General features: G+C 63.3%; 60 protein-coding genes (2 of these 60 cut by a window edge). 36 read left to right on the top strand and 24 right to left on the bottom strand.

Annotation, left to right across the window (positions count from 1 at the left end; translation table 11 throughout):
- From urtC to AC2CGQ_RS12635, 4 genes are all read left to right on the top strand, one after another.
- Positions 1-760, top strand: partial view of an urea ABC transporter permease subunit UrtC gene (urtC, locus tag AC2CGQ_RS12650; protein WP_031299706.1) — the 3' portion only. 317 nt of this gene lie to the left of the window's left edge; the window shows 760 of its 1,077 coding nt (coding positions 318-1,077); the start codon falls outside the window, past its left edge; it ends in the stop codon at positions 758-760.
- Entirely contained in the window at positions 757-1,563 is an 807-nt protein-coding gene (gene urtD / locus AC2CGQ_RS12645) for an urea ABC transporter ATP-binding protein UrtD (protein WP_015377102.1), read from the top strand. The genes urtC and urtD overlap by 4 nt, the downstream gene beginning before the upstream one ends.
- Before the next feature lie 12 nt (positions 1,564-1,575).
- On the top strand, positions 1,576-2,274 hold the full coding sequence (urtE, locus tag AC2CGQ_RS12640) for an urea ABC transporter ATP-binding subunit UrtE (RefSeq protein ID WP_021503947.1): 699 nt from the start codon (positions 1,576-1,578) through the stop codon (positions 2,272-2,274).
- Between the two features lie 118 nt (positions 2,275-2,392).
- On the top strand, positions 2,393-2,905 hold the full coding sequence (locus AC2CGQ_RS12635) for a DUF2165 family protein (RefSeq protein ID WP_076740441.1): 513 nt from the start codon (positions 2,393-2,395) through the stop codon (positions 2,903-2,905).
- 22 nt (positions 2,906-2,927) lie between these two features.
- Here AC2CGQ_RS12635 and AC2CGQ_RS12630 read toward each other — a convergent pair whose 3' ends face one another.
- The 5 genes from AC2CGQ_RS12630 to AC2CGQ_RS12610 all read right to left on the bottom strand — a co-directional run bounded on the left by AC2CGQ_RS12630 (position 2,928) and on the right by AC2CGQ_RS12610 (position 5,982).
- A complete protein-coding gene (locus AC2CGQ_RS12630) occupies positions 2,928-3,440 on the bottom strand; it encodes a GNAT family N-acetyltransferase (protein WP_099982641.1) in 513 nt (170 codons plus the stop codon).
- 24 nt (positions 3,441-3,464) lie between these two features.
- A complete protein-coding gene (locus tag AC2CGQ_RS12625; RefSeq protein WP_015377105.1) occupies positions 3,465-3,812 on the bottom strand; it encodes a type II toxin-antitoxin system RelE/ParE family toxin in 348 nt (115 codons plus the stop codon).
- On the bottom strand, positions 3,772-4,032 hold the full coding sequence (locus tag AC2CGQ_RS12620; protein ID WP_033637606.1) for a type II toxin-antitoxin system Phd/YefM family antitoxin: 261 nt from the start codon (positions 4,030-4,032) through the stop codon (positions 3,772-3,774). The genes AC2CGQ_RS12625 and AC2CGQ_RS12620 overlap by 41 nt, the downstream gene beginning before the upstream one ends.
- A 68-nt stretch (positions 4,033-4,100) precedes the next feature.
- Positions 4,101-5,336 carry an FAD-dependent oxidoreductase gene (locus AC2CGQ_RS12615; protein ID WP_484593691.1) on the bottom strand — a complete coding sequence of 412 codons (1,236 nt, stop codon included), beginning with the start codon at positions 5,334-5,336 and terminating at the stop codon, positions 4,101-4,103.
- Positions 5,337-5,412: 76 nt separating this feature from the next.
- Positions 5,413-5,982: a DUF4865 family protein gene (locus tag AC2CGQ_RS12610; RefSeq protein WP_172574570.1), complete on the bottom strand. Its 570-nt coding sequence runs from the start codon at positions 5,980-5,982 to the stop codon at positions 5,413-5,415.
- 105 nt (positions 5,983-6,087) lie between these two features.
- Here AC2CGQ_RS12610 and AC2CGQ_RS12605 point away from each other — a divergent pair, with 105 nt between their 5' ends.
- Positions 6,088-6,957: a LysR substrate-binding domain-containing protein gene (locus tag AC2CGQ_RS12605; protein WP_015377109.1), complete on the top strand. Its 870-nt coding sequence runs from the start codon at positions 6,088-6,090 to the stop codon at positions 6,955-6,957.
- On the opposite strand, the gene sseA is transcribed toward AC2CGQ_RS12605, so the two are convergent.
- Positions 6,954-7,799: a 3-mercaptopyruvate sulfurtransferase gene (sseA, locus tag AC2CGQ_RS12600; RefSeq protein ID WP_015377110.1), complete on the bottom strand. Its 846-nt coding sequence runs from the start codon at positions 7,797-7,799 to the stop codon at positions 6,954-6,956. The two genes, AC2CGQ_RS12605 and sseA, sit on opposite strands and share 4 nt — an antisense overlap.
- 106 nt (positions 7,800-7,905) lie before the next feature.
- Here sseA and AC2CGQ_RS12595 point away from each other — a divergent pair, with 106 nt between their 5' ends.
- On the top strand, positions 7,906-8,328 hold the full coding sequence (locus AC2CGQ_RS12595) for an NUDIX hydrolase (protein ID WP_004939419.1): 423 nt from the start codon (positions 7,906-7,908) through the stop codon (positions 8,326-8,328).
- Positions 8,329-8,337: 9 nt separating this feature from the next.
- Here the strand turns inward: AC2CGQ_RS12595 and AC2CGQ_RS12590 are convergent, their stop codons facing one another.
- From AC2CGQ_RS12590 to AC2CGQ_RS12575, 4 genes are all read right to left on the bottom strand, one after another.
- Entirely contained in the window at positions 8,338-9,003 is a 666-nt protein-coding gene (locus AC2CGQ_RS12590) for a Rossmann-fold NAD(P)-binding domain-containing protein (RefSeq protein ID WP_048322490.1), read from the bottom strand.
- The gene (locus AC2CGQ_RS12585) at positions 9,000-10,025 is read right to left on the bottom strand and encodes an AraC family transcriptional regulator (protein WP_172574571.1); all 1,026 of its coding nucleotides are present in this window, start codon (positions 10,023-10,025) and stop codon (positions 9,000-9,002) included. Before AC2CGQ_RS12585 ends, AC2CGQ_RS12590 begins: the two co-directional genes overlap by 4 nt.
- A gap of 10 nt (positions 10,026-10,035) precedes the next feature.
- Complete coding sequence (locus AC2CGQ_RS12580; protein ID WP_230857977.1) at positions 10,036-10,923, bottom strand: oxidoreductase; 888 nt, start codon at positions 10,921-10,923, stop codon at positions 10,036-10,038.
- Between the two features lie 78 nt (positions 10,924-11,001).
- The gene (locus AC2CGQ_RS12575; protein ID WP_410213837.1) at positions 11,002-12,438 is read right to left on the bottom strand and encodes an aminotransferase-like domain-containing protein; all 1,437 of its coding nucleotides are present in this window, start codon (positions 12,436-12,438) and stop codon (positions 11,002-11,004) included.
- A gap of 180 nt (positions 12,439-12,618) precedes the next feature.
- Between AC2CGQ_RS12575 and AC2CGQ_RS12570 the strand changes: the two genes are divergently transcribed.
- The 3 genes from AC2CGQ_RS12570 to AC2CGQ_RS12560 all read left to right on the top strand — a co-directional run bounded on the left by AC2CGQ_RS12570 (position 12,619) and on the right by AC2CGQ_RS12560 (position 14,792).
- On the top strand, positions 12,619-12,801 hold the full coding sequence (locus AC2CGQ_RS12570; protein ID WP_072010125.1) for a DUF1127 domain-containing protein: 183 nt from the start codon (positions 12,619-12,621) through the stop codon (positions 12,799-12,801).
- 9 nt (positions 12,802-12,810) lie between these two features.
- Complete coding sequence (locus AC2CGQ_RS12565; RefSeq protein WP_004939402.1) at positions 12,811-13,434, top strand: glutathione S-transferase family protein; 624 nt, start codon at positions 12,811-12,813, stop codon at positions 13,432-13,434.
- 227 nt (positions 13,435-13,661) lie between these two features.
- Positions 13,662-14,792, top strand: a complete 1,131-nt coding sequence (locus AC2CGQ_RS12560; protein WP_015377116.1) for a Gfo/Idh/MocA family protein — start codon at positions 13,662-13,664, stop codon at positions 14,790-14,792.
- A 102-nt stretch (positions 14,793-14,894) separates the two neighbouring features.
- Here the strand turns inward: AC2CGQ_RS12560 and AC2CGQ_RS12555 are convergent, their stop codons facing one another.
- Genes AC2CGQ_RS12555 through AC2CGQ_RS12545 form a run of 3 tightly spaced genes read right to left on the bottom strand, consistent with a single transcriptional unit; the run spans position 14,895 to position 18,026 of the window.
- A complete protein-coding gene (locus AC2CGQ_RS12555) occupies positions 14,895-16,766 on the bottom strand; it encodes an amidohydrolase (protein ID WP_484593690.1) in 1,872 nt (623 codons plus the stop codon).
- Positions 16,767-16,787: 21 nt separating this feature from the next.
- The gene (locus tag AC2CGQ_RS12550; protein ID WP_048322496.1) at positions 16,788-17,333 is read right to left on the bottom strand and encodes an antibiotic biosynthesis monooxygenase; all 546 of its coding nucleotides are present in this window, start codon (positions 17,331-17,333) and stop codon (positions 16,788-16,790) included.
- A gap of 48 nt (positions 17,334-17,381) precedes the next feature.
- Positions 17,382-18,026, bottom strand: coding sequence for a hydrolase (locus AC2CGQ_RS12545; protein WP_004939390.1), 645 nt, complete (start codon positions 18,024-18,026; stop codon positions 17,382-17,384).
- A 140-nt stretch (positions 18,027-18,166) separates the two neighbouring features.
- Here AC2CGQ_RS12545 and AC2CGQ_RS12540 point away from each other — a divergent pair, with 140 nt between their 5' ends.
- From AC2CGQ_RS12540 to AC2CGQ_RS12500, 9 genes are all read left to right on the top strand, one after another.
- Positions 18,167-19,078, top strand: a complete 912-nt coding sequence (locus tag AC2CGQ_RS12540; RefSeq protein ID WP_044031667.1) for a LysR substrate-binding domain-containing protein — start codon at positions 18,167-18,169, stop codon at positions 19,076-19,078.
- Between the two features lie 43 nt (positions 19,079-19,121).
- The gene (locus AC2CGQ_RS12535) at positions 19,122-19,484 is read left to right on the top strand and encodes a cell envelope integrity TolA C-terminal domain-containing protein (protein ID WP_021503935.1); all 363 of its coding nucleotides are present in this window, start codon (positions 19,122-19,124) and stop codon (positions 19,482-19,484) included.
- A gap of 139 nt (positions 19,485-19,623) precedes the next feature.
- A complete protein-coding gene (locus tag AC2CGQ_RS12530) occupies positions 19,624-20,100 on the top strand; it encodes an OsmC family protein (RefSeq protein WP_033633784.1) in 477 nt (158 codons plus the stop codon).
- 89 nt (positions 20,101-20,189) lie between these two features.
- Positions 20,190-21,248: a fatty acid desaturase gene (locus AC2CGQ_RS12525; protein WP_031299703.1), complete on the top strand. Its 1,059-nt coding sequence runs from the start codon at positions 20,190-20,192 to the stop codon at positions 21,246-21,248.
- A 13-nt stretch (positions 21,249-21,261) separates the two neighbouring features.
- Positions 21,262-22,191 carry a glycine betaine ABC transporter substrate-binding protein OsmF gene (osmF, locus tag AC2CGQ_RS12520; RefSeq protein WP_004939374.1) on the top strand — a complete coding sequence of 310 codons (930 nt, stop codon included), beginning with the start codon at positions 21,262-21,264 and terminating at the stop codon, positions 22,189-22,191.
- A 61-nt stretch (positions 22,192-22,252) separates the two neighbouring features.
- Positions 22,253-23,413, top strand: a complete 1,161-nt coding sequence (locus AC2CGQ_RS12515) for an ABC transporter permease (protein ID WP_172574574.1) — start codon at positions 22,253-22,255, stop codon at positions 23,411-23,413.
- Complete coding sequence (locus AC2CGQ_RS12510; protein ID WP_172574575.1) at positions 23,410-24,345, top strand: ABC transporter ATP-binding protein; 936 nt, start codon at positions 23,410-23,412, stop codon at positions 24,343-24,345. The genes AC2CGQ_RS12515 and AC2CGQ_RS12510 overlap by 4 nt, the downstream gene beginning before the upstream one ends.
- Positions 24,342-25,115: an ABC transporter permease gene (locus AC2CGQ_RS12505; protein WP_172574576.1), complete on the top strand. Its 774-nt coding sequence runs from the start codon at positions 24,342-24,344 to the stop codon at positions 25,113-25,115. Before AC2CGQ_RS12510 ends, AC2CGQ_RS12505 begins: the two co-directional genes overlap by 4 nt.
- Positions 25,116-25,143: 28 nt before the next feature.
- Entirely contained in the window at positions 25,144-25,905 is a 762-nt protein-coding gene (locus tag AC2CGQ_RS12500; RefSeq protein WP_172575145.1) for a phosphate/phosphite/phosphonate ABC transporter substrate-binding protein, read from the top strand.
- 6 nt (positions 25,906-25,911) lie between these two features.
- Here the strand turns inward: AC2CGQ_RS12500 and AC2CGQ_RS12495 are convergent, their stop codons facing one another.
- Complete coding sequence (locus AC2CGQ_RS12495) at positions 25,912-26,631, bottom strand: SDR family oxidoreductase (RefSeq protein WP_075685444.1); 720 nt, start codon at positions 26,629-26,631, stop codon at positions 25,912-25,914.
- Positions 26,632-26,765: 134 nt separating this feature from the next.
- Here AC2CGQ_RS12495 and AC2CGQ_RS12490 point away from each other — a divergent pair, with 134 nt between their 5' ends.
- On the top strand, positions 26,766-27,677 hold the full coding sequence (locus AC2CGQ_RS12490; RefSeq protein ID WP_015377126.1) for a LysR family transcriptional regulator: 912 nt from the start codon (positions 26,766-26,768) through the stop codon (positions 27,675-27,677).
- Here the strand turns inward: AC2CGQ_RS12490 and AC2CGQ_RS12485 are convergent.
- From AC2CGQ_RS12485 to AC2CGQ_RS12470, 4 genes are all read right to left on the bottom strand, one after another.
- A complete protein-coding gene (locus AC2CGQ_RS12485) occupies positions 27,665-27,841 on the bottom strand; it encodes a hypothetical protein (RefSeq protein ID WP_004939348.1) in 177 nt (58 codons plus the stop codon). The two genes, AC2CGQ_RS12490 and AC2CGQ_RS12485, sit on opposite strands and share 13 nt — an antisense overlap.
- 103 nt (positions 27,842-27,944) lie before the next feature.
- Positions 27,945-28,868 carry a drug/metabolite exporter YedA gene (gene yedA / locus AC2CGQ_RS12480; RefSeq protein WP_015377127.1) on the bottom strand — a complete coding sequence of 308 codons (924 nt, stop codon included), beginning with the start codon at positions 28,866-28,868 and terminating at the stop codon, positions 27,945-27,947.
- A 108-nt stretch (positions 28,869-28,976) separates the two neighbouring features.
- A complete protein-coding gene (locus AC2CGQ_RS12475) occupies positions 28,977-29,471 on the bottom strand; it encodes a DUF2878 domain-containing protein (RefSeq protein ID WP_015377128.1) in 495 nt (164 codons plus the stop codon).
- A 175-nt stretch (positions 29,472-29,646) separates the two neighbouring features.
- Positions 29,647-30,300: a helix-turn-helix transcriptional regulator gene (locus tag AC2CGQ_RS12470; protein WP_015377129.1), complete on the bottom strand. Its 654-nt coding sequence runs from the start codon at positions 30,298-30,300 to the stop codon at positions 29,647-29,649.
- Between the two features lie 103 nt (positions 30,301-30,403).
- Between AC2CGQ_RS12470 and AC2CGQ_RS12465 the strand changes: the two genes are divergently transcribed.
- From AC2CGQ_RS12465 to AC2CGQ_RS12450, 4 genes are all read left to right on the top strand, one after another.
- Positions 30,404-31,858, top strand: a complete 1,455-nt coding sequence (locus AC2CGQ_RS12465; RefSeq protein WP_274864930.1) for an MFS transporter — start codon at positions 30,404-30,406, stop codon at positions 31,856-31,858.
- 134 nt (positions 31,859-31,992) lie between these two features.
- Positions 31,993-32,562 (top strand): helix-turn-helix domain-containing protein, encoded by a 570-nt coding sequence (locus AC2CGQ_RS12460; RefSeq protein ID WP_103085789.1) that lies wholly within the window; start codon positions 31,993-31,995, stop codon positions 32,560-32,562.
- Between the two features lie 2 nt (positions 32,563-32,564).
- On the top strand, positions 32,565-33,083 hold the full coding sequence (locus tag AC2CGQ_RS12455) for a GNAT family N-acetyltransferase (protein ID WP_484593689.1): 519 nt from the start codon (positions 32,565-32,567) through the stop codon (positions 33,081-33,083).
- A 32-nt stretch (positions 33,084-33,115) separates the two neighbouring features.
- Entirely contained in the window at positions 33,116-33,532 is a 417-nt protein-coding gene (locus tag AC2CGQ_RS12450) for a GNAT family N-acetyltransferase (RefSeq protein ID WP_228009653.1), read from the top strand.
- A 384-nt stretch (positions 33,533-33,916) separates the two neighbouring features.
- On the opposite strand, the gene AC2CGQ_RS12445 is transcribed toward AC2CGQ_RS12450, so the two are convergent.
- The 3 genes from AC2CGQ_RS12445 to ompC form a co-directional block, all read right to left on the bottom strand.
- Positions 33,917-34,753 (bottom strand): 5'-nucleotidase, lipoprotein e(P4) family, encoded by an 837-nt coding sequence (locus tag AC2CGQ_RS12445; protein WP_484593688.1) that lies wholly within the window; start codon positions 34,751-34,753, stop codon positions 33,917-33,919.
- A 17-nt stretch (positions 34,754-34,770) separates the two neighbouring features.
- Positions 34,771-35,622, bottom strand: coding sequence for a GNAT family N-acetyltransferase (locus AC2CGQ_RS12440; protein ID WP_082996952.1), 852 nt, complete (start codon positions 35,620-35,622; stop codon positions 34,771-34,773).
- A 179-nt stretch (positions 35,623-35,801) separates the two neighbouring features.
- Complete coding sequence (gene ompC / locus AC2CGQ_RS12435) at positions 35,802-36,899, bottom strand: porin OmpC (RefSeq protein ID WP_004939326.1); 1,098 nt, start codon at positions 36,897-36,899, stop codon at positions 35,802-35,804.
- A gap of 241 nt (positions 36,900-37,140) precedes the next feature.
- Between ompC and AC2CGQ_RS12430 the strand changes: the two genes are divergently transcribed.
- The 4 genes from AC2CGQ_RS12430 to dinG all read left to right on the top strand — a co-directional run bounded on the left by AC2CGQ_RS12430 (position 37,141) and on the right by dinG (position 40,901).
- Positions 37,141-37,797: a glutathione S-transferase family protein gene (locus AC2CGQ_RS12430; RefSeq protein ID WP_015377134.1), complete on the top strand. Its 657-nt coding sequence runs from the start codon at positions 37,141-37,143 to the stop codon at positions 37,795-37,797.
- A 124-nt stretch (positions 37,798-37,921) separates the two neighbouring features.
- On the top strand, positions 37,922-38,254 hold the full coding sequence (locus AC2CGQ_RS12425) for a carboxymuconolactone decarboxylase family protein (protein WP_242141554.1): 333 nt from the start codon (positions 37,922-37,924) through the stop codon (positions 38,252-38,254).
- Positions 38,244-38,636 (top strand): tautomerase family protein, encoded by a 393-nt coding sequence (locus tag AC2CGQ_RS12420; RefSeq protein ID WP_015377136.1) that lies wholly within the window; start codon positions 38,244-38,246, stop codon positions 38,634-38,636. Before AC2CGQ_RS12425 ends, AC2CGQ_RS12420 begins: the two co-directional genes overlap by 11 nt.
- 66 nt (positions 38,637-38,702) lie before the next feature.
- Complete coding sequence (dinG, locus tag AC2CGQ_RS12415; RefSeq protein ID WP_160125248.1) at positions 38,703-40,901, top strand: ATP-dependent DNA helicase DinG; 2,199 nt, start codon at positions 38,703-38,705, stop codon at positions 40,899-40,901.
- Here dinG and AC2CGQ_RS12410 read toward each other — a convergent pair whose 3' ends face one another.
- Positions 40,902-41,336 carry an Lrp/AsnC family transcriptional regulator gene (locus AC2CGQ_RS12410; protein ID WP_004939311.1) on the bottom strand — a complete coding sequence of 145 codons (435 nt, stop codon included), beginning with the start codon at positions 41,334-41,336 and terminating at the stop codon, positions 40,902-40,904.
- Between the two features lie 136 nt (positions 41,337-41,472).
- Between AC2CGQ_RS12410 and AC2CGQ_RS12405 the strand changes: the two genes are divergently transcribed.
- Positions 41,473-42,381 (top strand): DMT family transporter, encoded by a 909-nt coding sequence (locus AC2CGQ_RS12405; protein WP_033633771.1) that lies wholly within the window; start codon positions 41,473-41,475, stop codon positions 42,379-42,381.
- A gap of 3 nt (positions 42,382-42,384) precedes the next feature.
- Here the strand turns inward: AC2CGQ_RS12405 and prpR are convergent, their stop codons facing one another.
- A complete protein-coding gene (gene prpR, locus AC2CGQ_RS12400) occupies positions 42,385-43,971 on the bottom strand; it encodes a propionate catabolism operon regulatory protein PrpR (RefSeq protein WP_484593687.1) in 1,587 nt (528 codons plus the stop codon).
- A gap of 244 nt (positions 43,972-44,215) precedes the next feature.
- Between prpR and prpB the strand changes: the two genes are divergently transcribed.
- The 4 genes from prpB (at position 44,216) to AC2CGQ_RS12380 (ending at position 48,514) form a co-directional block, all read left to right on the top strand.
- Positions 44,216-45,106 (top strand): methylisocitrate lyase, encoded by an 891-nt coding sequence (gene prpB / locus AC2CGQ_RS12395; RefSeq protein ID WP_015377140.1) that lies wholly within the window; start codon positions 44,216-44,218, stop codon positions 45,104-45,106.
- Between the two features lie 33 nt (positions 45,107-45,139).
- Entirely contained in the window at positions 45,140-46,303 is a 1,164-nt protein-coding gene (prpC, locus tag AC2CGQ_RS12390; protein ID WP_049239867.1) for a bifunctional 2-methylcitrate synthase/citrate synthase, read from the top strand.
- Positions 46,304-46,353: 50 nt separating this feature from the next.
- The gene (locus AC2CGQ_RS12385; RefSeq protein WP_049239873.1) at positions 46,354-47,805 is read left to right on the top strand and encodes a bifunctional 2-methylcitrate dehydratase/aconitate hydratase; all 1,452 of its coding nucleotides are present in this window, start codon (positions 46,354-46,356) and stop codon (positions 47,803-47,805) included.
- A gap of 79 nt (positions 47,806-47,884) precedes the next feature.
- A complete protein-coding gene (locus AC2CGQ_RS12380; RefSeq protein WP_015377143.1) occupies positions 47,885-48,514 on the top strand; it encodes a LysE family translocator in 630 nt (209 codons plus the stop codon).
- Here the strand turns inward: AC2CGQ_RS12380 and AC2CGQ_RS12375 are convergent.
- Positions 48,511-49,350: a helix-turn-helix transcriptional regulator gene (locus tag AC2CGQ_RS12375; RefSeq protein WP_484593686.1), complete on the bottom strand. Its 840-nt coding sequence runs from the start codon at positions 49,348-49,350 to the stop codon at positions 48,511-48,513. The two genes, AC2CGQ_RS12380 and AC2CGQ_RS12375, sit on opposite strands and share 4 nt — an antisense overlap.
- 99 nt (positions 49,351-49,449) lie before the next feature.
- On the opposite strand from AC2CGQ_RS12375, the gene AC2CGQ_RS12370 reads away from it, so the two are divergent.
- The 4 genes in view from AC2CGQ_RS12370 to AC2CGQ_RS12355 are tightly spaced (at most 57 nt apart) and all read left to right on the top strand, a layout consistent with a single transcriptional unit that may run on beyond the window.
- On the top strand, positions 49,450-50,871 hold the full coding sequence (locus tag AC2CGQ_RS12370) for an MFS transporter (protein WP_484593685.1): 1,422 nt from the start codon (positions 49,450-49,452) through the stop codon (positions 50,869-50,871).
- 57 nt (positions 50,872-50,928) lie between these two features.
- On the top strand, positions 50,929-51,558 hold the full coding sequence (locus tag AC2CGQ_RS12365) for an FMN-binding negative transcriptional regulator (RefSeq protein WP_085336447.1): 630 nt from the start codon (positions 50,929-50,931) through the stop codon (positions 51,556-51,558).
- A gap of 38 nt (positions 51,559-51,596) precedes the next feature.
- Positions 51,597-52,556, top strand: coding sequence for a DNA-binding protein YbiB (gene ybiB, locus AC2CGQ_RS12360; protein WP_048322521.1), 960 nt, complete (start codon positions 51,597-51,599; stop codon positions 52,554-52,556).
- Positions 52,557-52,602: 46 nt separating this feature from the next.
- Positions 52,603-53,889, top strand: the 5' portion of a protein-coding gene (locus AC2CGQ_RS12355; protein ID WP_156865339.1) for a M3 family metallopeptidase. The gene runs 570 nt beyond the window's last position; 1,287 of the gene's 1,857 nt are visible here — the first part of the coding sequence; it begins with the start codon at positions 52,603-52,605; its stop codon lies beyond the right edge, outside the window.

Below are 53,889 nucleotides of genomic sequence, written 5' to 3'. Positions count from 1 at the left end.
ATTTATGGCGTTCCTCTCCTGGAATGAGCTGCCGTGGTTCTGGAGCGGCACCCAGCATTTCGCCTGGGCGCTGTGCCTGATCGTGCTGGTGCCGGGCCTGCTGGCCTTCCTGTTCGGCTACTTCGCCTTTCGCTCGAAAATCAAAGGGGTGTATTTCTCGATCATGACCCAGGCGCTGACCTATGCCGGCATGCTGCTGTTCTTTCGCAACGAGACCGGCTTCGGCGGCAATAACGGCTTTACCGGTTTCACCACGCTGCTCGGCTTTCCCATCACCGCCGCCGGCACGCGGGTGGCGCTGTTCCTGGCGACGGTGCTGCTGCTGGCCGCCAGCCTGGCCATCGGCTTTGCCCTGGCGCGCAGCAAGTTCGGCCGGGTGCTGACCGCGGTGCGCGATGCGGAAAACCGCCTGACCTTCTGCGGCTACGACCCGAAGGGCTTCAAGCTGTTCGTCTGGACGCTGTCGGCGGTGCTGTGCGGGCTGGCCGGCGCGCTCTATGTGCCGCAGGTCGGCATCATCAACCCCGGCGAAATGTCGCCGACCAACTCGATCGAGGCCGCCATCTGGGTGGCGCTCGGCGGGCGCGGCACGCTGGTGGGGCCGCTGCTCGGCGCCGGCATCGTCAACGGCGCCAAGAGCTGGTTCACCATGGCCATTCCCGAATACTGGCAGTTCTTCCTCGGCCTGATGTTTATCGTCGTCACGCTGTTTCTGCCCAAAGGAGTGATCGGCCTGCTGCGGCGGAGGAAAACCTCATGAAGGCGATGCAAGTGACCGACGAACTGTTTACCCATCCGCTGCCGGCGGACAAATACCGGCAGCAAACCGATCCGGTGCTGCAGCTCGACAACGTCAACGTCAGCTTCGACGGTTTTCGCGCGCTGACCGATCTGTCGCTGCGCATCGGCGTCGGCGAACTGCGCTGCGTGATTGGCCCCAACGGCGCCGGCAAGACCACGCTGATGGATGTGATCACCGGCAAAACCCGGCCGGACAGCGGCAGGGTGTTTTACGACCAGACCGTCGATCTGACTCGGCTGGCGCCGATGCAGATCGCCCACGCCGGCATTGGCCGCAAGTTTCAAAAACCGACGGTGTTCGAGGCGCTGACGGTGTTCGAAAATCTGGAGATCGCCCAGAAAACCCGCAAGTCGGTGTGGGCCTGCCTGCGCGCTCGCCTGAGCAGCGAGCAGCGCGACCGCATCGACGAGATGCTGAAGACCCTGCGGCTGGGGCATGAGCGCCACCGGCCCGCCGGGTTGCTGTCCCACGGGCAGAAACAGTTTCTCGAGATCGGCATGCTGCTGGTGCAGGAACCGCACCTGCTGCTGCTCGACGAGCCGGCGGCCGGCATGACCGACGCCGAAACCGACTACACCGCCGAACTGTTCCGCGAGCTGGCGGGCAAGCATTCGCTGATGGTGGTGGAGCACGACATGGGGTTTGTGGAAACCATTGCCGATCGCGTGACGGTGCTGCATCAGGGACAGGTGCTGGCGGAAGGATCGCTGGCGCAGGTGCAGGCCGATGAACGGGTGATTGAGGTATATCTGGGGCGCTGAGGAGGCGTAATCATGCTGCAGGTAGAGGAATTGAATCAGTTTTACGGCGGCAGCCACATTTTGCGCGGCCTGTCGTTCGAGGCGCGCATCGGCGAGGTGACCTGCCTGCTGGGGCGCAACGGCGTGGGCAAGACCACGTTGCTGAAATGCCTGATGGGGCTGATCCCGGCGCGCAGCGGCAGCGTCCGTTGGCAGGGCGAAGCCATCACCGGTAAAAAGCCGCATCAGCGGGTGCAGGCGGGCATCGCCTATGTGCCGCAGGGGCGGGAAATCTTCCCGCGTCTGACGGTGGAGGAAAATCTGCTGATGGGGCTGGCGCGCTTTTCCGGCGCCGACGCGCGCGCGGTGCCGGATCCGATCTATGACCTGTTTCCGGTGCTGCGGCAGATGAAGGATCGGCGCGGCGGCGATCTCTCCGGCGGGCAGCAACAGCAGCTGGCGATCGGCCGGGCGCTGGCCTGCCGGCCGCAGCTGTTGATTCTCGACGAACCGACGGAAGGGATCCAGCCTTCGGTGATCAAGGAGATCGGCGCAGTGGTCAAACAGCTGGCGGCGCGCGGCGATATGGCGATCCTGCTGGTGGAGCAGTTCTATGACTTCGCCGCCGATCTGGCGGACAGCTATCTGGTGATGTCGCGCGGCAGCATCGTGCAGCGCGGCGCCGGCAGCAATATGGAACAGGACGGCGTACGCGCGCTGGTGGCGATTTGAACGAAAAAATGGGAGCCGCATGTCTGAAAGTCGTGCCGTTGTTTTTCCTTGCTGATGTTATGGATTAATCTAAAAGGCGTTCTTTATTAATCCCTTGCCATGGATAGCTAACATCATCATGAATGAAATCACTGTGTCACGCCTCGGTTGCATCGTCCTGTCCCTGTTTCCGGCCCTGTGGGGGTTGTTCAGTCTGTTGAACAATACGGCGGATTTCGCCGGCACCGCGCGCAATGCGGTGGGGCCGCTGCTCGCCATGCAGGATACTTATCAAACGCCGGGGCTGATGTGGCGCGCGATCCGCGCCGACTGGGCCTGCATGTTGGGGTTGGCGGTCATCACCGCGCTGGAAACGCTGGCCGGCCTATTCGCGGCGGCGGGCGTGGCGCTGATGATCGGGCGATTGAAAGGCTCTTACGCCGCCTTCGCCAAGGGCAAAGCCTGGGCGATGTTGGGGGCGCTTTGCGCGATCGCGGTGTGGGGCGTCGGCTTTATGGTGGTCGCCGGCGACTGGTTTATGGCCTGGCAGGCCAAGAAGGATCCGTTGGCGGTGCAGCTGGGGGCGCTGATCTATCTGGCGCCCAATGCGTTTGCCTTGCTGTTCCTGATGCTGCAGCGGGAGCCGCGCTAAACGGCGGCGGAGCGGGGCGCGGTTACAGCGCCTTGCTCATATACCAGATGCCTATCGAGCCCTGGGCGCTGGTGTAGCAGGTCTCGCCACACATGCTCAATCCCTGGCGCTGATAAAAACGTTGGGCGCGGGTGTTGCGTTGCAGCACCTCCAGCCACAGCGTTTTTTGCCGACGGTCGATAGCCCGCTGCTGCACCTGTTCGAACAGGTGCTGGCCAAAGCCGTTGCCGGCATGGCCCGGCAGGAAATAGATTTTCTGCAGCTCTGCGCCGATTTGTTCGGTTGGTGCCAGCAGGCTGTCGAAGTTCACCCGCGCATAGCCGACCAGGGCATCATTCTCATAGGCCAACAGCCAGCACACGTCCGGCTGGCGCAGCGTCCGTTCCAGCGCGGAGACGGAAAAATCCTCGGCCAGAAAGGCCTCCAGCTCGTGCGGGTAGTGCCACAGCTCACCGAAGTGCGAACGATAGGTGCTGATGCCGATATCGCGCACCTGGGTTAAATCTTCTACCAATGCCTGACGGACGGTGAACATCTGTGCCCCTTTGAGTAAGAAGAATTACAGCCGTTGTTCCAGATGCCGGTGGGGCACCATCGCCTGATGCAGAATGGCAAGAACGGTGATGCCGGCAGGGCGGCTGCGGTAATAGATCCTATGGCTGGCGTAAGGAAAACTGCGTATTTCTTCGCCCAGATCGTGAAAGTGGGCCTTACCCGCTTCCGGCATATCCGCCAGATGATGCATGACCTCCCTCAACTGCTCAAGATAGCGGCGAGATTGCGCTTGGCCCCAGTGCTCGACGGTGAAATGGCGAATAGCCAGCAGATCTTGTTGGGCTTGCGGGGTGAGGCGAAACGCGGGCATCTCAGTCGGTTTCATCGGTGAGCAGACGGTTGAAGAAGGCATCGCCGTCTACCGCCTTACCGGCGTCTTCCTCGGCGGTAGCCTGCGCGATTTTTTGCTGCAGCGCGCGTAATTTGAGATCTTCCAGCGCCTGGTAATCTTCTACCGACATGACGACGGCGACCGGTTTGCCGTTGCGATTGATTTGCACCGGTTCACGCTGCGCCTTGAGCAGCAAATCGCCGAATTGGGTTTTCGCCTCGTTCGCGCTGAGTGCGTACATTTAATCGCTCCAGTTAATTAAATCGTTCGATTTAACCATTATACGGTGCGATGAAAAAATCACCAATGTTATTCCGGCGGGTTGGTTTCGTTGGACAGATGTCGCGGCGTTTCGCGGCGAAAGCCCAGGCCGATGATGCGACCGAACAGGCGCGGCAGCCAACGGCTGTTGCCGACGCGGGCGATCAGGCGCGAGCCGCCGGCGGCGCGGCGCTGACCCGGCTTACGCTGACTCATTTTGATCTGCAAAAACTGGATGGCTCGGGTGGGAAATTCGCGCCGGCGCTGCACGCTCAGCAGATGCTTCAGCTGCAGCCGATGCTGGCGCAGCGGCGGGATCAGGGCGTTGGCGGCGGCCACCGCGTCCTGAATCGCCAGGTTGACGCCCACGCCGCCGATCGGCGACATGGCGTGCGCGGCGTCGCCGATGCACAGCACGCCCGGTTTGGCCCAGCGATCCAGACGATCGATGCGAATGCTCAGCAGTTTTACCTGATCCCACTCGACGATCTCCTGCAGGCGATCGTCCTGGAATGGCGCCACCTCCGCGAGGTGCAGCAAAAATTTCTCCAGCCCGCTGCGGCGGATCGCGTCGAAGCTGCCTTTGTCGATCGAATAGCCGCACTGCCAGTAGTCGCCGCGATCGATCATGATGAAGTTTTGCTTCGGCCCGGTGTGGCCCATCGACCAGGCCGGATCGCCCGGCTGCTTGCTGAGCTTCATCCACAAGACGTCGCGCGGGGCGCCGAAGGAGCGGCTGCTGAGCGCCGCCTGCTCGCGCACCACCGAGTTGCGGCCGTCGGTGCCGATCACCAGCTGGCTGCGCACGCGGATCGAGCCCTCCGGCGCGTCGGCCAGCACGCCGCATACCTGGCCGCGGTCATACAGCAGCTTATGAACCTGCGTCGAGGTGAGCAGCCTGAAATGGGGGAAGGCGGCGGCCTGCTGCGCCAAAAAGTTGAGAAACTCCCACTGCGGCATAAAGGCGATAAATTTGCAGCGCGTCGGCAGGCGGCTGAAATCCGCCAGTTTGATGTCGCGGCCGGCGACTTCGGCATGCAGGGATTCCGCGCGTTGGTGCGGCAACGTCAGCAGTTCGTCGAGCAGGCCCAGCTGATGCATGACTTCCAGCGTCGACGGGTGAATGGTGTCACCGCGAAAATCACGCAGAAAGTCGGCGTGCTTCTCCAGCACCGTCACGTCGATCCCCGCCCGCGCCAGCAGATAGCCGAGCATCAGCCCGGCGGGGCCGCCCCCCACGATGCAGCAGGTGGTGGCGTAAGGTGTGATCGGTGATGACGGCATGGTGGTTGACCCCGGAGAGCGGCCCGCATCCCGTGAGCCGCAAGTGAATGTTTAGTGTTGATAATGATTATCAATATCAAGTTTGACTGTCAACCCGCGGCGCAGTGTGGTCAAAGGGGGCGGACAGATGGCCGACGCGGAACAGCTGGCCGTTTTGCGGCTCTACCTGCGGCGGTTCACGCCATAAATCCAGCCGCACTAACCGCCACTCGGCGGGGTCGAACGCCACGATGGAGGCCAGCGCGCCGGGCGCCGCCTGCTGTTGCCGACGCAATGCAGGCAGATCGCTGTAGGGGATGATGGCCTGTTCCTGGCAGGTTGCCCAGGCGGCCTCGGCCAGATGAGGGCGATCGAAATGCGTCAGCCACGGCAGCCAATGATTGACGCGCGGCCAGCCGAACGCCTGGCTGAGGCCTCTGAAACCTTCGCCGGCCAGGAAATCGTTCATGCCGGCGCTGCTGTTCCACAGGTAGAAGGGAGCGTAGAGATTTTCGGCGCTGCCTTCGCTGCGCTGCGCGTACAGATAGGCTTTGACGATCAGCTGCGGGCAGGCGTCGAGCCGATGGCCGAAATCGGCGATGCGGCGGCGGACGATCGCCATGTCGTAATCGGCGGGCAGGGTGAAACGGTATTGCATCGCGAGCATAAGGATTCTCCGCAAAGACATTGACCGGGAGAGCGTGACACGCCATCTTTATCAGTAAAATCGGTATTATTTTGATTGATGGTTCAGAAAATCAGGATGGTCAGCATGGGGCGAATCACGTTCGATCTCGAGGATTTGCGCAGCTTCGTCACCGGCGTCGAGCTGGGCAGCTTCGCCAAGGCGGCGGAACGGCTGGGGCGTTCGACGTCGGCGGTCAGCGCTCACCTGAAAAAGCTGGAGCAGCAGGTCGGCGCGCCGATCCTGCGCAAGGCCGGACGCGGCATGGTGATGACCGAGGCGGGGGAAACCCTGCTCGGTTACGCGCGCCGCCTGCTGGAGCTTAATGACGAAGCCGCCGCCGCGGTGCGCGGGTTGGATCTGCAGGGCACGGTGCGGCTGGGGCTGCAGGAGGATTTCGGCGAGACGTTTCTGCCGCAGGTGTTGGGCAGCTTTGCGCGCGCCAATCCGAAGGTGCGCATCGAGGCGCGCATCGCCCGCAATGCCGAGCTGATCGACTGGGTGCTGAAAGGCCAGCTGGATCTGTCGCTGGCGTGGGATGGCGGTCTGAGCACGCCGTTTCATCAGGCGCTGGGGCAGCGGCAGTTGCACTGGATCGCCTCGCCCGGCTTCGCGCTGGCGCCGTGGCGAGAAGGGGATGAGCCGTTGCCGTTGGTGATGTTCGACGCACCCTGTCTGATGCGCAGCGCGGCGACGCAGGCGCTGGATCGCGCCGGCATTCCCTGGCGCATCGCCTTTACCAGCCGCAGCCTGAACGGCGTTTGGGCGGCGGTGAGCGCCGGGTTGGGCGTCACGGTGCGCACGGCGGCGGGTTTGCCGCCCGGCCTGTCACCGTTGGCGCCCGAACTGCTGCCCGTTCTCGGCCAGCTCGGCGTGGTGCTGCACCGCGCCGAGGATCAGCCTTCAGCCGCCGTGCAGCGGCTGGCGCAGATCGTGGTCGAGCGGATCGAAACCTAATCTTTGGCGATGGGCTGTTTGCCGCTCAGCTGGCCCCATTCGCTCCAGGCGCCGTCATACAGCTTGACCTGCGGGGCGCCGAGCGACAGCAGGCCGAACGCCAGCACCGCCGCCGTCACGCCGGAGCCGCAGCTGGTGATGATCGGGCCGTTGATATCCACGCCCTTGTCGCTGAAGGTTTGGCGCAGCGCCTCCAGCGATTTGAAGCGGCCGTTTTCCAGCAGCTCGCCGTACGGAATGTTGATGCTGCCGGGAATGTGGCCGCGGTGCAGGCCGGGGCGCGGCTCCGGCGCTTCGGCATAAAAGCGCGGCGCGGCGCGCGCGTCGAGAATTTGCACCGGCGTGCCTAACGCCTGTTCCACTTGCCGCATATCCACCACCGCGTCGGCGTTGAACCGGGCGTTGAACGCCTGCGGTTCAGGCTGCGCCGGGCCGGTTGCCAGCGCCTGGCCCTGCGCCGTCCAGCCGTTCAGCCCTTCGTCCAGTACGTAAACATGCTGGGCGCCGAAATTGCGGAAGGTCCACCAGCCGCGCGGCGCGGAGAACTGGTTACCCTCATCGTAAATCACCAGGGTATCGCGCTCGCTGATGCCCAGCTTGCCCACCGCCGCGCCAAACTCCGCCGCCGTCGGCAACATGTGCGGCAGCGCGGTATTTTTGTCCGCCACTTCGTCGATGTCGAAATAGACCGCGCCGGGGATATGGCCGCGTTCGAACTCGGCAAGCATGTCCTTTTTCGGCGTTAGCCCCACCGGCGACATCCGGACGTCGATCACCACCAGATTTTCATCGTTGATATGTTGCGCAAGCCATTGAGGGGTCACCAGAAACGGAGAGTTCATCGTTATTGTTCGCCTGTTGTGAAAACGGATTTTCACTATACACCAGGCCGCGCGGGGATGAAGTATGATGTTCAGTCAAAGGCAATGGGCAGGGAGCGGAAAAATCATGACGGACGAGGCGTTTGGCGGGGCCAAGATCGCGCTGCTGTGCGATGGTTTCCTGCTGGTTTACCAACGGGACGATAAACCGGGCATTCCCTGGCCCGGCCTGTGGGATCTGCCCGGCGGCGGGCGGGAAAACGGCGAAACGCCGCTGCAATGCGTGCAGCGGGAGACACAGGAAGAGTTCGGCGTGGCGATCGCCGAACGTCAGGTTGTCTGGCGGCGGCGCTACGACGGCATTTTGCCCGGCTATCCGCCGACCTGGTTCATGGCCGGGATGATCACTCCGGTGCAGATCGCCGCCATACGTTTCGGCGACGAGGGGCAGCGTTGGCGGATGATGCCGGTGGAGCAGTTTATTCACCATCCGCAGGGTATCGAACACCTGCGCCGCCGGGTGGCGGAGTATTGGCGGCAGGGCGGTTAACCCCGTTGTTCAGGATGCCGCCAGCCGGTTGATCTGCGCCGGTTCGATGATGCGCAGCGCGCTTTCCCGTCGCGCCACCGCCAGCATCGCCCGCCCGATTCGTTCGGTGCTGCTTACCCGGGCGGGAAACAGCCGCAATGCGCCGAGCCACAGCGGCTTGAACAGCCGATAGGCCAGATCGTAGAGGCGGGTTTTGGAGCGAATGCCGTGCAGCGGCACAATGGCGCCAGGGCGGAACATCACCGCGTGGAACGGCAGCGCCAGCAGCGCGTTTTCGGTGGCGCCCTTGACCCTGGCCCACATGCTGCGGCCGCGTTCGCTGCTGTCGGTGCCGAGGCCGGAGACGTAGACGAAGACCATCGACGGATTCAGCGTCGCCAACGGGCGGGCGGCGGCCAGCGTCAGATCGTAAGTTACCGCGCGATATTCAGCTTCACTCAGGCCGGAGGACGAAATCCCCAGGCAGAAGAAGCAGGCGTCGTAGCCGGCGAGCTGCGGCTCCAGCGCCGACAGATCACGCAGATCGGGCACAGAAAGCTGGCGCAGTTTGGCGTGGCTCTGGGCCAACGGGCTTCGGCCGATGCTGAGCACTTCGCTGACGCGCGGATCGCGCAGGCATTCCCGCAGTGCGCCCTGGCCCACCATGCCGCTGGCGCCGAAAATAATTACTTTCATGCTCTGTTCTCCCACTGGCCGGCGGCGCGCTGCGTGCGCCAGCGGCTGGGCGTCAGCGTTTCCCACTGAATAAAGGCGCGGCTGAACGAATTCAGCTCTTCGAATCCCAGCACAAAGGCGATTTCGCCCGGTTCAAGGTCGGTTTCCGCCAACAGCCGGCAGGCGGTGCGGTGGCGGGTTTTGTCCAACAATTGCTGGTAGCTGTAGCCGTGCTGTTGCAAGCGGCGCTGCAGCGTGCGCGGGCTGAGATAGAGTTCAGCGGCCACGCTGTTGACGCTGGGGCGCTGGCCGCGCATGCTGCGGCTGAGGATCGCCATCACCTGCGTGGGCAGATCGTGCGCCGACTGAGATTTGGCCAGCTCCGCCTCCAGCCCCGGCAGCAGCACCGCCAGCATGGCCTGGTTGTAGGTGACGAAGGGTTGACGCATCAACGCGCGATCGAACACCAGCACGTCCAGCGGGGCGTTGAATGTCACCGGGCAGCCGAAATAGCGCGCCAGCGGCGAGGCGTCGTCCGCTCGCCGGGTCAATTCGATCGCCTGTGGCTGCAGGGGCAAACCGGTGCCGCGCCGACACAGGGCCGTGATGGCGGCGAACATGGCGTCGATCAGCAGCGCCGGCGCGTGGCCCTCGCTCATGATCCAGCGGGTGTGCAGGCGCATGCTGTCGCCGTCTTCCACCAGCATCAGCTCTTCCGGGCAAACCAGCCGTTTATAGCGCGCCACCTTTTGCAATGCTTCGCCCAGCGTGGCGGAATGCAGCGCGGCGATCAAGGCAATGTCATAGTGTTCCGGCGCCGCCTCGCCGCCCAGACGCAGACCGAAGGCGGGATCGTCGTTCAACTGCGGCAGACTGCGCCAAAGAGAGAAGAACTGTTGCGTAGTGAGTTTAATCTTGTCGCGCCGTTCGCCGAACAGCCCGGCGGGCAACCCGGCCAATCGGCCGAGCTGCTCGATATCGACGCCCTGCGCCGCCAGGTGTACCGCCAGTGCGCCGGAAACCGGAATTTGATCGCTGCTCAATGCGGGCTCCTTAGGGTTTTCCCGTCACCACCGCCGCCATCGCGGCGTGATCCGGCGAGCTGTCGTCGTGGTCGGTGCTCAGGCTGAGAGTGCGAAACGCGGCGTCCTCCGCCTGGCGTTCTGCCAACACCTGCGCCGCCATATGCACTGCGTCGCTGCCGAGCAGCAGGCGTAGCGGAGGGGCTTCCAGCGCCGCCAGCTGCAGGATCGCCTGCGCCGCCTTGGCCGGATCGCCGGTTTGGCTGCCGTTATGCTGCTGCAGGAAGGCCAGCATTGGCCCCAGCGTCGGCTGATAGGCTTCGCCGATCGGCGCAATGGTCATTGAAGAACCGGCCCAGTCGGTGCGGAAGCCGCCGGGTTCGACCATCGTCACCTTGACGCCGAAGGGGGCCATCTCTTTGGCCAATGATTCGGAGAACCCTTCGACCGCCCACTTGGCGGTATGGTAGGCGCTGAGGCCGGCAATGCCGAGGCGAGCGCCGATGGTGGCGATCTGGATGATATGGCCGCTGCCCTGCAGGCGTAATATCGGCAGCGCCGCGCGGGTGACGTTGAACACGCCGAAGAAGTTGGTTTCGAGCTGCGCGCGAAAATCGGCTTCATCGGCTTCCTCCACCGGCGCGATATTGCCGTAGCCGGCGTTGTTGACCAGCACGTCCAGCCGACCAAAGCGTTCAATCGCCGTGCGCACCGCGCGTTCGGCGGCGGCGGCGTCGGTGACGTCGAGCGCGATCGTGGCGACCCGATCGCCGTAGCGTTCCACCAGCGGCTGCAGCTGTTGCGGCTGACGGGCGGTGGCGACCAGACGGTGCCCGGCGGCCAACACCGCCTGCGCCAGCTGTTGGCCCAGGCCGCGGGAACTGCCGGTGATTAACCATACCTGTGACTGAGACATCATGACCTTCCTGATTGCGAGTGGGTGTGATGCCACTTTAGAGCGACGGGCAGCGCAGCGATAATCCGATCGCGTCAAGATTTAATCCGATTGCGCCAAACTGTCGGCCGGCATCAGCCGCTGGATGGTGGCGCCGACCTTCTGCACTGCCAGCTCGATCTCTGTCGTCAGCGTCGGCGCATAGTTGATGCGCAGGCAGTTGCGGTACTTGCCGGCGGCGGAAAAGATGCTGCCGACGGCGATTTGTACGCCTTGCTGTTCAAGATGGCGGTTCAGCCGCAGGGTGTCGAACGCTTCGTCCAGTTCGATCCACAGCATAAAACCGCCGCGCGGCCGGCTGACGCGGGTGCCGGCCGGGAAGTGTTTCAGGATAAGATCGGTCATGCGGTCGCGGTTCTGCTGGTAGCGTGCGCGCATGCGCCGCAGGTGCTGCAGGTAATGCCCGCCGCGGATAAATTCGGCGATCGCCAGCTGCGGCTGGGTGGCGGTGGCGCCGGAGCCGATGAACTTCATGTGCAGCACCCGTTCCAGGTAGCGGCCGGGCGCGATCCAGCCCACGCGCAGCCCCGGCGCCAGCGTTTTGGAAAACGAGCTGCACAGCAGCACGCGGCCGTCGTCGTCGAATGACTTGATGGTGCGCGGCCGCGGGTAGTGATAGGCGATGTCGCCGTAGACATCGTCTTCGATGATCGCCGCGTCGTGACGCTGCGCCAGCGTCAGCAGCCGCTGTTTGTGGGCGTCGGGCATGATGTAGCCCAGCGGATTATTGCAGTTGGGCGTCAGCAGGATAGCCTTGACCGGCCACTGTTCCAGCGCCATCTCCAGCGCCGCCAGGCTGACGCCGGTGAGCGGATCGGTGGGGATTTCCAGCGCCTTGATGCCCAGCCCCTTCAGCGTCTGCATGGTGCCGTGGAAGCAGGGCGAATCGACCGCCACGATGTCGCCGGGTTGGCAAACGGCGCGCAGCCCGGCGGAGATTGCTTCCTGACAACCGGTGGTGATCAGCAGCTGATCGGGGCCGATTTGGCAGCCGGAGTCCAGCAGCAGACGGGCGACCTGTTCGCGCAGCGCGGCCACGCCCTGAATGCTGTCGTAATACAGGCTGCGTAGGTCGCCGTGGCGGGCGGCGTTGCGCAGGGCGACGATCAGCGGTTTCATCGTCGGTTCGGCGATATCCGGCATGCCGCGCCCCAGCTGGATCAGGCCTTCGCGCGGCCGGCTGCGCACCAGTTCCAGCACCTGCTCCCATTGCGAAATGTCCACCGGCCGCTGCACCGGCGCCGTCATGGCGGGCAGCTCGGCCTGCGCGCGCTGCATATGCACGAAGTAGCCCGACTTCGGCCGCGCTTCCACCAGGCGCTGTTCCTCGAGCAACCGGTAGGCTTGCTGCACCGTGCTGATGCTGACGCCGTGCTCCTGGCTCAACGTGCGCACCGAAGGCAGGCGATGGCCGGCCGGATACAACCCTTGCTGAATGCGTTGGCTGAGAATGGCGGCCAGCGTGGCGTAGCGTGTCATACAGAGGCCTCTCATCGGTGGTCAGGATTAAAAAACCGGTACAGATACGTTCAAAATAAACCATTCAGCGGGTTTTTTGGCGCAGCTGTATGAAAAAAATAGCGCCAGCGTGAATCTGTATTGTTTTTTGCCTGGCGCGCATCATCACTACCAGGCGAAAACATCAGGGGGAATAATAAGATGGCTCTGTTTGATGGCATGACGATGTGGCGACGGGTAGGCTGGTCACGCTGGCGTTGGTATTTGTTGCGTCGCAGAACGCGCAGAGAGTTACTGCTGCTGAACGACAGGCAGCTGGCGGATATCGGCCTGACGCGGGCGGATGCCTGGCGGGAAGGGTATAAACCGTTCTGGAGAGAATAAGGAAAGTGAATGCTGAAATTATTGGGTAAAGCCTCATCGATCAACGTGCGCAAAGTGTTATGGACCTGTCAGGAGTTGGGGCTGACGCTGGAACGGGAGGACTGGGGCAGCGGTTATCGCTCCACGCAGGAGCCGGCGTTTTTGGCGCTCAATCCCAACGGCCTGGTGCCGGTGCTGATCGACGGCGAGCGGGTGCTGTGGGAGTCGAATACCATTTGCCGCTATCTGGCGGGGCGGGAGGGGCGGCAAGATCTGCTGCCGCAGGCACCCGGCGCGCGCGCGGCGGTGGAGATGTGGATGGACTGGCAGGCCACCGATCTGAACGGCGCCTGGCGCTACGTGTTTATGTCGCGGGTGCGTGGGCATGCGGATTATCAGGATGCCGCCAGCCTGGCAGCCGCCGAGCGCGAATGGAACCGGCTGATGGGCTTGTTGGACGCACATCTTGCGCAGCACGGCCCTTATGCCGCCGGCGCCGCCTTCACGCTGGCGGACGTGGTGCTGGGGCTGTCGCTGAACCGCTGGCTGATGACGCCGTTCGAGCGGCCGCATTATGCGGCGCTGGCGGCCTATCAGCAGCGCCTGTTGCAACGCCCTGGCTACGTGCAGCACGGTGCTAACGGTTTACCGTGATATGAAATAAACGGTTCATTTCATCTTGTCCGGATACGCCGGCCGTGTCTGGACTTTCCTCATTGCATCATCCCGTCAACGTTTCATGAACGGCATCACGAATATGAACTTTATTTTCCTGTGTGCTTGTTATTGAAATTTATATTCCATATAAACCCGTTATCAACCGGCGCGTTTCATTGAGCGACGCCTGGTTCTACGCAGAATTTTGGTCACGGGAGAAAATGATGAAACAGGTACGCGTTGGGTTAATAGGCACCGGTTATATCGGGCGTTGTCACGCTATCGCCTATGCGCAGGCCGCCACGGTCTTTCCTCTGAAAGGGGACCTGGTGCTGGAGATGCTGGCGGAAGTGACGCCCGAGCTGGCGGCGCAGCGCGCGGCCGAATTCGGCTTTGCGCGCTCGACCGGCGACTGGCGGCAGCTGGTCGCCGATCCGGCGATCGATGTGGTGGACATCTGCGCCCCCAACTTTTTGCATAAAGAGATGGCGCTGGCGGCGATCCGCCACGGCAAGCACGTGTATTCGGAAAAGCCGCTGGCGCTGGACGCCGCCGACGCGGCGGAGATGGTGCAGGCCGCGCGCGCCAAGGGGGTGAAAACGCTGGTCGGTTTTAACTACATGAAAAACCCCACCAGCCAACTGGCGCGCGAAATTATCGCCAACGGCGAAATCGGCGAGGTGGTGCATTTTTACGGCACCCACAATGAGGATTATCTGGCCGATCCGCGCACGCCGATCGACTGGCACTGCCGCCGCGCCAGCGCCGGATTAGGCGCGCTCGGGGATCTGGCGGCGCACATCGTCAATATGGCGCACTACCTGGTGGGCGATATCGTGGCGGTTTCCGGCGATATGCAGACCGTGATCAAACAGCGCCCGGATCCGCAGGACCCGACGCGCCTGCACCCGGTAGAAAACGAAGATCAGGCCAGTGCGCTGCTGCGTTTCGCCGGCGGCGCGATGGGCACTATCGAAACGTCGCGCATTGCCTGCGGGCGCAAGATGGGGCTGACCTATGTGGTTACCGGCACCAAAGGCACGCTGAGTTATACCCAGGAACGGATGGCGGAGCTGAAGCTGTATCGGCACGATGAACCGGCGGAGCGGCAGGGGTTCAAGACGTTGCTGGTGGGGCCGAAACACCCGGACTATGCGGCGTTTTGCATCAGCGCCGGGCACGGCATCGGCTTTAACGATCAGAAGACGGTGGAGATCCGCGATCTGGTCAACGGCATCGCCGCGGGCGATCGCATGTGGCCGGACTTTGAAGAGGGCTGGAAGGTGTCGTGCGTGCTGGACGCGATAGCCGCCTCCGCCGAACAGCGGCGCTGGCTGGAGATCAACCGCGATTGAAAATGAAATGGCGCTCTCCCGTGGACAGCGCCATTAATTTATTATGTTGCTAGCTTAATACCTTATTAAGTTAACTTTATAATAAGTTATTGGCTTGATAACTTAGAACGAGAAACACGAACAGCCGAACGCGCCCCAGAAGGCATTCTCGTCCGACACCGGGATGCTGGAGCGGCGCGCGATGTCATGCTGGTGTGCGTGCACGCCGCACGGGCCGCAGCATTGATGTGCCTGGCTCACTACCCCGACGCGGGCCGCCGCCAACGGTGGTGCTGAGCGGTAATGGCCCGGCACCTGGGTGACCGGCGACCACTCCGGCAGCACCGGCAGCGGTGGCGGCGCCAGCGACGAGAAGCTGCCGGCGGCGTAGACCACTTTGCCGTCCACCACCGTCATCACCGACTCGATGCCTTTGATCTGCTCTTCCGGCACGCTGAAGTAGTCCTGCGACAGCACCGCCAAATCCGCCAACTGGCCGACCTTGATCTGGCCTTTCTTGCCCTGCTCGGTGGAGAACCAGGCGCTGCCCTGCGTCCACAGCATCAGCGCCGTTTCGCGATCCAGCCGCGCGCTGTCGTCGTACATCGCCATGCCGCCGACGGTGCGGCCGGAGACCAGCCAGTACAGCGCCGTCCACGGGTTGTAGCTGGCGACGCGGGTGGCGTCGGTGCCCAGCCCGACCGGCAGCTCGGCCGCCAGCATTTTCGCCACCGGCGGCGTATGTTTGGTGGCTTCGATGCCGTAACGGTCGGCGAAATACTCCCCCTGGAACGCCATGCGGTGCTGCACCGCAATGCCGCCGCCCAGCGCCTTGACGCGCTCGATATTGCGCTCGGTAATGGTTTCGGCGTGGTCGAACAGCCAGTGCAGGCCGTTGAACGGAATGTCGCGGTTCACCTTCTCGAACACGTCCAGCATGCGGCTGATGGATTCGTCATAGGTGGCGTGCAGGCGGAACGGCCAGCGGTGCTCGACCAGATGGCGCACCACCCGCTCCAGCTCGTCTTCGGTGCCCGGCGGCAGATCCGGGCGCGGCTGCAGGAAGTCTTCGAAGTCGGCGGCGGAAAACACCAGCATCTCGCCGGCGCCGTTGTGGCGATAGAAGTCGGTGCCCTGGCCCGGTTTGAGCATATCGGTCCACAGCTCGAAGTCTTCCAGCTCCTGTTTAGGCCGCTGGGTGAACAGGTTATAGGCGATGCGGATGGTCAGCTGCTTTTTCTCGTGCAGCTCGGCGATCACCTGATAATCTTCCGGGTAGTTCTGGAAGCCGCCGCCGGCGTCGATGGCGCTGGTGAGACCGAGGCGGTTCAGCTCACGCATGAACTGGCGGGTGGAGTTGACCTGCTGCTCCAGCGGCAGCTTCGGCCCTTTCGCCAGCGTGGCGTACAGGATCATGGCGTTGGGTTTGGCGATCAGCATGCCGGTCGGGTTGCCGTTGGCGTCGCGCTGGATCTCGCCGCCCGGCGGGTTCGGCGTGTCTTTGGTGTAGCCGACCACCTTCAACGCCGCGCGGTTGAGCAGCGCGCGATCGTAGAGATGCAGAATAAATACCGGCGTGTCCGGCGCCGCCTGGTTGATTTCGTCCAGCGTCGGCATGCGGCGCTCGGCGAACTGGAATTCGGTCCAGCCGCCGACCACCCGCACCCATTGCGGGCTCGGGGTGCGCAGCGCCTGTTCTTTCAACATGCGCAGCGCGTCGGCCAGCGAGGGCACGCCTTCCCAGCGCAGCTCCAGGTTATAGTTCAGGCCGCCGCGGATCAGGTGCAGGTGCGAGTCGTTCAGGCCCGGAATGGCGGTGTGGCCGTGCAGATCGATCACCTGGGTTTCCGGCCCGGCGTGCTGCATGACTTCGCTTTCGCTGCCGACCGCCAGAAACTTGCCGTCGCGGATGGCGACCGCTTGCGCGGTGGGGTGTTGGCGGTCAACGGTGTGAAACTTGCCGTTGGTGATGATCAATGAAGCGTGGTGGTTCATAACATTCTCCCGGCGAACCGCCTAGCGGCGGGTCAGCCATTGATGAAAAACGCGAGTCACGATAGGCATCCACAGGTACACCACCAGGGCGACCACGGTGGCGTCATTGAGAAAATGGCCGAGCAGCGTGCCGTCCAGCTGCGGCAGCGCCAGCCCCCAAAACCAGGGCACCAGATTGGTGGATGGAAAGATCACCAGCAGGGTGATGATGAATTGCTTCCACTGGGGCGGCTGGCGCACGCTGGGGTTGGGCGGGGTAAACCAGAACTCTGCGCCGGGGCGGATCTCGATATGGTCGTTCTCCAGCAACAGCGGAGTGACTTCTTCGATGTATTGCTTGCGCTGCGGCGAGTTGAGCCAGCGGTAGAGATTGTCGAGATTATCGAAGCGGACCAGCACCGTATAGGCCTGTTCGTCGCCGGAAGGGCGAATCACGTTGACGCCTAAATGGCCGGTGAAGCCCGCGGCGTCGGGCATGATGCGGTTCAGCCAGGCCTCATAGGCCTGTTCGTTCCCCGGCGCCAAACGGTGTGTGATCACCAGCGTGACATGCTGCGGATGGGCCATAAAACCGACTCCTGAAAATACCCCGGCGCGAGGCCGGGGCAAGGGGAATTATTTCACCGTGCGGGCCGGTGCGTGGTGCACCATGGTGTAAGCGTAGTCGACGCCCATGCCGTACGCGCCGCTGTGTTCGCGCACCAGCGCCATCACCGCGTCGTAGGTATCTTTGCGCGCCCAGTCGCGTTGGTACTCCAGCAGCACCTGCTGCCAGGTCACCGGTACGGCGCCGGCCTGCACCATGCGGTCGATCGAACGTTCGTGCGCATCGACGGAGGTGCCGCCGGAGGTGTCGGTCACCACATACACTTCATAGCCGGCTTCCAGCGCCATCAGCGCCGGGAAGGTCAGGCACACCTCGGTCCACAGCGCGGAGATCACCAGCTTTTTACGGCCGGTGGCTTCCACGGCTTTAACGAAGGCCGCGTCTTCCCAGGAGTTCATCGAGGTGCGTTCAATCGGGGTGATTTCAGGGTGTACCGCCAGCAGTTCCGGCCAGATATAGCCGCTGAAGCTTTCGGTTTCGACCGAGGTGAAAAGGGTGGGAACGTTGAAAATCTTGCCTGCCTTCGCCAAACCAACAACGTTGTTTTTCAGTTGCTGACGATCAATATTAGCCACGCCGAAGGCCATTTGTGGTTGATGATCGATAAAAATCAGTGCGGAATTGTCTTTATCAAGCAGTTGAAACTTGGACATAATTTACCTTCCCAGTGATATTTCGGTTGAACATCTGATGAGTGTAACGCCGATAAAACCCATGGTAGGCAGAGGGCGATTTCAAAGATACCGCAGAATTTTTGCCGACTTGTTGAGTTTTTTTATACACGGGAGAAAACATGAGATTAAACCTGGAAGCGCTGCTGATTTTGGATGCGCTGGACCGGCACGGATCTTTCGCCGCCGCGGCCGCCGCACTGTTTAAAACCCCTTCGGCACTGAGCTATATGGTGCAAAAGCTCGAGAACGATCTCGACATCACCCTGCTCGATCGCTCCGGCCATCGGGCGAAGTTCACCGATACCGGCAAGCTGATGCTGGAAAAAGGGCGGGTGCTGCTGCGGGCGGCGCAGGATCTGGAACAGCAGGCGCGCTATGTCGAAAACGGCTGGGAAAGCGAGATCACGCTCGGGATTGACGCCTCTTTCCCGTTTGCCCGCCTGTTGCCGCTGATAGAAGAGTTCTACCAACAGCATCACCATACCCGGCTGCGCTTCAGCCACGAGGTGCTGGCCGGCTCCTGGGAGTCGCTGGTTTACGGCTGCGCCGACATTATCATCGGCGCCATCTGCGAACCGCCGTCGCGGGTGGGTTATGCGTTCAGCCGCCTGGGGCAGCTGGACTACGTGTTCGCCGTCGCGCCGCAGCATCCGCTGGCGGCATTGCCGGAACCCTTGCCGAAGGACGAAATCCGTCAGCACCGGGCGGTGGTGGTGCGCGATACTTCGCGCGTCAACGCGCCGCAGAGCCTGAATCTGCTGGAAGAGCAGGATACGCTGACGGTCTTCGGTTTCGACGCCAAGCTGCAGGCGCAGCTGGCTGGGCTGGGCTGCGGCTATCTGCCGCGTTCTTTGGCGGAACCTTACCTGAACAGCGGCGAACTGGTGGCGAAACGCGTTGAATCGGAACGCTGCAGCGACATCGCCTATTTTGGTTGGCGGGAAAGCGCCAGCGGCCTGGCGGCCAAATGGTGGCGCGAACGGCTGCAGCGCTACGCGGACGACGGCGAGGCCTACCCGGCGGCGCAGTGAGGGCCGCTCGATAAGGATAAATCCCCCAATAAGGACATCGGGAATGAAAAAGACACTAAGCCTGTTGGCGTTGTTGCTGCTGAGCGGCTGCGGCGCCGGGCGTGAGGCCGGCATACCGTTGCCGCAGGCCCCGGCATTGGCCGCAACGCAGCTCAGTTACCCGGAGCGGGTGCATAACGCGGTGAGCCGCGAGCTGCGCTTGCCGGAACATGCGCACGGTCAGCGTTGCACCCTCGCTATCCGTTTGCAGCCGGACGGCAAGCTGGCGAGCAGCAAGATCGTAAGAGGCGATGCGCCCCTGTGCGCAGCGGCGAGCGCTGCGGTGCAGCGCGCGCAGTTTCCGCCGATGGCCAGCGCCACTGAATACGCATTGTTCAACGCTGTGGTGCTCGATTTCGTTCCCTGAAAGCATGTGATCGACGGGCCGCTTGCGCGGCCCGTTTTTTCTCGTTTCGCCGTTTGCATCTTCGCGCTTTTCCGCCAATAGTGTTCTCCGGGCATGCAGCAAGGCGATTTTTCATTGGCCGGCCAACGGGAGACAAGGCATGAAAGGTGAGCATCATTATCAGGTGGCGGTCACCTGGCAGGGGAATTTGGGGGCAGGCACCGAGGATTACCGCGCCTATGGGCGCGATCACCTGATCGGCGCAGTGGGCAAGGCAGACATCGCCGGTTCAGCCGATCCGGCCTTTCGCGGTGACGCGACGCGTTGGAACCCGGAGGATTTGCTGGTGGCTTCGCTCAGCGCCTGTCACAAATTATGGTATCTGCATTTATGCGCTACCTCGGGCATTTCCGTACTGGCCTATCAGGACAACGCCGTCGGGGTGATGCGCGAAGATGCGGCGCGCGGTGGCTTTTTCACCTCGGTGACGCTGCGGCCGCAGGTCACGGTGCGCGACGGCGACGATCTGCAGCTGGCGCAACAGCTGCACGAGCAGGCGCATCACCTGTGCTTTATCGCCAACTCGGTGAATTTCCCGGTGGCGTGCGAACCGCAGACCGAGTACGCAACCCGCTGAATTTTCACTTAGCTTTGCCATTTTCGTTATTTTGAACGTCACTGCGGCTCACCGATACTGGGGGAAAATCCCCAACCGCGAGCCGCAGCATGTCCCACGCCCACTATTTGCACCCTGAACAACGCGACCGCATCCGGCGGCTTCATCGGCGCTGGCACTGGCGGCTGGAGTTGCCCACCTGGGGGATCATGGCGGCAGTGTACGGCGGCTGGTTCGGCGTGGCGCATTATTGGCAGGCGCTGGGCCCGTGGCTTGGCGCGCCGCTGCTGATCCTGCTGACCACCGGGTATATGTCGCTGCAACACGAGCTGATCCACGGCCATCCGACGCGCTGGCCGCGCGTCAATCAGCTGTTCGGCCTGTTGCCGTTGGCGGTGTGGTATCCCTATGGGCTGTATCGGGATTCGCATCTGCGCCACCACCGCAACGACCACCTGACCGATCCGCATGAAGATCCCGAAAGTTACTACTTCAGCGCCGCGCAGTGGCGGCGTTATCCCCGCCTGCTGCCGCTGTTGGCCGCGGTGCGCAATACGCTGATCGGCCGGGTGCTCCTCGGCCCGGCGCTGGATATCGTCACCACGCTGTTCGGCGCAGTGAAGACGCTTGCAGCGGGCGATCTGCGCGCCTGGGCGATGTGGCTGGCGCATCTGTCGCTGTTGGCGGCGCTGCTGCACTGGCTGCAGATGCAGGGCATCGGCGCGGCGTTTTACCTGTTGGCCATCAGCTACCCGGCGCTGGCGCTGACCAAGGTAAGATCGTTTTTTGAGCATCGCGCCGTGGACGCACCGCAGGCACGTTCTATTATTAATGAGGCGGGCTGGCCGTGGCGGCTGCTGTTTCTCAATCTGAACTACCATTTAGTGCATCACGATTTGCCCGGCTTGCCCTGGTATGGCCTGCGCGAAGTCTATCTGGCGGAACGCGAGGCGTATCAGCGCCGCAGCCAGGGATTCGTCGCGCAGGGTTATGGCGAGTGGCTGCGCGATTACGCACTGACGCCGATCGACGTCGGCGTGCATCCGCTGAGCGCCGGCGAACGGCGGGAGGAACGCGATGTCCTGCCGAAGAAAAAACTTATTGCGCGCTGGAAGCGCGTTTCTCAGGATTTTCCAACCGAACTGGCCCATGAGCCGGAAAACATATAACCAGAGGAAAAGTATGGCAATCACCTTATCACGCGGACGTTCCTTTGCCGTCGCGCTGGCTCTGCTGGCCGTCGGCGGTCTGGCGCAGGCGGCCGACTCGGTGCGCGTCGGCTCCAAGATCGATACCGAAGGTTCGCTGCTCGGCAACATCATCGTGCAGGTGCTGGAAGCCAACGGCATCAAAACCACCAACAAGCTGCAGCTCGGCACCACCAAGGTGCTGCGCGGCGCCATCACTTCCGGCGAGATCGACATCTACCCGGAATACACCGGCAACGGCGCGTTTTTCTTCTCCGATGAGAAAGATCCGGCGTGGAAGAACGCCCAGGCCGGCTTCGAGAAGGTGAAGCAGCTCGACTACGACAAAAACAAAATCGTCTGGCTCGATGCGGCGCCGGCCAACAACACCTGGACCATCGCCATTCGTCAGGACGTGGCGGACGCCAACCATCTCAAAACGCTGGCGGATCTCGGCAAGTGGATCAACGGCGGCGGCAAGTTCAAGCTGGCGGCCTCGGCGGAATTTATCGAGCGGCCGGATGCGCTGCCGGCTTTCCAGAATGCCTACGGCTTCAAACTGAATCAGGATCAGCTGCTGTCCCTGGCCGGCGGTGATACGGCGGTGACCATCAAGGCGGCGGCGGAGCAGACCTCCGGCGTCAACGCGGCGATGGCCTACGGCACCGATGGCCCGGTGGCGGCGCTGGGGCTGCAGACGCTGGCGGATCCGAAAGGCGTACAGCCGATCTACGCGCCGGCGCCGATCGTGCGCGAAGCGGCGCTGAAGGCGCACGCCAATCTGCCTGAACTGTTGAAGCCGGTGTTCGCCTCGCTGGACGGGCCGACGCTGCAAAAACTCAACGCGCAGATCGCTGTGGAAGGCCAGGACGCCAAACAGGTGGCGGCCGCTTACCTGAAAGAGAAAGGGTTTGTTAAGGGATAATGCCGAGGTGCCCCCTTTGCCGTCGGGAGAGGGGGTAAACCGAGGGAGCCGGAGCGTTTCTTTGACTATCGCCGTAAAACATCGCGTCTTGTTGACGCTGTTCATGCTGTTGCTGCTGGCCGCGTTCGGCCTGCCGTTCCTCAGTTATGCCCCCAATCGCCTGTTGTCGGGCAAAAGCCTCTCCTTGTTCTCCCTGCTGCACGGCCCGGCGCTGTGGCTGCTGTTGCCGCTGGCGGCATTGGCGATCCTCAGCCTGTTGCCGCCGACGCGGGGGCGGGCGCTGCTGGCGGCGTTGGCCGCCTGCGGGGTGCTGACGCTGGCGTTCTGGATCAGCGGGCAGGCCGCCGGGCGTCTGGCGCAGGAGGGATCGCGCCTGGCACGCACTTCCTGGGGCAGCGGCTGCTGGTTGACGATGGCGCTGAGCCTGCTGATCGCCGCCGACGCCATGGCGCGTCTCACCGCGTCGCACCTGCGGCGGATGCTCGGCAACGCGCTGGTGCTGGTGCCGCCGGCGCTGCTGCTGTTCGGCCATCAGCTCGATCAGCTGTCGCTGCTGAAGGAGTACCATAATCGGCAGGAGGTGTTTGACGCCGCGCTGTTGCAGCACCTGACCATTCTGCTGGCGACGATGGCGCCGGCGCTGGCGATCGGTGTGCCGCTCGGGGTGCTGTGTTTTCGTTCCGAGCGCTGGCAGCGGCCGATCTTCTCCGTGTTGAACATTATCCAGACCGTGCCGTCGATCGCGCTGTTCGGCCTGCTGATCGTGCCGCTGGCGGGGTTGGCGGTGGCGGTGCCCTGGCTGGCGGAACACGGCGTCAGCGGTATCGGCATGGCGCCGGCGATCGTGGCGCTGGTGCTGTACGCGCTGTTGCCGCTGGTGCGCAGCGTGGTGGCGGGGCTGCAAAGCGTGCCGGCCGGCGTGATTGAGTCCGCCACCGGCATGGGGCTGACGCGCGGGCAGATCTTCCTGCGCGTGCAGCTGCCGTTGGCGCTGCCGCTGTTCCTGACCGGCGTGCGCATTCTGGCGGTGCAGACCGTCGGCATGGCGGTGGTGGCGGCGCTGATCGGCGCCGGCGGTTTTGGCGCCATCGTATTTCAGGGGCTGCTCAGCAGCGCGCTGGATCTGGTTCTGCTGGGGGTGATCCCGGTGGTCATGATGGCGGTCATCGTCGATTCGCTGTTTAAATTTTGGGTTTCAATCCTGGACGTATCGCGCCGATGATTCACTTTGAGCAAGTCAGCAAAATTTTTCAGGGCAAGCCGGCGGTGGACGATCTCACGCTGCACATCGCCGAGGGCGAATTCACCGTGTTGATCGGCACCTCGGGTTCCGGTAAGTCCACGACGTTAAAAATGATCAATCGCCTGATCGAACACGATCGGGGCAAGATTCTCTTTGCCGGCGAAGAGATCCAGTCGTTCAAACCGCAGGATCTGCGGCGGCGCATGGGCTATGCGATCCAATCGATCGGCCTGTTTCCGCACTGGACGGTGGAGGAGAACATCGCCACCGTGCCGCAGCTGCTGAAATGGCCGCGCACGCGCATTCGCGATCGGGTGACCGAACTGTTGGAGCTGCTGCATCTGGAGCCGGCTCTGTTTCGCCGCCGCTATCCGCACCAACTGTCCGGCGGGCAGCAGCAGCGGGTGGGGGTGGCGCGCGCACTGGCTGCCGATCCCGAGGTGTTGCTGATGGACGAACCGTTCGGCGCGCTGGATCCGGTCACCCGTGCGGCGCTGCAGGCGGAGATCGCGCGCATCCATCAGCTCTCCGGCCGCACTATCGTGCTGGTGACGCACGACATCGACGAAGCGCTGGGCCTGGCGGATCGTCTGGTGTTGCTCGATCAGGGGCGGGTGGTGCAGCAGGGCACGCCGCTGACGCTGTTGACCGCCCCGGCCAACGATTTCGTGCGTGATTTCTTCGGGCGCAGCGATCGCGGCATCAAGCTGCTGTCGCTGGGGACGGTGGCGGAGCGGGTGCGGCCCGGTGTCGCCGGGGGCGAGCCGATCGCCGCCGCCATGAGCCTGCGCGAGGCGCTGTCGGTGTTCGTGGCGCGCGGCAGCGACTGCCTGCCGGTGGTGGATGAACGGGGCGAAGCGTTGGGGGTGTTGCACTTCAACGATCTGATCGCCGGGCAGGCGCTGTCATGAGCGGGCGCATCGGGCGCCTGCTGCGCGATCCTTTGCCCTGGACGCTGGCGCTGCTGTTGGCGCTGGTGTTCGGCATGGATCATCTGCGCGGCCTGTTCGCCGCCTGGTTCCCCGATCTGGAGCGGCCCATTTATCAGCAGGACAGCTTTATCGCGCTGGTGGGGGCGCACCTGTCGCTGGTGGCTATCTCCAGCCTGATCGCGGTGGCTCTCGGCGTGGCGGCAGGCGTGGCCGTGACCCGACGCAGCGGCCGGGAGTTTCGTTCGCTGGTGGAAACGGTGGTGGCGGTGGGGCAGACCTTCCCGCCGGTGGCGGTGTTGGCGGTAGCGGTGCCGGTGATGGGCTTCAGCGAACAGCCGGCGATCATCGCGCTGGTGCTGTACGGCCTGCTGCCGATCCTGCAGGGCACGCTGGCGGGCATTGAATCGGTGCCGCCCGCCACGCGCGAGATCGCCCGCGGCGTGGGGATGAGCGCCTGGCAAATTCTGTGGCGGGTTGAACTGCCGCTGGCGGCGCCGGTGATCGTCGCCGGGATCCGCACCTCGGTGATCATCAACATCGGCACGGCGGCCATCGCTTCCACCGTCGGCACCAAGACGCTCGGCTCGCCGATCATTATCGGCCTGAGCGGGTTTAACACCGCCTATGTGATCCAGGGCGCGGCGGTTGTGGCGTTGTTGGCTATTATCACCGATATGCTGTTCGAACGTTGGGTGCGTTATCTCATCGCCTGGCGTCAGCAGACGCTGGCGGCCACTCCGGCGGGGTAAGGGGGAAATGATGCAGGTGTCTCTACCGATGTACGGCGTTGGCCGGGAGCAGGCCGAATCCTTCTGGCAGGTGTTGCGCGACAAGCTGCTGCGGCTGGGGCTGCCGGCGGCGCCGGAACGGCTCAGCTGGCCGGACGATTTGGCGCAGCACTGGCGACGCGAGGATCTCTTGCTCAGCCAAACCTGCGGTTATCCGTTGGTCAGCAGCCTGCCGCAGGTGCAGCTGATCGGAACCTATCATTATCGGGTGGAAGGGTGCGACGGGCCGAATTACCGCAGCTGGCTGGTGGTGCGCGCGGACGACACCGGCGAGCGGCTGGCGGATTTTCGCGGCCGGACGGCGGCGTATAACAGCACCGATTCCCAGTCCGGCTACAACGGCCTGCGCGCGCTGATCGCGCCGCTGGCGCAGGACGGGAAATTCTTCGGTGCGGCTATCGCCTCCGGCGCGCATTACCAGTCGCTGAAACTGATCCGCAGCGGGCAGGCGGATATCGCCGCCATCGATTCCATCAGCATGGAACTGCTGCGCCGCGCGCAGCCGCAGGCGCTGGAGGGGCTGAAAATCATTGGCCGCACGGCGGCGGTGCCGGGTTTGCCGCTGATCACCGCAGCCGGCACGCCGCCGGAACAGGTGGAAATCCTGCGCGCCGGCGCCCGAGCGATGCTGGATGAGGCGGTCAGCGACCGCCTGCTGATCGGCGATTTCAGCCTGGTGCCGCGTTCGGCCTACCAGATTATCACCGTGCTGGAACAGCAGGCCGCCGCGCAGGGCGTGACGGCGCTCTAGCCGCCGTTACAGCAGGCCGCCGCCGTCGATGTCGATCACGCTGCCGGTGACGAAGCCATTCTCCATCGCCAGCAGATACCCCGCCGCGACGTCAGCCGCCTGCCCGACCCTGCCGACCGGCAGGCTGACGCCAACCCGTTCGAACAGCGCCTGACGCTGTGCGGCGCTCATGCCGTCGTAGGCTTCGGTGGCGGTGATGCCGGGGCTGACCACGTTCACCCGCCGCGGCGCCAGTTCCTTCGCCAGCTGTTTGCCGACCGCCTCCAGCGCGGCGTTGATGGCGGTTTTGACCAACTGACCGTTGAGGTATTTGCGCGACAGCTGGCCGGAGGTCAGGGTGATCGAGCCCTGCGGCGCCAGCGTCGGCAGAGCCGCCTGCACCGCGCGCAAACTTCCCCAGAATTTGACGTTGAAGTCGGCCTGCGCCTGTTCAAGGGCGGTCTCCGCCAGCGGCTTCGCGTCCACCAATGGCCCGGCGGTGATCACCAAATGGTCGAAAGCGCCGACGGCGGCGAACAGCGCGCGCAGCGACGCCTCATCGGTCAGATCGGCCTGCATCAGGCGCAGCGCGTCGTTCTTCTCCCCGGCGTGAGGGAGACGACGCGAAGCCAGCACCACTTCAGCGCCGCGCGCCGCCGCCGCGTAGGCCACCGCGGCGCCAATGCCGCTGGTGCCGCCCAGGATCACCAGCTTTTGTCGTTTCAGGGGGGAGTCGGGAATCGTCATGTTAAGGCCTCTTTTTAGGTAAGTTTCAACGGGATCTATCTTTCCTGATTGAAAATGAGGAAAAAAGTCCGCCTAATAGCAAACACTTGTAAATTAATATTAATAATTGATTGGGCTAAAAAGAGAGGGAGCAGATGACCTCATTTGTCGATCTCGAGGTGTTTGTCCGCACGGTGGACGGCGGCAGTTTTTCCGCCGCGGCGCGCGCGCTGGATATCACGCCGGCGGCGGCCAGCATTGCGGTGAAAAGGCTGGAGCAGCAGTTGGGCGCGCGGCTGCTGGTGCGCTCCACCCGCAGCCTGAGGTTAACGGAGGAGGGGGCGCGCTATCTCGACAGCGCGCGCCTGGCGCTGGGGGCGTTGGCCGAAGGAGAGCAGGCGATCCGCGAGAAGCATCAGGGGCTGTCCGGAGTGCTGCAGATTTCCGCGCCGTCGGATTTTGGCCGCAATCTGCTGCTCGGCTGGCTGGACGAGTTTCGGCAACAGCATCCCCACATTCAGCTGCAGCTTCTGATCAACGATCGGCAGGCGGATCTGTTCCGCGAACCGGTGGATGTGGCGTTGCGCTTCGGGCCGCTGGCCGACTCTTCGCTGGTGGCGCTGCCGATCCTGCCGCAGCATCGGCGGCTGATCTGCGCCAGCCCGGATTATCTGCGGCGGCATGGCGCGCCGCAAACGCCGGCCGATCTGGTTCGGCACAGCATTCTGGTGTATCAGCCCAGCGGCAAACGGCAGGTGGAATGGCGGCTGTGGCGCGGTGAGGAGCTGGTCGAGCTGCCGCTGAACGGCAGCTATTTTACCGATGACGGTGAGGTGGCGCGGCGCTGGGCGCTGGCCGGGCACGGCGTGGTGCGCAAGTCGGCGATCGACGTGGCGGCGGATATTCGCGCCGGGCGGTTGGTGCAGCTGTTGCCGGAATGGCGCAGCGACGCGGTGCCGATCAATCTGGTCTGCCCGCATCGTTCGCAGGTGTCGGAGCGCGTCAGGCAACTGCAGCGCTTTTTACAGCAGCGCTGCCAGCGCTGGATGGACGATCACTTGGCCTGAAGGGTTTCGGTTTGCGCCGGCGTAGCGGCGGTATCCCCGGCAGGCGCGCTTTCTTCGTGCGGGGTGGTGGAACGGGTGTAGATGTTCAGCCCGGCGAGGAATACGCCGCCCAGAGAACCGAAGGCGCACAGGGCGATGACGATGACGAACGCTTTTTTCAGCATAGGAATAATTTCGCAGGTTGCTTGGAACAGCGGGAATTATAGCCCCTTCGCCGGGTGAAACAAGAATCGTTTTTAACGGCGGCCCGCAGACCGCCCTTTGTGATCACCGCCGTTCGCAGTCGATGGCCTGCACGTTGGCCGGGCGGGCGAACAGGTATTTTCCCAGCGTCACCAGCACCACCGCCGCCACGATGATCACCAGCGCCAGCCACTCGCGCGGCGCCAGCGATTCGCCGGCAAAACCGATGCCGAGCAGCACCGCCACCACCGGATTGACGTAGGCGTAACTGGTGGCGACCGCCGGGCGCACGTTCTTCAACAAGAACATATAGGCGCTGATCGCCAGCATCGAACCGAAGACGATCAGATAGCCCAGCGCCAGAAAGCCGCCGGTGCTCGGCATCTGAGTGAGGCGCTCGCCGCTCAGCTGGCTGGCTGCCAATAACACCACGCCGGCGACCAGCATCTCCGCCGCGCCGGCCATCGGCCCGGCCGGCAGCGAGATGCGCGATCCCAACACCGACCCAAAGGCCCAGCTGGCCGAAGCCAGCAAAATCAGCAGCGCGCCGGTCGGGTTGCCCACCAGGTTGTTGCCGGTGTTGAGCAGCACGATGCCCACCAACCCGAGCGCGATGCCGGCCCATTCCAGTTTGGTGTTGCGCATGCCCCACAGCAGGCTGAAGCAGAGGGTGAACAGCGGCACCGTCGCCACCATCACCGCGGCGATGCCGGAGGGCACATGTTGGTGTTCCGCCACCGTCACCAGGCCGTTGCCCACCGCCAGCAGCAGAATGCCGATGGCGCCGGCGGCCAGCCACTGCTTCAGCGTCGGCAGCGCGTGGCCGCGCCAGGCCAGGAAACTGAACAGCACGATGCCGGCTGTCAGAAAGCGAATGCCGGCCATCATCAGCGGCGGCCACTGCGCGACGCCGAGGCGAATGACGAAATAGGTGGAACCCCAAACGATATATAACGTGAACAACGCCCCGATCAACGGCAGGACGCTACGGCTTTGTTGGCTAAGCATAGGATTGTATTTTGCGGGAATGATTATTATTAGAACGCTCAGTAAACCCGATCGGGCAACCGATAAGCAATGGCCTTCGGCATTATTTTTCCGGCTGCTGAAAGCCGTTCAATGGCCTTGCTGTTTCCACTGCAGCCAGCTGACGGCCGGCAGGTAAATCGACCAGCCGACGGCCAGCAGCAGCAGCATGAACTCGGGCGGCACGCCGGGCAACAAGGCGTCCAGCTTCCAGGACACGGCGTAGGCGAAGGGGCCGACGGCGGCGCCCAACACCGCCAGCGGCCAGGGGGCCGCTCTGACCACGTCCAGCAACCAATACCACCAGCAGCCGAAGCCGATCCACAGCGCGATGGTCCAGAGCGGCAGGCCGTGTTGCCCGCTGTAGTGCAGCACGCCGCTGTAGCTCCACAGCCCATCCATGCCGATACCGCCCAGGGCGGCCAGGGCCGCGCCTTTGCGGCGGGCTGCAGGGGTAAAGATCAGCGCCAGCGCCGCGCCGGCCAGCAGTATGCCGTTGAGCCGATCGCGAGTCAGCAGCGCCAGCAGCCAGCAAACGCCCAGTCCCAGCGTCGCCAGCCAGAATCCGGCATGCGGCTTCTTCATCGTTCAACTCCCGTGGGGTTACTCTGCCGCTGCGCCAAGCGCCGACGGATTTGCCAGAGCGGGCGCGAGGCCCGCTGTTTGCCTGAATGTTCGTTAGTTCAACCTTAGAAGGGAAGGTGCGGGGTGCACAAGCAGAATAATCTGTACCGGTTGAAAACGTGGGCAAAAACCGGTATTACAGGCGGGAAATCCGGTAGGCGCAGCGGCGCGAGCCGGCCAGAATGTGTTCGGCGCGCTCCACCTGCGCCTGCAGCACTTCGGTGAAGATGCTTAATTCCGCCCGGCAGAAGCCCTGGCAGACGGTGGCGGCGGCGCAGATCGGGCAGTGGTTTTCCACCAGCAGATAGGAACCGTCCTCCTCCTGGCGCCATTCGGCCATATACCCTTCGCGGCAGCGGATCTCGGTCAGGCGCGCCACGCGTTCGCGCAGCTCGGTGGCGCCGATCATCGCCTGCTTGTAGTTGATGCGGTTTTCCTGCTCGCGGGTCTCGATCAGCACGTCGATCGCTTGTTCGCCCAACTTGTCGCGCACGGTGCGCAGCAGCTGCACCGTCAGATCCGCATGGGTATCGGGAAAGCGCGCGTTCCCGGCAGAGGTCAAATGCCACAGCTGCACCGGGCGGCCCACGCCGCGCGTTTCCGCCACCGCTTCGACCAACCCCTCTTTCGCCAGCTTGACGAACTGCTGGCGGGCCGCCTCACCGGTGGTGCCGAGCACCTTTCCTGCGTCAGAAGCTAGCTGCGGGCCGCGGGTTTTCAATAACGTCAGCAAGCGGTCACTGACCGATTGTGCGGTGCTGCCGCTATTTTCCAAGTTTATTCTTGACATATTTCTCCGCCTCGCCCTAACTTATTCCAAGATAACTCTTGTTAAATTTAACGCAATCTTATGACCAACTCAATGCCATTCCTCTGAAAACAGGACGACAACCGTGATAACCCATGACGACAGCCGCTGGAGCGACCTTTTCTCCGGCAAAAATGCGGCCAGTGCGATCGCGCTTTCGCTCGGCGTGGCGCTGCATGCCATCAATATTCTGGTCGCCACCACCATTCTGCCCTCGGTGGTGCAGGATATCGGCGGGCTGGATCTCTATGCCTGGAACACCACGCTGTTCGTGGTGGCGTCGATCCTCGGCTCCGCGCTGTCGGCCCGGTTGCTCAGCGGCTATGGCGCACGCAGCGCCTATCTGGTGGCTTCGCTGTTCTTTATCGTCGGGGCGGCGCTGTGCGCGCTGGCGCCGAGCATGCCGGTGATGCTGATCGGCCGCACGGTGCAGGGCTTCGGCGGCGGGCTGATCTTTGCGCTCTCCTACGCGATGATCAACCTGGTGTTCGAGCAGCGATTGTGGCCGCGCGCCATGGCGCTTATCTCGGCGATGTGGGGCATCGCCACCCTGGTGGGGCCGGCGGTGGGCGGCATTTTTGCCGAGCTGCACGCCTGGCGTTGGGCCTTCGGCATTCTGCTGCCGATCATGGCGCTGTACGCTGCGTTTACCTTCCTGATCCTGCCCAAGGGCAAGGCGCAGCAGGCGGCCGCGCCATTGCCGACTGCGCAACTGCTGTTGCTGACCGTGGCGGTGCTGGTGGTGTCCGCCGGCAGCCTGGCGCACAGCGTCTGGATCAATCTGGCGGGCATCGCGCTTTCGCTGGTGCTGATGGCCTGGCTGATGAAGCGCGAGGCGCACGCACGCGCGCGTCTGTTGCCGCATGGCTCGCTGCGGCGCGGCTCATCGCTGGCGGCGCTCTATATTACGGTCTCATTGCTGGTGATCGGCATGACCAGCGAAATCTTCGTGCCCTATTTTCTGCAGCTGTTGCACGGCCAGTCGCCGCTGATCTCCGGCTATATCGCCGCCACCATGGCCGCCGGTTGGACGTTGTCCGAAATCCTCAGCTCCGGCTGGCGCGGGGCGGGCATTCGCCGGGCGATCGTCAGCGGGCCGCTGTTCGTGCTGGTGGGTCTGCTGGCGCTGGCGATCCTGATGCCGACGCCCTCCGGCGGTGACTGGCAGGCGCTGACGCCGATCGTCATCGCGTTGTCGCTGGTGGGGTTCGGCATCGGCTTCGGTTGGCCGCATCTGCTGACGCGCATTTTGCAGGTGGCGCCTGAAGCGGACAAAGATATCGCCGGCGCTTCAATTACCACGGTGCAGCTGTTCGCCACCGCATTCGGCGCGGCGCTGGCCGGGATGATCGCCAACCTGGCGGGGCTGAACGATCCGGGCGGCGCGGCGGGCGCGGCATCGGCGGCGCGTTGGCTGTTCCTGGCGTTCGCGCTGGCGCCGCTGCTGGCGGTATTCAGCGCCTGGCGCTGCGCGGCGATCGCGCCGCCGGCCGCCGAGACGGGCAATTTTGTACCCAACCCGTCTTCGCGCGAGTGCTAGAACGCTTCTCCTCATTCGGCGATGTTTGCGGTGATCCTGGCGTTATTCCTGCGCGACATTGTTAAAATCCGCTTGCTATATCTCTTATTTGAGATTATTTCTCTTATATGGGATTTTTAAGCGGAGTGTGAACGATGGATAACGGTCTGGACAATGCCGATCTGAGGTTGGCGCAGCGGCTGGCGGATTTGCGCCAGCAGCGAGCGTGGTCGCTGGAGGAATTGGCGCAGCGCACCGGTCTTAGCCGGGCGACGCTCTCGCGGGTGGAGCGCGCCGAGACCAGCCCGACGGCGTCGTTGCTGAACCGGCTGTGCGCCGCCTACGGGTTGACCATGTCGCGCCTGTTGAGCGAAATCGAAGACGAGCCGCCGGAGCTGCTGCGGCCGCAGCAGCAACCGGTGTGGGTCGATCGCGCCAGCGGTTTTCACCGTCGCTCCGTTTCCCCACCCGCCGCGCTGTATAAGGCCGAGTTTATCGAAGCCCGGCTTGATGCCGGCGCGCAGATCGATTACGACCTGCCGTCGATTCCGGCGCTGGAACATCACCTCTGGTTGCTGTCCGGGCAGTTGGAATTGACCCTGGAAGGGCGCGTTTTCCGGCTGTCGGCCGGCGACTGCCTGCGCTACCGCCTGTTCGGCGCCTCCCGTTTCCATGTCCCCGGCGATGAGCCGGCTCATTACACCCTCGTTATCTGTAGGCCATAGCCATGATTGAATTGCAACAGTGGGATGCCGCTGCGGCGCAAAGCGCCATTGCCGACTTGGCCGAGATGCTGCACGCCAGCGTGGCGCACGGCGCCAGCATCGGTTTTGTCATGCCCTTTACGCTCACGCAGGCGCAGGCATTTTGGCAGGGGTTGCTGCCGGCCCTGGCGCGGGGAGAGCGTGCGATGCTGGTGGCGCTCGCGAACGGCCGGCCGGTCGGCACCGTGCAACTGCTGCTGGCGATGCCGGACAACGGCCGCCACCGGGCGGAAGTGGTCAAGCTGATGGTGCACCCGCAGGCGCGGCGGCAGGGCGTTGCCCGGCTGTTGATGCAGGAAGTGCAGGCGCTGGCGGCGCGTCATCGCCGCAGCCTGTTGGTGCTGGACACCCTGAGCGGCAGTGCGGCGCAGGGGCTGTACCGTCAATTGGGGTTCGAGGCGGCGGGCGACATCCCGCAATACGCCCGCGCCAGCGACGGCGGGGCGTTGGAATCCACCTGCTATATGTACAAACTGCTGTGAGCCTTCGGATACTATTAAGTGAAGTCGATAGCTTGGACGCACTGACACTGATGGCGGAGTTGTCGGTGCAGCTGGCTGAGATCACAGGCGATAGCGGTACGTCCTCGTTTGATCCTGCTTCTATAGAAGCGGATGGAGGTTGTTTTATGTTGGTACGCAATGCTGCCGATGTGGCCGTAGCTTGTGGGGCGCTGCGTCGATTAACTTCTGGTGTTGCGGAGTTAAAACGAATGTATGTACGTGAGCCTGGCAATGGTATTGGTCGTAAATTATTGCAGGCTCTGGAACAACAGGCTCGATGGTTGGGGTATCGTCAACTGTGGCTGGAAACCCGAAGCGTGAACTTGCGTGCCATCAAGTTTTATCTGGCTCAGGGGTATCGGATACGCGAAAACTATGGCCGTTATCGAGGTAACCCACAGGCGGTCTGTTTCGAGAAAGTTCTGTAATGATGTTGCAAGTTCCTATAGCCATTTGACATTGAAGATCCGTGCCTTGCCTGCTTAGGTTACGTTCAGATTACATCAAAGAGCGGATGCTGCTGCGCTGTTCGGGCGATTAAAATCGAGAGAATTAACGGATTGGCTACTCTGACATTGCTGAAAGTATGTGAAAGTGCTCGTTTCACCGAGAAGCGTTGTTGGATTAACTCACAGGGCGGTGCCGATACCGATTTCTCACATTTCTGGTGCCCGCAACCCAGAATTTGAGCATCCGCATTTCTTCATCTTCATGCCGCCGAACTAACGTTCCCATTGGTTCGGCGGCATGCTCCGCTAATCCCTTTTTGACAAAATATTAGGTTATATGGGGCATTTCTCCCTATTCCTGAGTCAGCGCCCGCGCCAGGCCTTGATCGCCTGTTGGCGCACCTGCAGCTTCTGTTGCGGCGTCAGCTTGTTGTAGTCGCGAGCCAGGCCGCTCTCCCAATCGCCGTACAGCGGGTTGGGCAGCACGATGAATTCGGTGCCGAATTTGTTCTGGTTCTCGCTGACAAACGCCCGGCGCTGCGCATTATCCTGGTGGTAGGTCGCGGCGCCGAAGTCGTTCAGGTTGTCGCCCGCGTACACCACGATGTCATAGCCGGCTTGTTTGATGGCGTCGAAGCGCGCCTGCTTATTGGACGTGTCGGTACTGAGCAAGACGGTTTTATCCGACATGCCGGTGAAACCGAGCTTCTGCATGTTGGCCACCGTGGCGGCGTATTCGCTCTGCTTGCGGTTCGAGACGTAGAACATCGTCCCCTGGTGGGCGTTAACGTAGCGGGCGAACGACACTGCCCCCGGCACCGCGCCGGCCTGTTCGGCCTGCGTCCATTGGGCCCAGGTGGCGCTGTCATACGGCTGGCCCTGCTGCGCCTGCCAGGCGGAGTAGGCGCTGTTGTCCAGCATGGTTTCATCCAGATCGACCACCACCGCCTTTTTGCGGCCCGGCGCGGCCCTGGCCCGATCGAAGGCGCGTTGCGCGCTGTTGAACGCTTGGTGGGCCAGCGCCTGGTATTCACCGGACTGTTGGAACCAGTTCACCGCCAGCACCGACTGATCCGCCAGCCGCTGCTGGGCCTGGGCCTGGGCGTCGGTGTGCGGCGGCTGCGCGCAACCGGCCAACGCCAGCAGCGCGACGCCAACCGCCGCGCCGAGGGTGAGTTTCCTTGCCTGTTTTCCTGCCATCGTTATCTCTCTCGGTTTTATTTTTGTGGGCTGTCCAGCAGCATATCCATCTCGAACTGGCGCAGAGGATCCTGCCGCCAGCCAAGATGCGTAAAGAAGGGGGCGGCCACCTCGGGCACAAAAACGTTGGCGGTCAGCGGCAAAGGGGCGAACTGCGCTTGCAGGGCGGCCAGCAAGGCGCGGGCATGCCCCTGGCCGCGGTGCTGCGGCGGCACGTAGATCAGGCGCAGCCAGCAGTGCTCGGCGCCGGGCATCACCACGGCGTAGGCCTGACGATTGAGCGTATAGGCTTGCGGTGTGCCTGGCAGCTTGAACAGCGATTCGGGAGCGATCAACCAGGGCAGATCGGTGGCGCCTTCCGCCGTCAGGCGATGGCTGACGGTCAGCGGATCGACCGCCTGCAGCGCCGCCGTGCCTGGCGGCACTTCCGCCGGCGCCTGATGGCCGGTCAGGGTGCGCACGATGCGCAGCCCGGCGCGGTGGTACAGCGCCAGCGCGGCTTCGTTGCCTTCGATCACCTCCAACGACAGCCGACGGTCGCCGCGCTGGCGGGCATCCGCCACCAGCCGCTGCATCAGCGCCTTGCCCAGCCCCTGACCGCGCATCTCCGGGCGCACGGAAAAGGCCGCAACCCGGCTGTGCTGGCCGCGGCGGGCGATCAGCGCCACCGCCACCGGTTCATGGCGGTGGGTGACGATCAGGCTGTCGTTCAGGCTGAGATCTTCGGCGCCGAAGCGGGCGGCGAAGGTCGGCCCGTCGAGCACGAAACGCACGATGTAGTTTTCAAAACAGTGGTTGAGGATGTTGGCCAGTTCGTCGCTGCTGTAGCGCAAGGCGTTGTGGTAGTCGAAGCGTCCGTCGTTATGCATGGCTGATTCCGCTCGGGGGAAAGCTATACATGTAGACCCGTTTGTTTTGCAAGGCAAGCGGGGGGATTCGCCGGCGGGGAAAATAAAAACAAAAAAGCCGGACGCAGCCGCCCGGCGAAATAAAACTCTGGGTATCAAGTGACGCTAAAGTTTGCAGTGGTGGTTATTCATTCATCACATCAGAACTGGTAGGTCAGGGCGACAACAACGACGTCGTCGTTTTTCAGACCCAGCTTGTTGTCGTCATCAAGCTGGTTGATTTTATATTCGACATAAGTGGACATGTTTTTGTTGAAGTAATAGGTCGCCGCCACGTCGAAATATTTCACCAGATCGACGTCGCCGATGCCTTCAATATCTTTGCCTTTCTGCTGAACGTAACCCAGCGATGGGCGAAGACCGAAGTCGAACTGATATTGCGCGACCAATTCAATCCCTTCCGCTTTATTGGCGAAGCCGCTAACGGAGGTCGAGTTATTATTGATGGTGGCGGTGCCGGAAATAGGCGCGATATTGCGGCTCTGCGAATAAGTCGCGGCCAGGTAGACATTGTTGTTGTCGTATTTCAGACCGCCGGCCCAGATATCGGCCTTGTCGCCTTTACCGAAGGTGCCCGCCTTTTGCGTGGCGGTGCGGTTGGAAGAGGCATAGGCGGCGCCCACGCTCAGGCCGTCAATGATTTCATAGCTGGAGGAGAGACCCCAGCCGTCGCCGTTCGCCTTGCTGGCGGAGCGGCCGTCGTTTTCGTTCTTGCCCTGGTACTGCACGGCAAATTTCAGGCCGTCAACCAGACCGAAGAAGTTGTTATTACGGTAGGTGGCGACGCCATTGGTACGGCCGTTCATAAAGTTGTCGGTCTTGATATAAGCATCGTCGCCGAATTCAGGGATCATATCCGTCCAGGCGCCAACGTCGTAAATGATGCCGTAGTTGCGACCGTAGTCGAAGGAGCCGAGGTCCTTATATTTCAGACCGGCGAAGCCCAGACGCGTTTTGGTGTCTTTGGTGCCGTCGGATTCAGAATGGTTGGCGGCGATCTGATATTCCCACTGGCCATAGCCGGTCAGCATATCGTTAATCTGAGTCGCGCCTTTAAAGCCGATACGGACGTAGGTTTTATCACCATCATTGCCGGCATCATCAGAGAAATAATGCAGGGCTTTCACACGGCCGTAAAAATCGAGTTTGTTGCCGTCTTTATTGTAGATTTCTGCTGCCTGTGCCGCTTGCGCAAGTAAAAGTGCCGGAATAATAACGGCCAGAAGATTACGTTTCATGGGTTACCCTGCTTTATTCGATTGAAAGACGCTTATCATCAGTTGCATTGCTGTTTTACTGTGCCGCCTGATTGTTGGCGGCGGAGAATTTTTACCGTAGTAATGTGATCTATTTATGACAAAAAATTCATTTTCATGTCGAACGATTAAAAAAGTCGCGCAAAGGGTGAATTTTTTCTTCAGCCGATGGTCGGCGGCTGGTCTACAGTTACCGATACCTTGTTCCGCTGCGGGAGGAATCATGCACGATACTTATACTTTGTTCGGTACGCAGGGCTGCGGTTCGACCATCGTGGCCGCCGCGTTGGCGTTGACCGCTTTCCCCTGGGGCTATGAGGAGGTGGATTACACGCAGGACGGCCCGGAGCGCGATCGCCTGTTGGCGCTGAACCCGCTGGGTCAGGTGCCCACCTTAGTGTTGCCCAATGACGAAGTGATGACGGAGAGTGCGGCGATTATCCTGCTGCTGCACGATCGCGCGCCGCATGCCGAGCTGGCGCCGCCCGGCGGTTCGCCGCTGTTGCCGCGTTTTCTGCGCTGGCTGCTGTTCATCAACGCGGAGATTTACCCCACCTTCACCTATGCCGACCATCCGCAGCGCTGGCAGCCGCAGGCGGCAGGGGCGGAACAGCTGAAAAACGCGGTAATGGATTATCGTGAGCGTTTATTGCGGCAGTTGAACGCCGCCGCAGGGGCGTCTGGCCCGTGGTTTCTCGGCAAGAGCTTCAGCGCGTTGGATCTGTACGTGGCGGTAATGTGCAACTGGCGGCCGGGCCGCGCGTGGTTCCGGCAACACTGCCCGCGGCTTTACGCCATTGCCGAACGGGTGGAGCGGCGGCCGGAGCTGAATGCGCTGCTGAGCGCCCATTTCGACGGCGTTGCCTCGCTGGAACCGTGAAATCGCCCCGCCGCCTGGCGGGGAACCCTCCCGTTTTTCTGAACCGAGAGTGCCGAAAATCCCGATTTTCACTCGCCTCGGCGGCGGGTAGCGTAAGGCTATCCGCAACTGACAGGAGAGTGTGATGCCATCAAAATCCCAGGCCGGGCAACAGGCGTTCGGCGAGATCGCCCCCAAGCTGGCGCAGCTCAGCGACAGCGTCTTGTTTGACGATGTCTGGCAGCGGCCAGAGCTGAGCCCGCGCGAGCGCAGCCTGATCACCGTCGCCGCGCTGGTGGCGCTCAACCGCCTGGAGCAACTGCCGTTTCATCTGCAGCTGGCGCAGCGCAACGGTGTCGATCGCCCGCAATTGGCGGAGCTCATCACCCACCTGGCGTTTTACGCCGGCTGGCCCGCGGCGGCGTCGGCCGTGGCGCGCCTGCGCGAGCTGGAACCGGAGGTGCCCCATGCCGTTTAGCCGCATCGCCCTGCATCAGGGCAAGTCTGCCGACTATCTGCAAACCTTGTCCGACAGCCTGCATCAGGCGCTGGTGGAGGCCTTCGAGGTGCCGCCGGCGGACAGGTTTCAGGCGATCGATCAATACCGCCCCGGCGAGCTTATCTACGATCGCGACTATCTCGGTGGGCCGCGCAGCGCGGATTTCGTGCTGTTTTACATCACCGCCGGGCGGCCGCGCGACAGCGACACCAAGCGGCGCTTCTACGGGCGGCTGGCGGCGCTGCTGGCGGAAAACCTGCGGCTGAACCCCGAGGATGTGATGGTGGTGATCGCCACCACCCAGTTGGACGAGTGGTCATTCGGCGGCGGGCGCGCCTCAATGATCGATCCGCAGACGTAACTCGGGCTGACGTCGTCGGCGGTCTGTGGGACAATAGCGCCATCATTTCGTTTAGATAAGAGTTGAATGGCGCTCTCCTCCGCAGTTAAAGATCAGATTGGCCAGTGGTACAAAGCCCTGCAGCAGCAAATACCGGATTTTATTTCCCGCGCGCCCCAGCGCCAGATGATCGCCGAGGTGGCCAAGACGCTGGCCGGCGACTACCCGCGCCATCTGGCGATCGAGGCGCCGACCGGCGTCGGCAAAACGCTGTCTTACCTGATCCCGGGCATCGCCGTCGGGCGGGCGGAGAGCAAGCCGCTGGTGGTGAGCACCGCCAACGTGGCGCTGCAGGATCAGATTTACAGCAAGGATTTGCCGCTGCTGAAGAAGATTATCCCCGATCTGAAATTTACCGGCGCCTTTGGCCGCGGGCGTTACGTCTGCCCGCGCAACCTGGCGGCGATGAGCACCGACGTCAGTCAACAGGGCGATCTGACGCTGTTCCTCGACGACGAGCTGGCGCCGTCCAGCGGCGAAGAGCAGGCGCTGTGCCAGAAACTGACCAAGGCGCTGGCCCGCTTTGAGTGGGATGGGCTGCGCGATCACTATCAGCAGAGCATCGACGATCCGCTGTGGGCCAAGCTGAGCACCGACAAGGCCAACTGCCTGGGGCGCAACTGTCACTACATTCGCGAATGCCCGTTCTATATCGCCCGCAAAGAGATCGAGAGCGCCGACGTGGTGGTGGCCAACCACGCGCTGGTGATGGCGGCGCTGGAGACGGAATCGGTGCTGCCGAACCCGAAAGAGTTGCTGCTGGTGCTGGACGAAGGCCACCATTTGCCGGAGGTGGCGCGCGACGCGCTGGAGATCGACGGCGAAATCACCGCGCTGTCGACCAACCTGCAGCTGGACATGATCGTGCGCCAGGTCGAACAGTGCATGACGCAGTACCGGCCGAAGAATCCGCCGGGGCTGGCCAACAGCGAACGGCTGAAAAACCATTGCGAGGAGCTGCGCGAACTGGTGCAGATCTTCGAGCATCAGGTCAGCGCCTACCTGCCCGGCGACAGCGTGGCCGCCGAGCACCGTTTTGAAATGGGCGAGCTGCCGGCGGAGATGGTGGAGAGCTGCGCGCGGCTGTTTAAACTGACCGATGCATTGCGCGGGCTGGCGGAGTTCGTGCTTAACGATCTTACTGAGCAGACCGGCAAGCACGACATCATGCGCCTGCACCGCGCCATCCTGCAGATGAGCCGCACGCTGGGCTATCTGGAAGCGATGAGCAAGCTGTGGCGGCTGGCGGCGCTCGACAAGTCGTCCAACGCGCCGATCTCCAAATGGGTCACGCGCGAACTGCGCGATAACGTCACCCATCTGTATTTGCACTGCGTCGGCATCCGCGTCAGCGATCAGCTGGAGAAGCTGCTGTGGCGCAAGGTGCCGCACGTGGTGGTCACCTCGGCCACGCTGCGTTCACTGAACAGCTTCGCGCGTTTGCAGGAGATGAGCGGGCTGAGCGAGAAGGCCGGCGATCGCTTCGAAACGCTCTCATCGCCGTTCAATCACGTCGAACAGGGCAAGATTGTCATTCCGCAGATGCGCTACGAACCGGCGCTCGCCAATGAGGCGGAGCACCTTGAGGAAATGGCGCGGTTTTTCCGCGCCGAGCAGGCGAGCGGCAAGCACAAAGGCATGCTGATCCTGTTCAGCAGCCACCGGGCGATGCAGACTTTCCTCAGCTACGTGACCGATCTGCGGCTGATGCTGCTGGTGCAGGGTGACCAGCCGCGCTACCGGCTGGTGGAAGAGCACCGCAAGCGGGTGGAGAAGGGCGTCGCCAGCGTGCTGGTGGGGCTGCAATCGTTCGCCGAAGGGCTGGATTTGAAAGGCGAACTGTTGACCCAGGTGCATATTCACAAAATCGCGTTCCCGCCGATCGACAGCCCGGTGATCATCACCGAAGGCGAGTGGCTGAAATCGCTGAAGCGCTATCCGTTCGAAGTGCAGAGCCTGCCGAGCGCCTCGTTCAACCTGATCCAGCAGGTCGGCCGTCTGATCCGCAGCAACCAATGCTACGGCGAGATCGTGATCTACGATCGCCGGTTGCTGACCAAAAATTACGGTTCGCGGCTGTTGGCGTCGCTGCCGGTGTTCCCGATCGAGCAGCGCACGGTGCCGGAGGCCGACAAGGCGCATCTGGCGGCGCTGAAATCCGCCGCCGACGCGGCCAAAAAAGAGAAGAAGCGCGGCAACCCGTTCGCCCGCAAGCGGCGGCGTTAATCAAAGCAGCGGCGGCAGGCGGCGCTTGACCGGCGTGGTTTTCACGATCGAGGTGTTGCTCTGCGCATGCTCGGCCAGCCGATCGAGGGTGTGGTCGAGCTGTTCCATCGAGTGCGCCACCAGCCGCACGATAAAGCAGTCTTCGCCGGTCACCTTATCGCATTCGACCACTTCCGGGATCGCCTGAATCAGCTGCTCGACCTTCTTCAGCATGCCCGGCAGCGGCTTGATGCGCACCAGCGACTCGAAGGCGTAGCCCACCGCCTGCAGATTGACGTTCAGGGTATAGCCCTGGATCACGCCGCTTTCCTCCAGCCGTCGCAGTCTTTCCGACGTGCTCGGCGACGACAGGCCCACCTGCGCGCTCAGCGTCTTCAACGATGCGCGCGCATCGTCCGCCAGAATGGTCAGGATTTGGCGATCGATATCATCCATAACGCCTCCGTTAGGTATTTTATTTATTATAGCTGCGAGAAAAAGGCAGTTAAGCATATCTGCCTTTTTTATGCTATGGAAAGCCGCCCGGCGAAGCCGCAAGCTATGTCTCTGGGCAAGCTTCGAGGAACGCAGAATGAATGCAGAGATAAAACGCGGATCGCTGGAGATGGCGGCGGCGATGTTGATTTCCGGCTCTATTGGCTGGTTTGTGTTGATGTCCGGCCAGCCGGTTATCAACGTGGTGTTTTGGCGCTGCGCGGTAGGCGCGCTGACGCTGCTGGCGGTGTGCGGCGTATTGGGGCAGCTGCGACGCGATGCGCTGACGCGCGCCACGCTGCTGCTGGCGATCGCCGGCGGCGTCGCGCTGGTGATCAACTGGCTGCTGCTGTTCGCCGCCTATTCCTATGCGTCTATCTCCATCGCTACCGCGGTGTACAACACCCAGCCGTTTATGCTGGTGGGGCTGGGGGCGCTGTTTCTGGGGGAACGGCTGACCGCCCGCAAGCTGCTGTGGCTGGGGCTGGCGTTCGGCGGCATGATGCTGGTGGTGCTGGCGCAGCCGCGGCAGGCGGGGGAGCAGAGTCATTATCTGGCGGGCATCGCGCTGGCGCTCGGCGCGGCGTTTTTCTACGCCCTGATGGCGCTGGCGGCCAAGCGGCTGAAGGGCACGCCGCCGCATCTTATTGCGCTGATCCAGGTGACGGTGGGGGCGGTGATGCTGTTGCCGCTGGTGGATTTCCACGTTTCGGCCAGCGTGGGGCAGTGGGGGATGTTGGCGACGCTCGGCGTGCTGCACACCGGCCTGATGTACGTGTTGATGTACGGCGCCCTGCAGAAGCTGCCCACCAATCTGATCGGCTCGCTGTCGTTCATCTACCCGATCGCCGCCATGCTGGTGGATCGCCTGGCGTTTGGTCACCGGCTGTCTGTGTGGCAGCTGCTGGGCGCGGCGATCATCCTGCTGGCGGCGGCGGGCATGAACCTGCTGGGCGAGCGGCGAGCGCGGCTGCTGCCGGCCTCGGACGGCCGGCGCGCCGGCTGATGCTCAGCGCGGTTTTTTCAGCCGGCGCCATAAAGTGGTGCGGCTGATCCCGAGCAACCGGGCGGCGGCGGCGTGGTCGCCTCCGCACCGCGCCAGGGCTTCGTGGGCGGAGACGGGCGCCGCCTGCGTCTCGGGCGGCGGCGCCACCGCCAGCTCCGGCAGCAGCCACTGCAGGGTCTCGCCGCTCGGCGCAGCGCCGGTGCTCAGCATCAGCGCCACCCGCTCCATCATGTTGCGCAGCTCGCGCAGGTTGCCGGGCCAGGCGTAATGACTCAGTGCGGCGTAACAGCCGGCCAGGGCGGTGCGCAGCGGCTCCGTCAGCGGCACGTCGAGCGCCGCCAGCGACTGTTTCAGAAAGTGTTCCGCCAGCATCGCAATATCGTCGCCACGCGCCCGCAACGGCGGCAGCTGCAGCCGCAGGGCGCTCAGACGGTAGAACAGATCGGCGCGAAAATCGCCGTGTTGAATCGCCTGCTCCAGGCGATTGTGGGTGGCGCTGATAACGCGAAAATCGACCGCCACCGGCTGTTGCCCGCCGACCCGCGTGATGGTTTTCTCTTCCAGCGCCCGCAGCAGCCGGGTTTGCAGGTGCAGCGGCATTTCGCCGATCTCATCCAGAAACAGGGTGCCGCCGTTGGCGGTTTCCAACAGCCCGCGTCGGCCGCCGCGCCGTGAGCCGGTAAAGGCGCCTTCCTCATAGCCGAACAGTTCCGCCTCCAGCAGCGATTCGGCGATGGCGCCGCAGTTGATGGCGACGAACGGCGGCGTCGCGCCGCGCCGGGAAAAGTATTCGCGGTGGATCGCCTGCGCCGCCAGCTCTTTGCCGGTGCCGGTTTCGCCTTCGATCAACACCGCCGCCGGCGATCGGGCGTACAGCATGATGGTGCGCCGCGTCTGCTCCATCTGCGGGGAATCGCCCTGTAAATCGCTCAGCCCATAGCGCGGCTGCAGGGTATTGCGCGCGGCGTAGTCACCGCCACGTTTGGCGCCGCCCAGCATCAGGCGCGTCACGTCCAGCGCGTCGCTGAAGGCGGCGCGCAGGGTGGCGGCGGAATAGAGAAAAATGGCGGTGAGCCCGGCCTCTTCCGCCAGATCGCTGATGAGGCCGGCGCCGACCACGGCCTGAATGCCGGCGGCTTTCAGCTCGGCGATCTGGCCGCGCGCGTCCTCTTCGGTGACGTAGCTGCGCTGCTCCAGCGGCAGATCGAAGGTTTGCTGGAACTCCAGCAGCGCGGGCAGGGGCGTTTTGTAGGTGATGACGCCGATTCGATCGGCGGTTCTGCGCGCCTTGCTTAGCGCCTGCAGCAGGTCGAAGCCGCCGGGCTTGACCAAAATGACCGGCACCGACAGGCGGCTTTTCAGGTAGGCGCCGTTGGAGCCGGCGGCGATGATGGCGTCGCAAGGCTCGGTCGCCAGGCGATCGCGAATATGCTGCACCGCCTCCTCGAAGCCGAGACGGATCGGGGTGATGGTCGCCAGATGGTCGAACTCGAGACTGATATCCCGGAACAGATCGAACAGGCGGGTGATGGAGACGGTCCAGATCACCGGTTTGTCAGGCGTGCGGGACGGCGTGATGTGATCGCTCATGGTGGGTTACCGAATGAAAGTGGCTGCATTAGGTGTAGCCTTGTTTCATTCATGTTTCAAACATGCCGAGTGAAACCGCGATTGAAACGTTAACTGAAACGTTTTTTATCGCTTGGTCTGCCCAATGGCGACGCGAATTTTATAACTCACTTATTTTTATCGCTTTTAATTTTTTCCCCGCCAAAGTGCAACCTGGCCCGCCCCTTGCTCTGTCTGTTCCATCTAGCTAATCGGAGAGAACGTCATGACGCTGCGCTCACCCGGGCTCGCCTTTCGTCAGGCCCTGAGTAAAGAGAAACCCCTGCAAATCGCCGGCGCGATCAACGCCAACCATGCCCTGCTGGCCCAGCGGGCGGGGTTCCAGGCCATCTATCTTTCCGGCGGCGGCGTGGCGGCCGGTTCGCTGGGGCTGCCGGACCTGGGCATTTCGACGCTGGACGATGTGTTGACCGATATTCGCCGCATCACCGACGTCTGCCCGCTGCCGCTGCTGGTGGATGTCGACAGCGGTTTCGGCGCATCGGCGTTCAACGTCGCCCGCACGGTGCGCGCGGTGAGCAAGGCCGGGGCGGCGGCGCTGCATATCGAAGATCAGGTTGGCGCCAAGCGCTGCGGCCATCGGCCCAATAAGGCCATCGTTTCCACCGAAGAGATGGTGGATCGCATCAAGGCGGCGGTGGATGCGCGCAGCGATCCGGACTTCGTGATCATGGCGCGCACCGATGCGCTGGCGGTGGAGGGGCTGGAGGCGGCCATCGAGCGCGCTCAGGCTTACGTGGCGGCCGGGGCCGACATGCTGTTTCCGGAGGCGATCACCGAGCTGGGCATGTACCGCCGCTTCGCCGAAGCGACGCAGGTGCCGATCCTCGCCAACATCACCGAATTCGGCGCGACGCCGCTGTTCACCACCGACGAGCTGCGCAGCGCCCGGGTGGATATGGCGCTGTATCCGCTGTCGGCCTTTCGGGCGATGAACCGGGCGGCGGAGCGGGTGTACCGCGCCCTGCGCGAGGAGGGCACGCAGAAAAGCGTCATCGACACCATGCAGACCCGCAACGAGCTGTACGAAAGCATCAACTACTATTTGTTCGAAGAGAAACTCGACGCTCTGTTCGCTCGCCAGCGCGACGAATAAGCGCCATTCACGCAGAAGCCAAATGAGGACAGTATGAGCCAAGCGATCCCCCCGCAAAGCCCGACTGGCGTTAAGCCGAAAAAATCCGTGGCGTTATCCGGCGTGCCCGCCGGGAATACCGCGCTGTGTTCCGTAGGACGCAGCGGCAACGATCTGCACTATCGCGGTTACGACATTCTCGATCTCGCGCGCCACTGCGAGTTTGAAGAGGTCGCCCATCTGCTGATCCACGGCAAGTTGCCCAACCGCGACGAGCTGCAGGTCTATAAACACCGTCTCAAAGCGCTGCGCGGCCTGCCCGCCAGCGTGCGCACGGTGCTGGAGGCGCTGCCGGCGGCGTCTCACCCGATGGACGTGATGCGCACCGGCGTTTCGGCCCTCGGCTGCACCCTGCCGGAAAAAGAACAGCACGGCGCGGCCGGCGCACGCGACATCGCCGATCGGCTGCTGGCGTCGTTGGGATCGATGCTGCTCTATTGGTATCACTACAGCCACAACGGCGAGCGCATTCAGCCGGAGACCGACGACGACTCCATCGGCGGCCACTTCCTGCATCTGCTGCACGGCGCAGCGCCTTCCGCCAGCTGGGAGCAGGCCATGCATGCGTCACTGATCCTGTACGCCGAGCATGAGTTCAACGCCTCGACCTTCGCCGGCCGGGTGATCGCCGGCACCGGATCCGACGTCTATTCGGCGATCGTCGGCGCCATTGGCGCGCTGCGCGGGCCGAAGCACGGCGGCGCCAACGAGGTATCGCTGGAGATCCAGCAACGCTATGAAACGCCGGACGAAGCGGAAGCCGACATTCGCCGCCGCATCGACAACAAAGAGGTGGTGATCGGCTTCGGGCACCCGGTGTACACCGTCTCCGATCCGCGCCATCAGGTGATCAAAGAGATCGCGCTGCGCCTGTCGCAGGAAGCGGGCGCGATGAAGCTGTATGACATCGCCGACCGGCTGGAAAGCGTGATGCGCGACACCAAAAACATGTTCCCCAACCTCGACTGGTTCTCGGCGGTGTCTTACCACCAGCTGGGGGTGCCTACCGAAATGTTCACGCCGCTGTTTGTCATGGCGCGGGTGAGCGGCTGGTCGGCGCACATCATCGAGCAACGGCAGGACAACAAAATCATTCGCCCGTCCGCCAACTATACCGGGCCGGAAGCGCGGGCGTTCGTACCGCTGGATCAGCGCTGAGCGCCGATCGTTATCGTGTCGTTTTCACTATGGAGCCTTTGGGGATCATGATGCTTGAGTCTGCCAACACCGGCCGTCCGCCGTTCGATCGCGAGATGGTCGATATCGTCGATTATGTGATGAAAGAGGCCGTCGATACCCCGGCGGCGTACCGCACCGCCCACTATTGCCTGCTCGATACCCTCGGCTGCGGGCTGGAGGCGCTGAGCTACCCGGCCTGCAAGAAACTGATGGGGCCGGTGGTGCCGGGCGCCGAGGTGCTGAACGGCAGTCGGGTGCCGGGCACCCGTTTCCAGCTGGATCCGGTTCAGGCGGCGTTCAATATCGGCGCCATGATCCGCTGGCTCGATTTCAACGACACCTGGCTGGCGGCGGAGTGGGGCCACCCGTCGGACAACCTGGGCGGGATCCTGGCGGTGGCCGACTGGCTCTCGCGTCAGGCGGTGGCGGCGGGCAAAGCGCCGCTGACCATGCGGCAGGTGCTGATCGCCATGATTAAGGCGCACGAGATCCAGGGCTGCCTGGCGCTGGAAAACGCCTTCAACCGGGTGGGGTTGGATCACGTGCTGCTGGTGAAGGTGGCGTCCACCGCGGTGGTGGCGCAGCTGCTCGGCCTGAGCCGCGAGGCGATCCTGAACGCGGTGTCGCTGGCGTGGGTGGACGGGCAGTCGCTGCGCACTTATCGCCATGCGCCGAACGCCGGCACCCGCAAATCCTGGGCGGCGGGGGATGCGACCGCGCGCGCAGTGCGGCTGGCGCTGATGGCCGCCACCGGCGAGATGGGCTATCCCTCGGCGCTCACGGCGCCGACCTGGGGGTTCTACGACGTCTCGTTCAACGGCAAACCTTTCCGCTTCCAGCGGCCGTACGGCGCGTATGTGATGGAGAATGTGCTGTTTAAAATTTCGTTCCCGGCGGAGTTCCATGCCCAGACCGCCGTGGAGGCGGCCATGACGCTGCACCGCCAGATGCAGGCCGCCGGCAAAACCGCCGCCGATATCGCCAGGGTGAGCATCCGCACCCACGAGGCCTGCCTGCGCATTATCGACAAGCAAGGGCCGCTGGATAACCCGGCGGATCGCGATCACTGCATTCAGTATATGGTGGCGATCCCGCTGCTGTTCGGCCGGCTGACGGCGGCCGATTACGAGGATCGGGTGGCCGAGGATCCGCGCATCGACGCATTGCGCGGCAAGATCCACTGCCATGAAGATCCCGCCTTCACGCGCGATTATCACGATCCGGAAAAACGCTCGATCGCCAATGCGCTGACGGTGGAGTTCACCGACGGCAGCCGTCTGGATGAGGTGGCGGTGGAGTACCCTATCGGCCATGCGCGGCGGCGCGAAGCGGGCATCCCGCTGTTGATCGAGAAGTTCAAAACCAACCTGGCGCGCCAGTTCCCGGCCCTGCAGCAGCAGCGCATTCTCGAGGTGTCGCTGGATCGGCAGCGGCTGGCGCAGATGCCGGTCAACGAGTACCTCGATTTGTGGGTGATCTGACGCGAGCGGCGCTGACAAGCCACGTCGGCGTCGCTATGATGGAGGCTCCATCCCCGTCCGTCTTCTTATCAGGTGATTCATGATTGATGCCGCAACGCTGTTGTTGTTTTCCGGCGCCTGCGTGGCGCTGGCGCTGACCCCCGGCCCGGATATGCTGCTGATCGCTTCGCGCAGCGTCAGCCAGGGGCGGCGCGCCGGTTTCGCTTCGCTGGCGGGCATCCAGCTCGGCACGTACTGCCACGCGCTGGCGGCGGCGCTGGGGTTGTCGCAACTGTTCGTCGCCGTACCCCTGGCTTACGACGCGGTGAGAATGTTGGGCGCGGCCTATCTGCTCTATCTGGCGTGGAAAACGCTGCGATCCGGCAGCAGTCTGCAGGCTTCCGCCGGGTTGCAGGCGGTGCCGACGGCGCGCATTTTCCGTCAGGGATTGTTCACCAACATCCTCAACCCGAAGATGGCGCTGTTCGTGCTGGCGCTGTTCCCGCAGTTTATCGATCCGCGCGCCGGCTCGGTGGTGGTGCAGATGCTGGCGCTGGCGACGGTGCTGAATCTGGTCGGCTTGCTGATTAACGGCGGGGTGATCCTGGCGGTCAGCGGCATGAAAAGCCGTTTTGTCGGCCGTCGCTTCAGCGCCCGCTGGCCGAACTATCTGCTGAGCGGCGTGTTCGCCGGGCTGGCCTGCAAACTCATTTTCGACAGCCGTCGTTAATCTTCGCGCAGCAGCGCTTCAAACGCCGCGCTGGCCGGTTCGTCCGGCAGCGCGCTGTACATCACCAGCCGCAGGTGGTTCTCTTCGTCGACGATGAAAGAGGCGTGGTCAAAGGTGACCGGGTCGATCTCCGGGAGGGTGAAGCTGCGCCGCCCCTGGCAACGTCCGTGAATATCATGCTGCCGCCAGAGCTGGCGGAACTGCGGCGATACCTGCTCCAGCGCCTGTACCCGTTGGCGCATCACCTCATCCTCCGGCGCACGGGCGTAGTCGCGGCGGAAGCTGGCCAGGATTTGCGGCGCCTGCGCCCGCCACTCCAGCAGGCGCGCATTGAGCTGCGGATCGGCAAACAGCATCCACAACATGTTGCGCTCTTGCGCCGGGCGCTCGCCGATGGCGAACAGCCGCTGCGCCGCCGGATTCCAGGCGATGATGTCCCAACTGAGGTTCATGACGTAGGCCGGCCGCAGCGTCAGGTCGTCCAGCAGGCGCCGCACCAACGGCGAAACCTGGCACCACTGATGGCCGACCGGCACCGGCGGGCGCTGATGCGCCAATAAAAACAGGTGGTAGCGGCCGGCGGCATCGAGCTGCAGCACCCGCGCCAGATTTTCCAAAAAAGTCACCGACGCATTGATTTCCCTGCCTTGCTCCAGCCAGGTGTACCAGGTGAGGCCGACGCCGGCCAGCGCCGCCACCTCCTCGCGCCGCAAGCCCGGCGTGCGGCGGCGGCTGCCGCTCGGCAAGCCGACTGCCTCCGGCGACAGTTGTTCTCGCTTTTGCCGCAGAAAATCCCCCAGTTCGTGGCGGGTGCGTTCGAGGGGGCGTGGGGGCATGTCGGCCGTCCTGTTGCTGTCAGTAATAGTATAAATGGCTATATAGTAACAGTTTAAACGCTATTCCATACTGCGACCATCATAATCTCTGGAGGTGGTATGGAACATTCATTATCTGTTGAACGGCGAGGATTGCCCGGCCTGCCGGTGCTGCTGTTGGGCGGTTTCGTCACGGTGTTCGATCTGTTTGTGGTCAACGTGGCGGCGCCGGTGATCCAGCAACAGTTCGCCGCCGATTTCGCCGGGGTCGGTTTGATCGTCGCCGGTTATGAACTGGCGTTTGGGGTGCTGTTGATCGCCGGTGGGCGTCTGGGCGATCGCTTCGGGCGTCGGCGTCTGTTCAGCCTCGGCATGCTGGGATTCACGCTGAGTTCCCTGTTGTGCGGACTGGCGGGATCGCTCAGCCTGCTGATCGCCGCGCGTATCCTGCAGGGGGCGGCGGCGGCGCTGTTGTTCCCGCAAATTTACGCCTTGATGCGGGTGCTGTACGCGCCGCAACAGCGGCGGCGCGCTTTCGCCTGGCTGGGCATGACACTGGGGTTGGCGGCAATCTTCGGCCAGATCCTCGGCGGATTTATCATTGAGGCCAACCTGTTCGGCAGCGGCTGGCGCATGATCTTTTTGATCAATTTGCCTATCGGCGCGCTGGCGCTGTGGGCGGCGCGGCGCATTCCCGAATCGCGGGTGGCGCAGGCGCAGCGGCTGGACGGCGTCGGCCTGTGGCTGGCGGCGGCTGGCCTGTCGCTGTTGCTGCTGCCGTTGCTGGAAGGCCCGGCGCGCGGTTGGCCGTGGTGGATCGCGCCGATGTTGGCATTGGCGCTGCTGACGCTGTGGGGCTTCCTGCGTTGGGAACGCCGCCTGGCGCAGCGCGGTGATGATGCGGTGCTCGATCCGGCGCTGTTCCGCCAGGCGGGCTTCGCGCCGGGTATGGCGGTGGTGCTGGCGATTTATGCCACCGCTTCCTCGTTTTTCTTGTGCTTCGCGCTGCTGCTGCAGGCGGGGGCGGGGCTGACGCCTTTTCAGGCGGGCAGCCTGTTCGCCCCGGCCAGCGCGGCCTTTATGCTGGCCTCGATGCTGGCGCCCCGGCTGACGCTGCGTTGGGGCAACGGCGTGCTGAGCGTGGGCGTGGCGATTTACGCCGCCGGGTTGGCGCTATTGATGGCGCAGGCGCTGTGGGGGGAGGCGCTGGCGCATCCGCTGCGGCTGCTGCCGGGGTTGGTGGTGTTGGGATTCGGCCAGGCGCTGAGCATGACGCCGCTGCTGAATCTGGTGCTGGGTTTGGCGCAGGAGCGGCAGGCGGGCATGGCGGCGGGTCTGGTGGCCACCGTGCAGCAGGTGGGGGGCGCGCTGGGTATCGTGGTCAGCGGCGTCGGTTTTGTGCCGCTGTTGGCGAGCGGCGCGGCGGAACGCTATGCCCAGGCCTTTGCCGGTGCGATGCTCTGTAATTTGGTGGCGATGGGCGTCGCCCTGATCTTGTTAAACCGGATCACTCGAAATACTCAGAAAGCGGATCTTAAGTAGGCCGCCGGCGGGTGCTTTACTGTCGTCATCATGAGAGCGCGATAAGGAGCCACACTGATGTTTCAACCCGCCGCATTTCGCGAAGACGATCTGGATGCCCAACTGGCGTTGGTGCGCGCCCACCCGCTGGGGCTGTTGGTCAGCCACGGCGAGCAGGGATTGACGGCCGATCCGCTGCCGTTTCTGGCCGATGTCGAACAGGGGCAGATCCGGCTGCGGGCGCACCTGTCGCGCGCCAACGAGCACTGGCGACGGTTGCAACAGGCGGCGGAATGTCTGGTGATTTTTCAGGGCCAGGGGGGCTATGTGTCGCCCGGCTGGTACCCGAGCAAGCGCCAGACCGGCAAGGTGGTGCCGACCTGGAATTACAGCGTGGTGCAACTGCATGGCGTGCCGACGGTGACGGACGACCCGGCCTGGCTGCGCCGCCAACTGATCGATCTCACTGCGCAGCAGGAAGGGCGGCGTCCTGAACCCTGGCGGATCGAGGATGCGCCGGCCAACTACATCGCCGCACAGCTTAAAGGCATCGTCGGTATCGAGATCGCCGTCACCCGGCGCGAAGGCAAATGGAAGATGAGCCAAAACCGCAGCGCCGAGGATGCCGATGGGGTGATCGCCGGGCTGCGCGAGGGCGATGAAGCGCAGCGGCGGCTGGCGGCGGAGGTTGAGCGGCGGCGCGGATAGGGTATGCTAACCGAAGAGTGGGCTGAGGGAACCTTCGGATGGATTACACCAAAATTATCAAAGAAATAGGCCGCGGCAAAAACCATGCGCGCGATCTGGATCGACAGACCGCCTTTGAGCTGTATCAGGCGATGCTGGCCGGGGAGGTCCCCGAGCTGGAGTTGGGCGGCATTCTGATCGCGCTGCGTATCAAGGGCGAAGCCGAAGAAGAGATGCTGGGTTTTTACCAGGCGATGCAACAGCAGGTCTTGCCGTTGCAGGCGCCGCAGGGGAGGCCATTACCGGTGGTGCTGCCGAGCTACAACGGCGCGCGCAAGCAGGCCAACCTGACGCCGCTGCTGGCGCTGCTGCTGGCGAAAGTGGGCCTGCCGGTGGTGGTGCACGGCGTGCTGGACGACAGCACCCGCGTGACCAGCGCCGAGATTTTCCGCGCGCTCGGGCTGCCGTGGTCGGAACAGGCCGCTCACGCCCAACAGCGTCTCGATAACGGCGAGGCGGTATTCATGCCGGTTTCCACGCTGTCGGCGCCGCTGGCGCGGCAGCTCGGGTTGCGTTGGCGCATGGGAGTGCGCAACAGCGCCCATACGTTGGCCAAGCTGGCGACGCCGTTCGGCGAACAGGATGCGTTGCGCCTCGCCAGCGTTTCACACCCGGAGTATGTCGGCCGGGTGGCGTCGTTTTTCCGCCAGATCGGCGCCCGCGGGCTGTTGATGCACGGCACGGAAGGCGAAGCTTACGCCAACCCGCTGCGCTGCCCGCAAATTCACCATATCGTCGGCGGCGAACAGCGCATCTTGCTGGAACGGACCTTGCAGGATGAAACGCCGGCGTTGCCGGCGGCGAAAGACGCGGCAACCACCGCGCGCTGGACCGAGCGCTGCCTGGCGGGCGAGGTGGCGATCCCGCAGGCCATCCAGCGGCAGGTCGCCTGTTGCCTGGTGGCCGCCGGCGAGAGCGAGACGCTGGAGCAGGGGCTGAAACGCCTGCATCAGGCCTGAGCGCGACTATACTGGGATATTTCCTCATCGGCTGAGAAGGACGGTTATGCAACAGGCTCTCGATTACTTCAATCAATTGAACCAGGATTACCTCGACGTACACCGCGCCAAAGAAGAGCTGTTCTGGCAAAACTACATGGGCACCGGCGGTGAAGACGTCTCGGCGCGCTTTTCCGCCGCCGAAAGCGCCTATAAGCGCTTTATCGCCGAACCGCGCCGGCTGGCGGAGATCCGCACTCTGCTGGCCGGATTGGAAGCGTTGCCGCAGGAGGCGCAGCGCGATGCGCTGATCCACGGCCTGCAGGGTTGGCTGCGCTTTTTCGACTGCAACGCCATTGAAGACCCGCAGGCGCAGGCGCTGTTGGATCAGATCATCCACGCCGAATCCGATCTCTACTCGCGCCGCAAGGGCTATCAGGTCACCCATCTGAACGCCGACGGCCAGCGCGTGGCGGCTTCGCTCGGCGAGCTGTTGACCAATCAGGCGACCAACCCGAACGAAGACTATCGCCGCAGCTCGCAGCAGGCGCTGCGCGATCTGGAGCAATGGCTGCTGCATAACGGCCTGCCGGAGCTGATCGGCCTGCGCAACCGCTTTGCGCGCCAGATGGGCTATCGCAACTATTTCGACTACAAGGTGAACAAAACCGAGCGCATGACGCCGGAGCAGCTGTTCGCCATTCTGGATCGTTTCGAGCGGGAAACCCGCGAGGCCAACGCGCGCAGCCTGCAGCAGCTGGCGGCCGAGAAGGGCAGCCAGGCGCTGGAGCCATGGAACGTCCGCTTCGCCAGCGCCGGCGACGTCACCCGCCAACTGGATCCTTACTTCCCGTTTTCCCGTTCGTTGGAACGCTGGGTCGACAGCTTCAAACGCCTGCACATCGGTTTTGGCGGCGCGGAGATGAATCTCGATCTGCTGGTGCGCAAAGGCAAGTATGAGAACGGCTTCATGCACGGCCCGGTGCCGCCGTTTGTACGCCAGGGGGAATGGGTGCCGGCGCGCATCAACTTCACCAGCCTGGCGCAGCCGGGGCAGGTGGGCAGCGGGGCCTACGGGCTCAACACCCTGTTCCACGAGGGCGGCCACGCGGCGCACTTCGCCAACATTCGCCAGAATGCGCCGTGCTTCTCGCAGGAGTTCCCGCCGACTTCGATGGCCTATGCCGAAACCCAGTCGATGTTCTGCGACAGCCTGCTGGACGACGCCGATTGGCTGAAACGCTATGCGAAAAACGCCGCCGGTGAGGCGGTGCCCGATGCGCTGATCGAAGCCGGCATCGCGGCGCGCCAGCCGATGCGCGCGTTCAACGAACGCCATATCCTGCTGGTGCCG

Source organism: Serratia sp. DFXYC6, assembly GCF_057196085.1.
This window is presented reverse-complemented; position numbering and strand designations above follow the sequence as displayed.

Bases quoted from the DNA above. Each gene is read 5' to 3' on its own strand.
- AC2CGQ_RS12490 (WP_015377126.1), top strand. From the start codon at position 26,766: ATGACCTCATTTGTCGATCTCGAGGTGTTTGTCCGCACGGTGGACGGC.
- AC2CGQ_RS12365 (WP_085336447.1), top strand. From the start codon at position 50,929: ATGTTTCAACCCGCCGCATTTCGCGAAGACGATCTGGATGCCCAACTG.
- AC2CGQ_RS12430 (WP_015377134.1), top strand. From the start codon at position 37,141: ATGCACGATACTTATACTTTGTTCGGTACGCAGGGCTGCGGTTCGACC.
- AC2CGQ_RS12445 (WP_484593688.1), bottom strand. From the start codon at position 34,753: ATGGCAGGAAAACAGGCAAGGAAACTCACCCTCGGCGCGGCGGTTGGC.
- AC2CGQ_RS12510 (WP_172574575.1), top strand. From the start codon at position 23,410: ATGATTCACTTTGAGCAAGTCAGCAAAATTTTTCAGGGCAAGCCGGCG.
- AC2CGQ_RS12610 (WP_172574570.1), bottom strand. From the start codon at position 5,982: ATGCTCGCGATGCAATACCGTTTCACCCTGCCCGCCGATTACGACATG.
- prpR (WP_484593687.1), bottom strand. From the start codon at position 43,971: ATGAGCGATCACATCACGCCGTCCCGCACGCCTGACAAACCGGTGATC.
- sseA (WP_015377110.1), bottom strand. From the start codon at position 7,799: ATGAACTCTCCGTTTCTGGTGACCCCTCAATGGCTTGCGCAACATATC.
- AC2CGQ_RS12425 (WP_242141554.1), top strand. From the start codon at position 37,922: ATGCCATCAAAATCCCAGGCCGGGCAACAGGCGTTCGGCGAGATCGCC.
- AC2CGQ_RS12485 (WP_004939348.1), bottom strand. From the start codon at position 27,841: ATGCTGAAAAAAGCGTTCGTCATCGTCATCGCCCTGTGCGCCTTCGGT.
- dinG (WP_160125248.1), top strand. From the start codon at position 38,703: ATGGCGCTCTCCTCCGCAGTTAAAGATCAGATTGGCCAGTGGTACAAA.
- AC2CGQ_RS12570 (WP_072010125.1), top strand. From the start codon at position 12,619: ATGGCTCTGTTTGATGGCATGACGATGTGGCGACGGGTAGGCTGGTCA.
- AC2CGQ_RS12475 (WP_015377128.1), bottom strand. From the start codon at position 29,471: ATGAAGAAGCCGCATGCCGGATTCTGGCTGGCGACGCTGGGACTGGGC.
- AC2CGQ_RS12410 (WP_004939311.1), bottom strand. From the start codon at position 41,336: ATGGATGATATCGATCGCCAAATCCTGACCATTCTGGCGGACGATGCG.
- AC2CGQ_RS12405 (WP_033633771.1), top strand. From the start codon at position 41,473: ATGAATGCAGAGATAAAACGCGGATCGCTGGAGATGGCGGCGGCGATG.
- AC2CGQ_RS12620 (WP_033637606.1), bottom strand. From the start codon at position 4,032: ATGTACGCACTCAGCGCGAACGAGGCGAAAACCCAATTCGGCGATTTG.
- AC2CGQ_RS12580 (WP_230857977.1), bottom strand. From the start codon at position 10,923: ATGATGTCTCAGTCACAGGTATGGTTAATCACCGGCAGTTCCCGCGGC.
- AC2CGQ_RS12440 (WP_082996952.1), bottom strand. From the start codon at position 35,622: ATGCATAACGACGGACGCTTCGACTACCACAACGCCTTGCGCTACAGC.
- AC2CGQ_RS12500 (WP_172575145.1), top strand. From the start codon at position 25,144: ATGTACGGCGTTGGCCGGGAGCAGGCCGAATCCTTCTGGCAGGTGTTG.
- AC2CGQ_RS12385 (WP_049239873.1), top strand. From the start codon at position 46,354: ATGCTTGAGTCTGCCAACACCGGCCGTCCGCCGTTCGATCGCGAGATG.
- AC2CGQ_RS12540 (WP_044031667.1), top strand. From the start codon at position 18,167: ATGAGATTAAACCTGGAAGCGCTGCTGATTTTGGATGCGCTGGACCGG.
- ybiB (WP_048322521.1), top strand. From the start codon at position 51,597: ATGGATTACACCAAAATTATCAAAGAAATAGGCCGCGGCAAAAACCAT.
- AC2CGQ_RS12470 (WP_015377129.1), bottom strand. From the start codon at position 30,300: ATGTCAAGAATAAACTTGGAAAATAGCGGCAGCACCGCACAATCGGTC.
- AC2CGQ_RS12590 (WP_048322490.1), bottom strand. From the start codon at position 9,003: ATGAAAGTAATTATTTTCGGCGCCAGCGGCATGGTGGGCCAGGGCGCA.
- AC2CGQ_RS12535 (WP_021503935.1), top strand. From the start codon at position 19,122: ATGAAAAAGACACTAAGCCTGTTGGCGTTGTTGCTGCTGAGCGGCTGC.
- AC2CGQ_RS12420 (WP_015377136.1), top strand. From the start codon at position 38,244: ATGCCGTTTAGCCGCATCGCCCTGCATCAGGGCAAGTCTGCCGACTAT.
- AC2CGQ_RS12495 (WP_075685444.1), bottom strand. From the start codon at position 26,631: ATGACGATTCCCGACTCCCCCCTGAAACGACAAAAGCTGGTGATCCTG.
- prpC (WP_049239867.1), top strand. From the start codon at position 45,140: ATGAGCCAAGCGATCCCCCCGCAAAGCCCGACTGGCGTTAAGCCGAAA.
- AC2CGQ_RS12565 (WP_004939402.1), top strand. From the start codon at position 12,811: ATGCTGAAATTATTGGGTAAAGCCTCATCGATCAACGTGCGCAAAGTG.
- AC2CGQ_RS12575 (WP_410213837.1), bottom strand. From the start codon at position 12,438: ATGACACGCTACGCCACGCTGGCCGCCATTCTCAGCCAACGCATTCAG.
- AC2CGQ_RS12375 (WP_484593686.1), bottom strand. From the start codon at position 49,350: ATGCCCCCACGCCCCCTCGAACGCACCCGCCACGAACTGGGGGATTTT.
- AC2CGQ_RS12555 (WP_484593690.1), bottom strand. From the start codon at position 16,766: ATGAACCACCACGCTTCATTGATCATCACCAACGGCAAGTTTCACACC.
- AC2CGQ_RS12630 (WP_099982641.1), bottom strand. From the start codon at position 3,440: ATGTTCACCGTCCGTCAGGCATTGGTAGAAGATTTAACCCAGGTGCGC.
- AC2CGQ_RS12530 (WP_033633784.1), top strand. From the start codon at position 19,624: ATGAAAGGTGAGCATCATTATCAGGTGGCGGTCACCTGGCAGGGGAAT.
- AC2CGQ_RS12525 (WP_031299703.1), top strand. From the start codon at position 20,190: ATGTCCCACGCCCACTATTTGCACCCTGAACAACGCGACCGCATCCGG.
- AC2CGQ_RS12625 (WP_015377105.1), bottom strand. From the start codon at position 3,812: ATGCCTTCTTCAACCGTCTGCTCACCGATGAAACCGACTGAGATGCCC.
- AC2CGQ_RS12550 (WP_048322496.1), bottom strand. From the start codon at position 17,333: ATGGCCCATCCGCAGCATGTCACGCTGGTGATCACACACCGTTTGGCG.
- AC2CGQ_RS12615 (WP_484593691.1), bottom strand. From the start codon at position 5,336: ATGCCGTCATCACCGATCACACCTTACGCCACCACCTGCTGCATCGTG.
- AC2CGQ_RS12455 (WP_484593689.1), top strand. From the start codon at position 32,565: ATGATTGAATTGCAACAGTGGGATGCCGCTGCGGCGCAAAGCGCCATT.
- AC2CGQ_RS12370 (WP_484593685.1), top strand. From the start codon at position 49,450: ATGGAACATTCATTATCTGTTGAACGGCGAGGATTGCCCGGCCTGCCG.
- urtE (WP_021503947.1), top strand. From the start codon at position 1,576: ATGCTGCAGGTAGAGGAATTGAATCAGTTTTACGGCGGCAGCCACATT.
- osmF (WP_004939374.1), top strand. From the start codon at position 21,262: ATGGCAATCACCTTATCACGCGGACGTTCCTTTGCCGTCGCGCTGGCT.
- AC2CGQ_RS12380 (WP_015377143.1), top strand. From the start codon at position 47,885: ATGATTGATGCCGCAACGCTGTTGTTGTTTTCCGGCGCCTGCGTGGCG.
- AC2CGQ_RS12505 (WP_172574576.1), top strand. From the start codon at position 24,342: ATGAGCGGGCGCATCGGGCGCCTGCTGCGCGATCCTTTGCCCTGGACG.
- AC2CGQ_RS12635 (WP_076740441.1), top strand. From the start codon at position 2,393: ATGAATGAAATCACTGTGTCACGCCTCGGTTGCATCGTCCTGTCCCTG.
- yedA (WP_015377127.1), bottom strand. From the start codon at position 28,868: ATGCTTAGCCAACAAAGCCGTAGCGTCCTGCCGTTGATCGGGGCGTTG.
- AC2CGQ_RS12605 (WP_015377109.1), top strand. From the start codon at position 6,088: ATGGGGCGAATCACGTTCGATCTCGAGGATTTGCGCAGCTTCGTCACC.
- AC2CGQ_RS12460 (WP_103085789.1), top strand. From the start codon at position 31,993: ATGGATAACGGTCTGGACAATGCCGATCTGAGGTTGGCGCAGCGGCTG.
- AC2CGQ_RS12595 (WP_004939419.1), top strand. From the start codon at position 7,906: ATGACGGACGAGGCGTTTGGCGGGGCCAAGATCGCGCTGCTGTGCGAT.
- ompC (WP_004939326.1), bottom strand. From the start codon at position 36,899: ATGAAACGTAATCTTCTGGCCGTTATTATTCCGGCACTTTTACTTGCG.
- AC2CGQ_RS12545 (WP_004939390.1), bottom strand. From the start codon at position 18,026: ATGTCCAAGTTTCAACTGCTTGATAAAGACAATTCCGCACTGATTTTT.
- AC2CGQ_RS12560 (WP_015377116.1), top strand. From the start codon at position 13,662: ATGAAACAGGTACGCGTTGGGTTAATAGGCACCGGTTATATCGGGCGT.
- urtD (WP_015377102.1), top strand. From the start codon at position 757: ATGAAGGCGATGCAAGTGACCGACGAACTGTTTACCCATCCGCTGCCG.
- prpB (WP_015377140.1), top strand. From the start codon at position 44,216: ATGACGCTGCGCTCACCCGGGCTCGCCTTTCGTCAGGCCCTGAGTAAA.